The organism is Pseudomonas sp. RV120224-01b, assembly GCF_003208145.1.
Classification (GTDB): Bacteria; Pseudomonadota; Gammaproteobacteria; order Pseudomonadales; family Pseudomonadaceae; genus Aquipseudomonas; species Aquipseudomonas monteilii.
The window spans coordinates 287,911-345,581 of record NZ_QKMQ01000003.1 but is presented as its reverse complement, the minus strand read 5'-3'; the positions used below and the strand labels follow the sequence as shown (position 1 = coordinate 345,581).

At 63.7% G+C, this 57,671-nt stretch carries 49 protein-coding genes (2 of these 49 only partly in view); 31 read left to right on the top strand and 18 right to left on the bottom strand.

What is annotated here, in order from left to right:
• The 6 genes from cysG to N436_RS07550 all read right to left on the bottom strand — a co-directional run.
• Positions 1 to 905, bottom strand: the 5' portion of a protein-coding gene (gene cysG, locus N436_RS07575; RefSeq protein WP_110740717.1) for a siroheme synthase CysG. It extends 487 nt beyond the left edge of the window; the window shows 905 of its 1,392 coding nt (coding positions 1–905); its start codon is at positions 903 to 905; its stop codon lies beyond the left edge, outside the window.
• Complete coding sequence (gene serS, locus N436_RS07570; protein WP_105946619.1) at positions 906 to 2,186, bottom strand: serine--tRNA ligase; 1,281 nt, start codon at positions 2,184 to 2,186, stop codon at positions 906 to 908.
• Between the two features lie 30 nt (positions 2,187 to 2,216).
• Positions 2,217 to 2,591 (bottom strand): fluoride efflux transporter CrcB, encoded by a 375-nt coding sequence (gene crcB / locus N436_RS07565; RefSeq protein WP_016711494.1) that lies wholly within the window; start codon positions 2,589 to 2,591, stop codon positions 2,217 to 2,219.
• Positions 2,588 to 3,913, bottom strand: coding sequence for a replication-associated recombination protein A (locus N436_RS07560; RefSeq protein WP_025753662.1), 1,326 nt, complete (start codon positions 3,911 to 3,913; stop codon positions 2,588 to 2,590). Before N436_RS07560 ends, crcB begins: the two co-directional genes overlap by 4 nt.
• Positions 3,914 to 3,925: 12 nt before the next feature.
• Positions 3,926 to 4,549 carry an outer membrane lipoprotein chaperone LolA gene (lolA, locus tag N436_RS07555; RefSeq protein ID WP_019096729.1) on the bottom strand — a complete coding sequence of 208 codons (624 nt, stop codon included), beginning with the start codon at positions 4,547 to 4,549 and terminating at the stop codon, positions 3,926 to 3,928.
• Between the two features lie 62 nt (positions 4,550 to 4,611).
• A complete protein-coding gene (locus tag N436_RS07550; protein ID WP_371920895.1) occupies positions 4,612 to 7,176 on the bottom strand; it encodes a DNA translocase FtsK in 2,565 nt (854 codons plus the stop codon).
• 297 nt (positions 7,177 to 7,473) lie between these two features.
• On the opposite strand from N436_RS07550, the gene aat reads away from it, so the two are divergent.
• The 3 genes from aat to infA all read left to right on the top strand — a co-directional run bounded on the left by aat (position 7,474) and on the right by infA (position 9,238).
• Entirely contained in the window at positions 7,474 to 8,154 is a 681-nt protein-coding gene (aat, locus tag N436_RS07545; RefSeq protein ID WP_110740716.1) for a leucyl/phenylalanyl-tRNA--protein transferase, read from the top strand.
• Positions 8,155 to 8,210: 56 nt separating this feature from the next.
• Positions 8,211 to 8,918, top strand: a complete 708-nt coding sequence (locus tag N436_RS07540; RefSeq protein ID WP_016711499.1) for an arginyltransferase — start codon at positions 8,211 to 8,213, stop codon at positions 8,916 to 8,918.
• A gap of 101 nt (positions 8,919 to 9,019) precedes the next feature.
• The gene (gene infA / locus N436_RS07535; protein WP_002553999.1) at positions 9,020 to 9,238 is read left to right on the top strand and encodes a translation initiation factor IF-1; all 219 of its coding nucleotides are present in this window, start codon (positions 9,020 to 9,022) and stop codon (positions 9,236 to 9,238) included.
• A 165-nt stretch (positions 9,239 to 9,403) separates the two neighbouring features.
• Here infA and clpA read toward each other — a convergent pair whose 3' ends face one another.
• Entirely contained in the window at positions 9,404 to 11,674 is a 2,271-nt protein-coding gene (gene clpA / locus N436_RS07530; protein WP_110740715.1) for an ATP-dependent Clp protease ATP-binding subunit ClpA, read from the bottom strand.
• Positions 11,675 to 11,704: 30 nt separating this feature from the next.
• Positions 11,705 to 12,067: an ATP-dependent Clp protease adapter ClpS gene (gene clpS, locus N436_RS07525; protein WP_013973290.1), complete on the bottom strand. Its 363-nt coding sequence runs from the start codon at positions 12,065 to 12,067 to the stop codon at positions 11,705 to 11,707.
• A gap of 230 nt (positions 12,068 to 12,297) precedes the next feature.
• On the opposite strand from clpS, the gene cspD reads away from it, so the two are divergent.
• Complete coding sequence (cspD, locus tag N436_RS07520; RefSeq protein ID WP_105946616.1) at positions 12,298 to 12,558, top strand: cold shock domain-containing protein CspD; 261 nt, start codon at positions 12,298 to 12,300, stop codon at positions 12,556 to 12,558.
• 69 nt (positions 12,559 to 12,627) lie between these two features.
• Here cspD and icd read toward each other — a convergent pair whose 3' ends face one another.
• Entirely contained in the window at positions 12,628 to 13,884 is a 1,257-nt protein-coding gene (icd, locus tag N436_RS07515) for an NADP-dependent isocitrate dehydrogenase (protein WP_105946615.1), read from the bottom strand.
• A 414-nt stretch (positions 13,885 to 14,298) separates the two neighbouring features.
• On the opposite strand from icd, the gene N436_RS07510 reads away from it, so the two are divergent.
• The 11 genes from N436_RS07510 to N436_RS07445 all read left to right on the top strand — a co-directional run bounded on the left by N436_RS07510 (position 14,299) and on the right by N436_RS07445 (position 27,723).
• Entirely contained in the window at positions 14,299 to 16,524 is a 2,226-nt protein-coding gene (locus N436_RS07510; RefSeq protein ID WP_110740714.1) for an NADP-dependent isocitrate dehydrogenase, read from the top strand.
• Between the two features lie 202 nt (positions 16,525 to 16,726).
• Positions 16,727 to 17,167, top strand: a complete 441-nt coding sequence (locus N436_RS07505) for an NUDIX hydrolase (protein ID WP_110740713.1) — start codon at positions 16,727 to 16,729, stop codon at positions 17,165 to 17,167.
• Between the two features lie 59 nt (positions 17,168 to 17,226).
• Positions 17,227 to 18,351, top strand: a complete 1,125-nt coding sequence (gene mnmA / locus N436_RS07500; protein WP_060497757.1) for a tRNA 2-thiouridine(34) synthase MnmA — start codon at positions 17,227 to 17,229, stop codon at positions 18,349 to 18,351.
• Positions 18,348 to 18,974: a high frequency lysogenization protein HflD gene (gene hflD / locus N436_RS07495; RefSeq protein ID WP_016711506.1), complete on the top strand. Its 627-nt coding sequence runs from the start codon at positions 18,348 to 18,350 to the stop codon at positions 18,972 to 18,974. Before mnmA ends, hflD begins: the two co-directional genes overlap by 4 nt.
• 103 nt (positions 18,975 to 19,077) lie before the next feature.
• Positions 19,078 to 20,448 carry an adenylosuccinate lyase gene (purB, locus tag N436_RS07490; protein ID WP_033693092.1) on the top strand — a complete coding sequence of 457 codons (1,371 nt, stop codon included), beginning with the start codon at positions 19,078 to 19,080 and terminating at the stop codon, positions 20,446 to 20,448.
• A gap of 81 nt (positions 20,449 to 20,529) precedes the next feature.
• Positions 20,530 to 21,696, top strand: coding sequence for a cupin domain-containing protein (locus N436_RS07485; protein WP_105946611.1), 1,167 nt, complete (start codon positions 20,530 to 20,532; stop codon positions 21,694 to 21,696).
• The gene (locus tag N436_RS07480; RefSeq protein WP_105946610.1) at positions 21,689 to 22,117 is read left to right on the top strand and encodes a GNAT family N-acetyltransferase; all 429 of its coding nucleotides are present in this window, start codon (positions 21,689 to 21,691) and stop codon (positions 22,115 to 22,117) included. The genes N436_RS07485 and N436_RS07480 overlap by 8 nt, the downstream gene beginning before the upstream one ends.
• 229 nt (positions 22,118 to 22,346) lie before the next feature.
• Positions 22,347 to 24,305: a DNA topoisomerase III gene (locus N436_RS07470; protein ID WP_110740787.1), complete on the top strand. Its 1,959-nt coding sequence runs from the start codon at positions 22,347 to 22,349 to the stop codon at positions 24,303 to 24,305.
• Between the two features lie 235 nt (positions 24,306 to 24,540).
• Positions 24,541 to 25,830 carry an FAD-binding oxidoreductase gene (locus N436_RS07460; protein WP_110740711.1) on the top strand — a complete coding sequence of 430 codons (1,290 nt, stop codon included), beginning with the start codon at positions 24,541 to 24,543 and terminating at the stop codon, positions 25,828 to 25,830.
• A gap of 80 nt (positions 25,831 to 25,910) precedes the next feature.
• Positions 25,911 to 26,741 carry an alpha/beta fold hydrolase gene (locus N436_RS07455; protein WP_110740710.1) on the top strand — a complete coding sequence of 277 codons (831 nt, stop codon included), beginning with the start codon at positions 25,911 to 25,913 and terminating at the stop codon, positions 26,739 to 26,741.
• Between the two features lie 202 nt (positions 26,742 to 26,943).
• A complete protein-coding gene (locus tag N436_RS07445; RefSeq protein ID WP_060497763.1) occupies positions 26,944 to 27,723 on the top strand; it encodes a TSUP family transporter in 780 nt (259 codons plus the stop codon).
• Here N436_RS07445 and nudC read toward each other — a convergent pair.
• Both nudC and N436_RS07435 read right to left on the bottom strand, forming a co-directional pair.
• Positions 27,691 to 28,521: an NAD(+) diphosphatase gene (gene nudC, locus N436_RS07440; RefSeq protein WP_105946606.1), complete on the bottom strand. Its 831-nt coding sequence runs from the start codon at positions 28,519 to 28,521 to the stop codon at positions 27,691 to 27,693. The genes N436_RS07445 and nudC overlap by 33 nt on opposite strands.
• Before the next feature lie 36 nt (positions 28,522 to 28,557).
• Positions 28,558 to 29,370 (bottom strand): crotonase/enoyl-CoA hydratase family protein, encoded by an 813-nt coding sequence (locus N436_RS07435; protein WP_110740709.1) that lies wholly within the window; start codon positions 29,368 to 29,370, stop codon positions 28,558 to 28,560.
• Between the two features lie 150 nt (positions 29,371 to 29,520).
• Between N436_RS07435 and nhaB the strand changes: the two genes are divergently transcribed.
• From nhaB to N436_RS07405, 6 genes are all read left to right on the top strand, one after another.
• Positions 29,521 to 31,023: a sodium/proton antiporter NhaB gene (gene nhaB, locus N436_RS07430; RefSeq protein WP_110740708.1), complete on the top strand. Its 1,503-nt coding sequence runs from the start codon at positions 29,521 to 29,523 to the stop codon at positions 31,021 to 31,023.
• Positions 31,024 to 31,147: 124 nt separating this feature from the next.
• Positions 31,148 to 31,765: a dihydrofolate reductase family protein gene (locus tag N436_RS07425; RefSeq protein WP_110740707.1), complete on the top strand. Its 618-nt coding sequence runs from the start codon at positions 31,148 to 31,150 to the stop codon at positions 31,763 to 31,765.
• 78 nt (positions 31,766 to 31,843) lie between these two features.
• A complete protein-coding gene (locus tag N436_RS07420; RefSeq protein ID WP_110740706.1) occupies positions 31,844 to 32,389 on the top strand; it encodes a lipocalin family protein in 546 nt (181 codons plus the stop codon).
• Between the two features lie 85 nt (positions 32,390 to 32,474).
• Positions 32,475 to 32,921 (top strand): NUDIX hydrolase, encoded by a 447-nt coding sequence (locus N436_RS07415; protein WP_177410874.1) that lies wholly within the window; start codon positions 32,475 to 32,477, stop codon positions 32,919 to 32,921.
• 16 nt (positions 32,922 to 32,937) lie between these two features.
• The gene (locus tag N436_RS07410; protein WP_110740704.1) at positions 32,938 to 33,897 is read left to right on the top strand and encodes a ribonuclease Z; all 960 of its coding nucleotides are present in this window, start codon (positions 32,938 to 32,940) and stop codon (positions 33,895 to 33,897) included.
• Between the two features lie 35 nt (positions 33,898 to 33,932).
• A complete protein-coding gene (locus tag N436_RS07405) occupies positions 33,933 to 34,460 on the top strand; it encodes an AAA family ATPase (protein WP_110740703.1) in 528 nt (175 codons plus the stop codon).
• A 10-nt stretch (positions 34,461 to 34,470) separates the two neighbouring features.
• Here N436_RS07405 and N436_RS07400 read toward each other — a convergent pair whose 3' ends face one another.
• Together N436_RS07400 and N436_RS07395 are read right to left on the bottom strand one after the other, a co-directional pair.
• Positions 34,471 to 35,754 carry a Zn-dependent hydrolase gene (locus N436_RS07400; RefSeq protein WP_110740702.1) on the bottom strand — a complete coding sequence of 428 codons (1,284 nt, stop codon included), beginning with the start codon at positions 35,752 to 35,754 and terminating at the stop codon, positions 34,471 to 34,473.
• A 51-nt stretch (positions 35,755 to 35,805) separates the two neighbouring features.
• Positions 35,806 to 37,296: an NCS1 family nucleobase:cation symporter-1 gene (locus tag N436_RS07395; RefSeq protein ID WP_105946597.1), complete on the bottom strand. Its 1,491-nt coding sequence runs from the start codon at positions 37,294 to 37,296 to the stop codon at positions 35,806 to 35,808.
• Between the two features lie 344 nt (positions 37,297 to 37,640).
• Between N436_RS07395 and hydA the strand changes: the two genes are divergently transcribed.
• The 3 genes from hydA to preA all read left to right on the top strand — a co-directional run bounded on the left by hydA (position 37,641) and on the right by preA (position 41,938).
• Positions 37,641 to 39,080, top strand: coding sequence for a dihydropyrimidinase (gene hydA / locus N436_RS07390; protein ID WP_025753444.1), 1,440 nt, complete (start codon positions 37,641 to 37,643; stop codon positions 39,078 to 39,080).
• A 215-nt stretch (positions 39,081 to 39,295) separates the two neighbouring features.
• Entirely contained in the window at positions 39,296 to 40,663 is a 1,368-nt protein-coding gene (locus tag N436_RS07385) for an NAD(P)-dependent oxidoreductase (protein ID WP_105946595.1), read from the top strand.
• Positions 40,664 to 41,938, top strand: a complete 1,275-nt coding sequence (gene preA / locus N436_RS07380; protein WP_105946594.1) for an NAD-dependent dihydropyrimidine dehydrogenase subunit PreA — start codon at positions 40,664 to 40,666, stop codon at positions 41,936 to 41,938. It abuts the gene before it with no gap.
• 36 nt (positions 41,939 to 41,974) lie between these two features.
• On the opposite strand, the gene N436_RS07375 is transcribed toward preA, so the two are convergent.
• From N436_RS07375 to gnd, 5 genes are all read right to left on the bottom strand, one after another.
• Complete coding sequence (locus N436_RS07375; protein WP_105946789.1) at positions 41,975 to 42,595, bottom strand: TetR/AcrR family transcriptional regulator; 621 nt, start codon at positions 42,593 to 42,595, stop codon at positions 41,975 to 41,977.
• Complete coding sequence (locus tag N436_RS07370; protein WP_105946593.1) at positions 42,595 to 42,951, bottom strand: VOC family protein; 357 nt, start codon at positions 42,949 to 42,951, stop codon at positions 42,595 to 42,597. The genes N436_RS07375 and N436_RS07370 overlap by 1 nt, the downstream gene beginning before the upstream one ends.
• An 80-nt stretch (positions 42,952 to 43,031) precedes the next feature.
• On the bottom strand, positions 43,032 to 44,828 hold the full coding sequence (locus tag N436_RS07365) for a glycoside hydrolase family 15 protein (protein WP_110740701.1): 1,797 nt from the start codon (positions 44,826 to 44,828) through the stop codon (positions 43,032 to 43,034).
• Positions 44,829 to 44,910: 82 nt separating this feature from the next.
• On the bottom strand, positions 44,911 to 46,407 hold the full coding sequence (gene zwf, locus N436_RS07360) for a glucose-6-phosphate dehydrogenase (protein WP_110740700.1): 1,497 nt from the start codon (positions 46,405 to 46,407) through the stop codon (positions 44,911 to 44,913).
• The gene (gnd, locus tag N436_RS07355) at positions 46,404 to 47,567 is read right to left on the bottom strand and encodes a phosphogluconate dehydrogenase (NAD(+)-dependent, decarboxylating) (RefSeq protein ID WP_256589889.1); all 1,164 of its coding nucleotides are present in this window, start codon (positions 47,565 to 47,567) and stop codon (positions 46,404 to 46,406) included. Before gnd ends, zwf begins: the two co-directional genes overlap by 4 nt.
• A gap of 24 nt (positions 47,568 to 47,591) precedes the next feature.
• Here gnd and N436_RS28540 point away from each other — a divergent pair, with 24 nt between their 5' ends.
• From N436_RS28540 to glgX, 7 genes are all read left to right on the top strand, one after another.
• Positions 47,592 to 47,759 (top strand): DUF6026 family protein, encoded by a 168-nt coding sequence (locus N436_RS28540; protein WP_013973320.1) that lies wholly within the window; start codon positions 47,592 to 47,594, stop codon positions 47,757 to 47,759.
• Between the two features lie 641 nt (positions 47,760 to 48,400).
• Complete coding sequence (gene glgA, locus N436_RS07350; protein WP_105946590.1) at positions 48,401 to 49,960, top strand: glycogen synthase GlgA; 1,560 nt, start codon at positions 48,401 to 48,403, stop codon at positions 49,958 to 49,960.
• A gap of 14 nt (positions 49,961 to 49,974) precedes the next feature.
• Positions 49,975 to 51,717: a malto-oligosyltrehalose trehalohydrolase gene (gene treZ / locus N436_RS07345; RefSeq protein ID WP_110740699.1), complete on the top strand. Its 1,743-nt coding sequence runs from the start codon at positions 49,975 to 49,977 to the stop codon at positions 51,715 to 51,717.
• On the top strand, positions 51,714 to 53,783 hold the full coding sequence (malQ, locus tag N436_RS07340; RefSeq protein WP_110740698.1) for a 4-alpha-glucanotransferase: 2,070 nt from the start codon (positions 51,714 to 51,716) through the stop codon (positions 53,781 to 53,783). The genes treZ and malQ overlap by 4 nt, the downstream gene beginning before the upstream one ends.
• Complete coding sequence (locus tag N436_RS07335) at positions 53,780 to 56,554, top strand: malto-oligosyltrehalose synthase (RefSeq protein WP_110740697.1); 2,775 nt, start codon at positions 53,780 to 53,782, stop codon at positions 56,552 to 56,554. Before malQ ends, N436_RS07335 begins: the two co-directional genes overlap by 4 nt.
• A 14-nt stretch (positions 56,555 to 56,568) precedes the next feature.
• The gene (locus tag N436_RS07330) at positions 56,569 to 56,853 is read left to right on the top strand and encodes a DUF2934 domain-containing protein (protein ID WP_110740696.1); all 285 of its coding nucleotides are present in this window, start codon (positions 56,569 to 56,571) and stop codon (positions 56,851 to 56,853) included.
• A 153-nt stretch (positions 56,854 to 57,006) separates the two neighbouring features.
• Positions 57,007 to 57,671, top strand: partial view of a glycogen debranching protein GlgX gene (glgX, locus tag N436_RS07325; protein ID WP_105946585.1) — the 5' portion only. The gene runs 1,489 nt beyond the window's last position; 665 of the gene's 2,154 nt are visible here — the first part of the coding sequence; its start codon is at positions 57,007 to 57,009; its stop codon lies beyond the right edge, outside the window.

Below are 57,671 nucleotides of genomic sequence, written 5' to 3'. Positions count from 1 at the left end.
CCACCTTTAAGTCGCAGCACACGCTTGCCCTGCTGGGCCAAATCGACCAGCAGCCGGTTGATCTGGTCCTGCGGCACAGCATGGTCGGCGCGGCGCTTGCCCACGTAGATACGCTCGGCATCACGCCGGCACATCTCGATGATCGCAGGAGCCACCAGGCGGTCGTACAGCACCACGTCGGCCTGCTGCATCAGGCGCAAGGCACGGAAGGTGAGCAAGTCCGGATCACCCGGGCCCGCACCTACCAGGTAAACCTCGCCCCCCTGCTGCACCGGCGCGCCGTCTACCATCGCCTGCAACAGGCGTTCGGCTTCGGCGCCCTGCCCGGCCAGCTGGCGCTCGGCAATCGGCCCCTGGAACACGGTTTCCCAGAAGCCGCGGCGCTGGTTGACGTCCGGGTACAAGGATTTCACCTTGTGCCGAAAGCGCGCTGCCAGCCCGGCCAGCTCACCATAGGCCGACGGAATCCAGGCCTCCAGCTTGGCGCGAATCAACCGCGCCAGTACCGGGGCGTCACCGCCACTGGACACCGCAATCACCAGGGGTGAACGGTCGACAATCGCCGGGAAGATCACCGTGCACAGGGCCGGTGCGTCAACCACATTGACTGGCAGGCTAAGGGCCTGCGCATCCGCCGACACCTGGGCGTTCAGCCCAGGGTCGTCGGTTGCTGCGATCACCAGCCGGCAACCGACCAGGTCAGCGGCCTGATAGCCACGCACCAGCACCTCACCGCCACCTTCCCGGGCCAACGCAGCCAACTGGCCGTCGACATCCGGCGCCACCACGCGCAGCACGCCACCGGCATCCGCCAGCAGGCGCGCCTTGCGCAAGGCGATCTCACCGCCGCCGACGACCAGCACGCGGCCGCCCTGCAGCTTGTGGAACAGCGGCAGGTAATCCATTTAGCGGATGACCTCGACGCCGCCCATGTAAGGCTTCAGCACGTCCGGCACCCGGATCGAACCATCGGCCTGCTGGTAGTTTTCCAGCACGGCAACCAGGGTACGGCCGACGGCCAGGCCGGAGCCGTTGAGGGTGTGCACCAACTCTGGCTTGCCGGTTTCCGGGTTGCGCCAGCGGGCCTGCATGCGGCGCGCCTGGAAGTCGCCGCAGTTGGAGCACGAGCTGATTTCGCGGTACTTGTCCTGGCTCGGTACCCACACTTCCAGGTCGTAGGTTTTGACGGCGCCAAAGCCCATGTCGCCCGTGCACAGGGCCAGTACGCGATAAGGCAGTTCCAGCAGTTGCAGTACACGTTCGGCGTTGGCGGTCAGGCCTTCCAGGGCTTCCATCGACTTGGCCGGTTCTACCACCTGCACCATCTCGACCTTGTCGAACTGGTGCTGGCGGATCATGCCGCGGGTGTCACGGCCGGAAGCACCGGCTTCACTGCGGAAGCACGGGGTGTGGGCAACCAGTTTCAGCGGCAACTGCTTGGCGTCGAGGATCTCACCGGCCACCAGGTTAGTCAGCGACACTTCGGCGGTCGGGATCAGATAGAAGTCCGCCTCACCTTCGCGGGTGATCTTGAACAGGTCTTCCTCGAACTTCGGCAGCTGGCCGGTGCCTTGAAGGGCCGGGGCCTGCACCAGGTACGGGGTGTAGTGCTCCTCGTAGCCGTGCTCGCCGGTGTGCAGGTTGATCATGAATTGCGCCAGGGCGCGGTGCAGGCGGGCGATCGGGCCACGCAGCACGGCAAAACGGGCGCCAGACAGCTTGGCAGCGGCTTCGAAGTCCAGGCCACCGCTGACTTCGCCCAGGGCGACGTGGTCCTTGATTTCGAAGTCGAAGGCCTTCGGCGTGCCCCAACGGCGCACTTCGACGTTGTCGTCTTCGCTGACACCGACCGGTACGCTGGCGTCCGGCAGGTTGGGGATGGTCAGCAGGATACCGTCCAGTTCAGCCTGGATGGCGTCCAGTTCGGTCTTGCCAGCAGCCAGCTCATTGGCCATGCGCTCGACGTCGGCCATCAATGGCGCGATGTCTTCGCCCTTGGCCTTGGCCTGGCCGATGGATTTGGAACGGGCGTTGCGCTCGGCTTGCAGCTGCTCGGTGCGGGTCTGCACTGCCTTGCGGCGCTCTTCCAGTGATTCGATGCGCGCGACATCCAGGCTGAAGCCACGGGAGGCCAGGCGATCTGCCACTTCCTGAAGTTGGCCGCGTAACAGTTTGGAATCGAGCATATCGTTCTCTCGTTATAAGTAGGTGTTGGTTCAGAATCGGGTCAGGGACAGGCCGGCCCAGGTCGCGAGCAGCCCGCCCACCACGCTGATACTGGTATAGCCCAAGGCAAGGGGCACCTGCCCGCTTTCCATCAGGCGCACGGTATCGAGCGAGAAGGAGGAAAAGGTTGTCAGGCCACCGAGGAAACCGACAATCAGGCCGGCGCGCAGCTCGACCGGCGCCAGCGGCTTGTGCAGGAACAGGCCATAGAGCAGGCCGATCAGCAGGCAGCCAACCAGGTTGACCGCCAGCGTACCGGCATAGAAGTGCCGTGGCCAGTGGGCCGCTACCCAGTTGGCGGTAGCAAAGCGCAACAAGGTGCCGGCGATACCGCCCGCGCTGACCGCGGCGATGAGTGCAATCACGGTTTTCTCCGTTGACGGGGGCTGTTGCGGTCGAGCTCGGCCAGGTGGCGTAGCTTCTCGCCAATCTTCAGTTCCAGGCCACGGGGCACTGGCTGGTAGTACTGGCGAGGCTCCAGTTCATCGGGGAAGTAGTCTTCACCGGCGGCATAAGCGTCGGGTTCATCATGGGCATAGCGGTACTCGTCGCCGTAGCCCAGTTGTTTCATCAGTTTGGTCGGGGCGTTGCGCAAGTGCAGTGGCACCTCCAGCGAGCCATGTTCGGCCGCTTCGCGCAGGGCAGTCTTGAAGCCCATGTACACCGCATTGCTCTTCGGCGCGCAGGCCAGGTAGGTGATGGCCTGGGCCACTGCCAGCTCGCCTTCGGGGCTGCCCAGGCGTTCCTGCACGTCCCACGCCGCCAGGCACAGGCTGAGCGCTCGCGGGTCGGCGTTGCCGATATCCTCGCTGGCCATGCGCACCACGCGGCGGGCGATGTACAGCGGGTCGCAACCGCCGTCGAGCATGCGCGCAAACCAGTACAGGGCACCATCGGGGTTGGAACCGCGCACCGACTTGTGCAGCGCGGAGATCTGGTCGTAGAACGCCTCACCACCCTTGTCGAAACGACGGCGGCTATCACCAAGCAGGCTTTGCAGCATCTCGACGTCGATTTCGCTGCCGTCTTCGGCCAGGTCCGAGGCGTTCTCAAGGAAGTTGAGCATGCGCCGGCCATCGCCATCGGCGGCAGCCATCAGCATCTTGAAGGCGTCGTCGCCCACCCGCAGGTTGCGCTTGCCCAGGCCGCGCTCTTCGGTCAGCGCGCGGTTGACCAGTTTGCGCAGTGCCGCCTCGTCCAGGCTTTTGAGCACGTACACCCGCGCCCGCGAAAGCAACGCGTTGTTCAGCTCGAAGGACGGGTTTTCAGTGGTGGCGCCGATGAACAGCAGCGTGCCGTCTTCCACGTAGGGCAAAAAGGCATCCTGCTGCGACTTGTTGAAGCGGTGCACTTCGTCGACGAACAGGATGGTACGGCGGCCATACTGGCCGGCCTGCTGCTTGGCCACTTCAACGGCCTGGCGGATTTCTTTCACCCCGGCCAGTACCGCCGACACGGTTTCGAAATGCGCGTCACAAAACTGCGCCAGCAGCCGCGCAAGGGTGGTCTTGCCCACCCCCGGCGGCCCCCAGAAGATCATCGAGTGCAGCGCACCCTGCTCCAGCGCCTCGCGCAGCGGCTTACCCCGCGCCAGCAGGTGCTCCTGGCCGACGTACTCGTCCAGGTTGGACGGGCGCAGGCGAGCGGCCAGGGGCTGGGCAACGGGTTCGCTTCGAAACAGGTCCATGGTGAGCCTTGGTTACTCCTTGATCACGTCCGCGCCTTTGGGGATGTCGAACTTGAACTGGCTGTCCGGCACCGCCTGGTTGGCCTTGACGCCATTGAACAGGATGTTGGTGCGCTGGCCGACACTGTCGATCAGCTGCATGTCATTGATCAGGCCTTTGCGGAACGACACGCGCAGCGAGTCGAACAGGGTGTCCTTGGTCTTCGGCTTGAGGGTGAAGTCCATTACCTCGCCCTGCTCCTTGGAAGCAATGTCGAAACTCTGGCTGATCTTCGACACATCACCGGACAGCAGCAGCGCAGGGGTCTGGTTCAGTCGCACATCGAGCTTCTTGATGGTGGCCTGTTCCAGGTCCGGGTCCCACAGGGTGACGTTCTTGCCGTCCGAAACCACCACCTGCTCCTGCGGTGCATCAGTGTGCCAGTAGAACAGGCCCGGGCGCTTGACCGCCATCTTGCCCGAGGTTTCCTGCAGGCTGGTGCCATCGGCGCCCAGGGTCAGCTGGGAGAAGTTGGCCTCGATGGTCTGCGACTTTTCCAGCAGCTGGGTCAGGCGTTGTACGTCTTGCTCACCGGCATAAGCAGTAACCGAGCCCAGGGTCAGGGCAGAAACCAACAGCATGCGAATCGCGCGCATGGGAATCCTCATTGAGCATTGAAAAGGCCGGGCGCCACCGTTGGCGCCCGGCAAGGTGTTCTTCAGTCGCGCGGGCCGCCCGGGGCAATCACTTCCCGCGAGCCGTTGCTGTTCATGGGGGTGACCACGCCGGCCATTTCCATGGCTTCGATCATGCGGGCGGCGCGGTTGTAACCGATCTTCAGCTTGCGCTGCACAGCCGAAATGGACGCGCGGCGGCTTTCCAGCACGAACTGCACGGCCTCATCATACAGGGCGTCGCTCTCCGAATCTTCACCATCACCGCCACCACCGCCGCCGCCGTCGAAGCCACTGCCGGCTTCTTCCACACCGTTGAGGATGTCGTCGTTGTAATCCGGCGCGCCGCGCAGCTTCCACGCTTCGACCGTACGGTGCACTTCGTCGTCGGAAACAAACGCACCGTGCACGCGAATCGGCAGGCTGGTGCCCGGCGGCATGTACAGCATGTCGCCGTGGCCCAGCAACTGCTCGGCACCACCCTGGTCGATGATGGTGCGCGAGTCGATCTTGCTCGACACCTGGAACGCCATGCGGGTCGGGATGTTGGCCTTGATCAGGCCGGTAATCACGTCCACCGACGGGCGCTGGGTGGCAAGAATCAGGTGGATACCGGCCGCCCGCGCCTTCTGGGCGATACGGGCGATCAGCTCTTCAACCTTCTTGCCGACGATCATCATCATGTCGGCAAACTCGTCCACCACCACCACGATGGTCGGCAGGGTCTTCAGCGCAGGCGGTTCATCGTCCATACTCTCGCGACGGTACAGCGGGTCGTGGATGATTTCGCCGGCTTCCTGAGCATCCTTGATCTTGCGGTTGAAGCCGGCCAGGTTACGCACGCCCATGGCCGCCATCAGCTTGTAGCGCCGCTCCATCTCGGCCACGCTCCAGCGCAGGGCGTTGGCGGCGTCCTTCATGTCGGTGACCACCGGGCACAGCAAGTGCGGGATGCCTTCGTAGATCGACAGTTCGAGCATTTTCGGGTCGATCATGATCAGCCGCGCGTCTTCCGGGCTGGACTTGAACAAAATCGACAGGATCATCGCGTTCACACCCACCGACTTACCGGAGCCGGTAGTACCGGCCACCAGCAGGTGGGGCATCTTGGCCAGGTCGGTAATCACCGGCTTACCGCCGATGTCATGGCCCAGGGCCAGCGTGACCGGGGACTTCTGTTCGTCGTACTGCGGCGTGGCCAGCACCTCGGAGAAGCGCACCATCTGCCGGTTTTCGTTGGGGATCTCGATACCCACGGTGGTCTTGCCGGGGATCACCTCGACCACACGCACGCTGGTCACGGCCAGCGAGCGCGCCAGGTCCTTGGCCAGGTTGGCGATGCGACTGACCTTCACGCCAGCGGCCGGCTGAATTTCGTAACGGGTAATCACCGGCCCGGGGTGGATCGAGTCCACCGACACTTCTACACCGAATTCCTTGAGTTTGATTTCCAGCAGTTGGCCGACACCGGCCAGGGACTCTGGCGAATACTCGATCTTCTTCTGCTCGGCAGGGTCGAGGATGGAAATCGACGGCAAGGTGCCTTCCACCGCGCTGTCGATGAACAGCGGTGCCTGCTTTTCCTTCATCACCCGCTTGCTCGGCTCCGGAGCCTTGGCGGCGGCGGGTGGCACGATCGTCGGGGCGGCGTGCTGCTCGCGAGGGACCACGGTTTCACGCGGCACTACGGGCTCACGGGTGGCCTCACGTGGTGGCACGACAGGCTCACGGCCAAGCGTCGGCTCACGGGGCTCAACGACCGGGGCCGGCGCTTCTTCACGCTTGAAAATACGCTCACGCAACGCCGGCTTGGCCGGTTCACGCTTCTCGGCGGCCATCGGCGCGGCCTTGACCACCGGCTCATCCTCGCGCAGTTGCGCCTCCAGGCGCTTGCGCTCGTTGCGGGCTTCCCACCAACGGTTGGCGGCGCCCTGCACCAGTTCGAAGAGGTCGAGGGTGATCTTGCCGGTCAGGTCCATCACCTTGAACCACGACAAGTCGGTGAACACCGTCAGGCCGAACAGGAACAGGGCAATGAACATCAGCGTGCTGCCCTGCACGTTCAGCAGGTTGCGCGCCAGATCACCAAGGCTTTCGCCCAATGCGCCACCTGCAGAGAACGGCAAGCTCGCCGGCGGATGGAAGTGGATATGCGCCAGCGCCGCCCCGGACAACACCAGGAACACCAGGCCGATCAACCGCCAGGAGAACAGCCAGCCGCTCCAGTCCCACGGCTGGTGGCGTTCGCGGAAGATCTGCCAGGTCTTCACCGCCAGCAGCAGCGGGAAGATATAGGCGAAGTAACCCAGCACCATGAACAGGATATCGGCGAAGTAGGCGCCGGCACGCCCGGCGGCATTCTGCACCTGGTCGACGGTGGCGGTGTGGCTGAAGCCCGGGTCCGAAGTGTCGTAGGTCAGCAGGGCCATCCACAGGTACAGGCACAGGGCGCCGACAGCGATCAACGCACCTTCCTTGAGGCGATAATGCAGCTGCTGCCGCCACAGGGGCACGGGCAAGGGAGCTGGGGTTGCGGTGGATTTCTTCAAAACGCGTCTATTCCTGCGCGTGCTGCGCGTCCAATAGTGATCGGCCGGCGGTGCGGCCAATGAACCACTACTTTTAACATTACTGCCCGACAGCCGCCATGGCGGCACGCCGTATGGGGGTTTGGCCGGGGGCGACTTTCATATACCTGCAATTTGAGCATGCATTTTCTTTTGTGACAAAGGCTTATGCTGTGTTTTTGCACAGGTGTGACAGCAAATGTAGCGGATGGTGCCTGCGGTTTCATGAATGTGTAGGAAATTGCCTGAATTCGCCCCCCGCAAAGCAGCCACAACCATTGACCCTGCCATGCGCGCAAGCCATGCTGCCCTCTCCCCTCCCCCACCGCACGATAGACCATGCTCACCTGGCTGACCCGCGACTCGCTGACCTTCCCGCCCCTGGAAAAGGCCCTGCACGACCCCAACGGCCTGCTGGCCGCCGGCGGCGACCTTACCCCCGAGCGCCTGGTCCAGGCCTATCGTCACGGTTGCTTCCCGTGGTACCAGGATGGCCAGCCGATCCTGTGGTGGTCACCGGACCCGCGCACGGTGCTGCTGCCCGACCAGCTGCACGTGTCGCGCTCGCTGGCCAAGCTGATGCGCCAAGGCCGCTACCAGGCCAGCTTCGACACCGACTTCCCGGCCGTGATCGCCGCCTGCGCCGCGCCACGCGACTACGCCGACGGCACCTGGATCACCGACACCATGCGCAACGCCTACTGCGAACTGCACCGACGCGGCATTGCCCACTCGGTGGAAGTGCGCCAGGACGGCGAACTGGTCGGCGGCCTGTACGGCCTGGCCATGGGCCAGTTGTTCTTCGGTGAATCGATGTTCAGCCGCGCCGACAACGCCTCCAAGGTCGGCTTCGTGACCTTGGTCAACCACCTGCGTCAGGCCGGGTTCGTGCTGATCGACTGCCAGATGCCCACCAACCACCTGCACAGCCTGGGCGCCCACGCCATCAGCCGCGCCGAATTCGCTGGCTACCTGGCACGCCACCTCGACCAGCCCAACAGCGCCACGTGGGTTGCCTAGGCGAGTTCCCGTAGCTGGCTTACACTTAAAACAAAGTCTCACCGAGGGGGTTGATCATGACAGAGTTGGCGCGGTTGAAGTTTTATGCCACTCAGCCCCACTCCTGCAGCTACCTGCCCGAGGAGCAGGCCACCACGCTGTTCCTCGACCCCAGCCAGCCGATGGACGTGAACGTGTACGCCGACCTGTCGGAAATGGGCTTCCGCCGCAGTGGCGACCATCTGTACCGCCCGCACTGCCAGAACTGCAACGCCTGCGTGCCGGCACGCATCCCGGCGGCGCGCTTTATCCCCAACCGCCAGCAACGGCGCATCCTCAAGCGCAATGCCGACCTGACCGTGACGGCGGCGCGCCCAACCTTCAAGGAAGAGTATTTCGAGCTGTACCGGCGCTATATCGAAACACGCCACGCCGACGGTGACATGTACCCGCCCAGCCGCGACCAGTTTTCCACCTTTCTGGTGCGCGACCTGCCGTTCTGCTGGTTTTACGAGTTCCGCCTGGAAGGCCGCTTGATGGCAGTGGCCGTGTGCGACCTGCTGCCCAACGGCCTGTCGGCGGTGTACACCTTCTACGAACCGGACGAAGAGCGACGCAGCCTGGGCCGCTTTGCCATCCTGTGGCAAATCACCGAAGCCCTGCGCCAGGACCTGGAGGCGGTATACCTGGGTTACTGGATCAAGAACTGCAAGAAAATGAACTACAAGACGCAGTATCGGCCCATCGAATTGCTGATAAACCAGCGCTGGGTCACCCTCAACTGAAAGCATTGGCTTGACACACAGTTTTCGGGCATAATCCACGCCACTTTTTTGCCCGGTGCGGATATGCGTCGGGCCAACACTGGATCCGAGGGCTCTACTGCATGTCGAAAGAAGACAGCTTCGAAATGGAAGGTACTGTCGTCGACACCCTGCCCAACACCATGTTCCGCGTGGAGTTGGAAAACGGGCACGTCGTAACCGCGCACATCTCCGGAAAGATGCGCAAGAACTACATCCGTATTCTCACTGGCGACAAGGTCCGCGTCGAACTGACGCCATACGACCTGAGCAAGGGCCGCATCACCTACCGTGCGCGCTAAGCTCAAGCCATGAAAAAGCCCGGCCATGTGCCGGGCTTTTTTGTGTCTGCCATATTGTAGGGGCTGCTTTGCAGCCCTTCGCGGGCACGCCCGCTCCCACAGGTTATAGCTATCCTCCTGTGGGAGCGGGCGTGCCCGCGAAGGGCCGCAAAGCGGCCCCCTATATCAGGCAACCTCAGCCGTGGTCTCGAAGTCGAACACCAGTTCGCCATCGCGCAGGTCGACGTGCACCACGCCACCATGCTCGGCCAGTTCGCCAAACAGGATCTCCTCGGCCAGCGGCCGCTTGATCTTGTCCTGGATCAGCCGCGCCATCGGCCGCGCACCCATCTGCACGTCGTAGCCCGACACCGCCAGCCAGCCGCGCGCCGCATCACTGACTTCCAGCAGCACACGCTTGTCTTCCAGCTGCGCCTGCAGTTCGATAAGGAACTTGTCGACGATGCTCTTGATCGTCTCGGTGCTCAGGCGACCAAACTGGATAATGGTATCCAGACGGTTGCGGAACTCTGGCGTGAAGCTCTTGCGGATCACTTCCATGGCATCGGACGCGTGGTCCTGATGGGTGAAGCCGATCGAGGCCCGCGCTGCCGTTTCTGCACCCGCGTTGGTGGTCATGATCAGGATCACGTTACGGAAGTCGGCCTTGCGCCCGTTGTTGTCGGTCAGCGTACCGTGGTCCATCACCTGCAGCAGCAGGTTGAAGACTTCCGGGTGGGCCTTCTCGATTTCGTCGAGCAGCAATACGCAGTGTGGTTGCTTGGTAATCGCCTCGGTCAGCAAGCCACCCTGGTCGAACCCTACGTAACCAGGAGGCGCACCGATCAGGCGCGACACGGTGTGACGCTCCATGTACTCGGACATGTCGAACCGCACCAGCTCCACGCCCAGCGCCTTGGCCAGCTGCCGCGCCGCTTCGGTCTTGCCGACGCCGGTAGGGCCGGCGAACAGGAACGAACCGACAGGCTTGTCTGGCGACTTCAGGCCAGCACGGGACAGCTTGATGGCCGTAGACAGCGAGTCGATGGCCTGGTCCTGGCCGAACACGGTCAGCTTCAGGTCACGTTCAAGGTTACGCAGCAGCTCCTTGTCGGAGCTGGTGACGTGCTTTGGCGGAATCCGCGCGATCTTGGCGACGATGTCCTCGACTTGAGGCACATCGATGCGTTTGACGCGCATGGCTTCCGGCTGCAGGCGCTGGTAGGCACCGGCTTCGTCGATCACATCGATGGCCTTGTCCGGCATGTGCCGGTCATTGATGTAGCGCGAGGCCAGTTCGGCGGCGGCGCGCAGGGCTTCGTCGCTGTACTCGATGTTGTGGTGGCTCTCGAAGCGCCCTTTCAGGCCGCGCAGGATGCCCACGGTGTCTTCGACCGACGGCTCGCTGACATCCACCTTCTGGAAGCGACGCGCCAGGGCACGGTCCTTCTCGAAGATGCCGCGGAATTCCTGGAACGTGGTCGAGCCGATGCAACGGATCTCACCCGACGACAGCAGTGGCTTGAGCAGGTTGGAGGCATCCATCACCCCACCCGATGCCGCACCGGCACCGATGATGGTGTGAATTTCGTCGATGAACAGGATCGCCTGTGGGCGCTTGCGCAGCTCGCCGAGCAGCGCCTTGAAGCGCTTCTCGAAGTCGCCGCGGTATTTGGTACCGGCCAACAGCGCGCCCAGGTCAAGGGAATACACCACGCTTTGGGCCAGCAGGTCGGGCACCTGGCCATCGACAATGCGCTTGGCCAGGCCTTCGGCGATAGCCGTCTTGCCGACGCCCGCCTCACCCACCAGCAACGGGTTGTTCTTGCGCCGGCGCGCCAGGATTTGCGCCACGCGCTCCACTTCCTGCTCGCGGCCCACCAGCGGGTCGATACGGCCGGCACGGGCCAGCTCGTTCAGGTTGCTGGCATAGGCGTCCAGCGGGTTGCTCGAAGAGGAGGTTTCGCCACCCTCTTCGTCCTGCATGTCCTGGTCGCTTTCAGATTGCGAACCATGCCCCGGCACCTTGGAGATGCCATGGGCGATATAGTTGACCACGTCGATGCGCGCCACGCTCTGCTGTTTCAGCAGGAACACAGCCTGGCTTTCCTGTTCGCTGAAGATCGCCACCAGCACGTTGGCGCCGGTCACTTCGCGCTTGCTGGAGCTTTGCACGTGGAACACGGCACGCTGCAGCACCCGCTGGAAGCCCAGGGTCGGCTGGGTTTCACGGTCTTCGTCGTTGACAGGAATCAGCGGCGTAGTGGAATCGATGAACTCTTGCAGGTCGTGCTTGAGCTTGTCGAGATTGGCGCCACAGGCGCGCAGAACGGTCGCGGCAGCCTCATTGTCAAGGAGTGCCAGCAGCAGATGTTCGACGGTCATGAACTCATGACGCTTCGAACGGGCCTCCTTGAAGGCAAGATTGAGGGTGACTTCGAGCTCGCGGTTTAACATAGCTTCACCTCATACCCAAGTGGTCGGCGATTAACCGTCCTTCTCGATTTCACAGAGTAGCGGATGCTGGCTTTCCCTGGCGTATTGGTTGACCTGCATAGCCTTTGTTTCGGCGATGTCACGGGTAAACAATCCGCACACTGCCCGCCCTTCGGTATGGACGGTCAGCATGATCTTGGTCGCCAGCTCGCGGTTCAGATTAAAGAACGTCTCGAGCACTTCGACGACGAAATCCATCGGCGTGTAGTCATCGTTGAACAAAACCACCTTGTACATCGGTGGCGCCTGCAGGATCGGCTTGGCTTCCTGAACTGCAAGACCTGAGCCGTCGTCCTCATTCGATTGCGGGCGATCCTGATTGAATGTTAGTCGAATCTCACTAGGTGCATGCATGGAAAGAATTTCATCATGAGCGTCAGGTTAAGGTTGTGGGTTGACCGCACAGGCCACGAACGGCGCAGGCGCCGGGCGACCTTGACTATCGGCAAAACGGTGTTACAACCAATAAGAACCCACCGTGGTCGATAAAGATCCGCGCAGTCAACCAGATTTTTCGCATGGTTCGTATGCGGATGAAGTGGATGATACTCCAGTGATGGAGTCCTTTGCAGAGGGACATAGGGATGGCAAGCGGTAAAGTCAAGTGGTTCAACAATGCCAAGGGCTACGGATTCATCAACGAGGAAGGTAAATCCGATGACCTTTTCGCTCATTACTCGGCCATCCAGATGGACGGATACAAGACACTGAAGGCGGGCCAGGCCGTGGAATTCGAAATCATCCAGGGCCCCAAAGGCCTGCACGCGGTCAAGATAATGGACGCCGCTGCCGCTGCGGCTGCCAAGGCCCAAGGCCAGACCGCGAGCGAAACCGTGCGCGCCTGATCGCCGCCCCGTGTCGTAATACGAAAAAACCGGTCGCCCCTTTACCCAGGCGACCGGTTTTCTCTTGCCTTACATATGCTTGATCATTGCATCACCAAAACCTGAACTGCCGACCAGCGTGGCGCCGTCCATCAGCCGCTCGAAGTCGTAGGTCACGGTCTTGGCCGCAATCGCGCCATTGGTGCCCTTGATGATCAGGTCGGCCGCCTCGGTCCAACCCATGTGCCGCAGCATCATCTCCGCCGAGAGAATGACCGACCCCGGGTTGACCTTGTCTTGCCCCGCATACTTGGGCGCGGTGCCATGGGTGGCCTCGAACATGGCCACGGTGTCGGACAGGTTGGCGCCCGGTGCGATGCCGATACCGCCCACCTCCGCCGCCAGGGCGTCGGACAGGTAGTCACCGTTGAGGTTGAGGGTGGCGATCACGTCGTACTCGGCCGGGCGCAGCAGAATTTGCTGCAACATGGCGTCGGCGATGGCGTCTTTGACAATCACCTCGCGGCCGGTCTTGGGGTTCTTGAACTTCATCCACGGGCCGCCATCGAGCAGTTCGGCACCAAACTCATCCCGGGCCACTTCGTACCCCCAGTCTTTGAAGGCACCTTCGGTGAACTTCATGATGTTGCCTTTGTGTACCAGGGTCAGCGACTCGCGGTCATTGTCCACCACGTATTGCAGCGCCTTGCGCACCAGGCGCTTGGTGCCTTCTTTCGAGACCGGCTTCACGCCAATGCCGCAGTCCTGGTCGAAGCGGATCTTGGTGACGCCCATTTCCTCCTTGAGGAACTTGATCACCTTGTTGGCCTCGGGCGAGCCGGCCTTCCACTCGATGCCGGCATAGATGTCCTCGGAGTTCTCACGGAAGATCACCATGTCGACGTCGCCAGGCTTTTTCACCGGGCTCGGTACACCCTGGAACCACAGCACCGGCCGCAGGCACACATACAGGTCCAGTTGCTGGCGCAGGGCCACGTTGAGCGAGCGGATGCCGCCACCCACCGGGGTGGTCAACGGGCCCTTGATCGACACCACGTAATCACGCACGGCGTCGAGGGTTTCCTGAGGCAGCCAGGTGTCCTGGTCGTACACCTGGGTGGCCTTCTCGCCGGCGTACACCTCCATCCAGGCAATCTTGCGCTTGCCGCCGTAGGCCTTCTGCACGGCGGCATCGACCACCTTGATCATCACAGGCGAAACATCGACGCCGATCCCGTCACCCTCAATGTAAGGAATGATCGGGTGGTCAGGCACGTTAAGCGAATGGTCTGCATTGACGGTGATCTTGGTGCCGTCGGTCGGAACCTTGATTTTCTGGTATCCCATGCTTGCACTACTCCGCTGTCGGGTGTGGTTTGGACATCATGCGATGCAATGAGCCTAAACCACATCTGCCGACCTGCAAGGCATGCGACAACCCGCCACATTGCCGCTTAGTCTTTGGTCTTATAAATGGGCCGATATCACTTGGCCTTGCTGATTAGCCCGAATGGTTTGGTATACTCCGCCGCGACCGAAGGGTCATCGGGGCGAATCCCAGGAAAATGCGGACCGCCCTAGGCCATGAATGGCCGTAAAGCCTGGGCTGTTACCGCAGTTCAGCACTTGACGCTCGACTGATGCATCCACCATCACCGCTCGCAGCCTCTCGACTTTCCGCTCATGGCGTTGCCAGGGCGATGCGCCTACCCTGCGCACCACGAGACTCGAGCACGCTCAGCACACAGAGAGTTAACCCGCATGCCCACCCGTTCCAAGATCATCTATACCTTCACCGACGAAGCCCCCGCCCTCGCCACTTACTCGCTGCTGCCGATCATCGAAGCCTTCACCGCTTCGGCTGACATCGCCGTCGAAACCCGCGACATCTCCCTGGCCGGCCGTATCCTTGCCGCCTTCCCGGAGCAACTGGGCGCAGAGAAGCAAGTAGGCGATCACCTGGCGGAACTGGGCCAGCTGGCTACCACCCCTGAAGCCAACATCATCAAGCTGCCGAACATCAGCGCCTCGGTACCGCAGCTCAAAGCCGCGATCAAGGAACTGCAAGGTAAGGGCTTCAACATCCCTGACTACGCCGACGAGCCGGCCACCGCGGAAGAAAAAGAGTCCCGCGCCCGCTACGACCGCATCAAGGGTTCCGCCGTGAACCCGGTACTGCGCGAAGGCAACTCCGACCGCCGCGCGCCGCTGTCGGTGAAGAACTACGCTCGCAAGCACCCGCACAAAATGGGCGCCTGGGCCGCCGACTCCCAGTCGCACGTTGCCCACATGACCCAGGGCGACTTCTACGGCAGCGAAAAAGCTGCCCTGATCGAAGCTGACGACAGCCTGCGCATCGAGCTGGTTGCCAAAGACGGCAGCACCACCGTGCTGAAAGAAAAGACCGCCGTCAAAGCTGCTGAAGTGATCGACTGCGCCACCATGAGCCGCAAGGCCCTGAAAGCCTTCATCGCCGAGCAGATCGCCGATGCCAAGGCCTCCGGCGTGCTGCTGTCGGTGCACCTGAAAGCCACCATGATGAAGGTTTCCGACCCGATCATGTTCGGCGTCATCGTCGAAGAGTTCTACAACGACGTGCTGGCCAAGCACGCCGCCGCACTGGCTGAAGTAGGCTTCAACGCCAACAACGGCATCGGCGACCTGTACGCCCGCATCAAGGACCTGCCAGCCGACAAGCAGGCCGAAATCGAAGCCGACATCCAGGCCCTGTACGCCGAGCGCCCAGCCCTGGCCATGGTCAACTCCGACAAAGGCATCACCAACTTGCACGTACCGAGCGACGTCATTGTCGACGCCTCGATGCCGGCCATGATCCGTGACTCGGGCAAGATGTGGAACACCGCTGGCGAACTGCAAGACGCCAAGGCCGTGATCCCGGACCGTTGCTACGCTGGCATCTACCAGGCCACCATCGAAGACTGCAAGAAAAACGGCGCCTTCGACCCAACCACCATGGGCAGCGTGCCGAACGTTGGCCTGATGGCACAAAAGGCCGAAGAGTACGGTTCCCACGACAAGACCTTCCAGATCAAGGCCGACGGCGTGGTCCGTGTGGTCGATGGCAAGGGCAACGTCGTGCTGGAGCAGAACGTCGAAGCCGGTGACATCTTCCGCATGTGCCAGACCAAAGACGCGCCGATCCAGGACTGGGTCAAGCTGGCCGTCAACCGTGCCCGCCTGAGCAACACCCCTGCGGTGTTCTGGCTGGACCCGGCCCGCGCCCACGACGGCGTGATGATCGAGAAGGTACAAAAGTACCTGAAGGATCACGACACCACCGGCCTGGACATCCGCGTTCTGGCCCCGGTCGACGCCATCAAGTTCTCCCTGGCCCGCATCCGCGAAGGCAAGGACACCATCTCGGTGACCGGCAACGTGCTGCGCGACTACCTGACCGACCTGTTCCCGATCATGGAGCTGGGCACCAGCGCCAAGATGCTGTCGATCGTGCCGCTGATGAACGGCGGTGGCCTGTTCGAAACCGGCGCCGGCGGTTCGGCTCCGAAGCACGTGCAGCAGCTGGTTGAAGAGAACTTCCTGCGTTGGGACTCGCTGGGTGAATTCCTGGCCCTGGCCGCTTCCCTGGAGCACCTGGGCAACACCTACGACAACCCGCGTGCCAAGGTTCTGGCCAACACCCTGGACCAGGCTACCGGCAAGTTCCTCGACACCAACAAGTCGCCTTCGCGCAAAGTCGGTGGTATCGACAACCGCGGCAGCCACTTCTACCTGACCCTGTACTGGGCCCAGGCCCTGGCTGCCCAGGCTGACGACGCTGCCCTGCAGGCCCGCTTCGCCCCGCTGGCAAAAACCCTGACCGAGAACGAGGAGACTATCGTCGCCGAGCTCAACGCCGTTCAGGGCAAGCCAGCCGACATCGGTGGCTACTACGCCCCGGATGCCGAGCTGACCGCCAAGGTGATGCGCCCAAGCCAGACCCTGAACAGCGCCATTGCCGCACTGTAAGGTTCGCTTGAAGTAACAGCCCAAACCCCGGCCACGCACCGGGGTTTGTGCTTTCTGGGATTGGGGCTGCTGTGCAGCCCATCGCCGGCAAGCCAGCTCCCACAGGTATTGTGAATGCCTTAGGCCTTGCACCGTACCTGTGGGAGCTGGCTTGCCGGCGATGGACCGCACAGCGGTCCCGGCAATCTACAAGGACTTACCAATGACCTGGCAACCCCACATCACCGTCGCCACCATCGTCGAGCACGAAGGCAAGTTCCTCTTCGTCGAAGAGTTCAAAGCCAACCAGCACGTCTTCAACCAACCCGCCGGCCACCTCGAACCCAACGAGACCCTGCCCCAGGCCGCCCTGCGCGAAACCCTGGAAGAAACCGCCTGGGAAGTGGAGCTCACCGGCGTGGTCGGCATCTACCTCTACACCGCCCCCAGCAACGGCGTGACCTACCAGCGCATCTGCTTCGCCGCCCGCCCCGTACGCCACCACGCCGACCTGGCCCTGGACAGCGACATCGTCCGCGCCGTGTGGCTGACCCGCGACGAGCTGCTGGCCGACCCCACCCGCTGGCGCAGCGAGCTGGTGCCGCGCTGCCTCGACGACTACCTCAAAGGCCCCTTGCACAGCCTCGAACTGCTACGCGACTGACGCAACGTCGCGGGTTTGATAGAATCGGCGTTTTTCCCCTCTGATACACACCGGTACCCATGACCAGCCCAGCACTCAAAGACCCCGCCAAGACCCGCGTCATCGTCGGCATGTCCGGCGGCGTGGACTCTTCCGTCTCCGCCCTTCTGCTCATGGAGCAGGGCTACCAGGTGGAAGGGCTGTTCATGAAGAACTGGGAAGAAGACGACGGCACCGAATACTGCACCGCCCGCGAAGACCTGGCCGACGCCCAGGCCGTGTGCGACCGCATCGGCATCAAGCTGCACACCGCCAACTTCGCCGCCGAATACTGGGACAACGTGTTCGAACACTTCCTTGAAGAATACAAGGCTGGCCGCACGCCCAACCCGGACATCCTCTGCAACCGCGAAATCAAGTTCAAGGCGTTTCTCGACTACGCCCTGTCGCTGGGTGCCGACCTGATCGCAACCGGCCACTACGTACGCCGCCGCGACACCGGTGAGCTCACCGAACTGCTCAAGGGCCTGGACCCGAACAAGGACCAGAGCTACTTCCTGCACGCCGTCGGCGGCAAGGAAATCGCCCGCACCCTGTTCCCGGTCGGCGAGCTGGAAAAGCCCGAGGTGCGCGCCATCGCCGAAAAGCACGGCCTGGCCACCGCCAAGAAAAAGGACTCCACCGGCATCTGCTTCATTGGCGAGCGCCGTTTCAGCGACTTCCTCAAGCAGTACCTGCCAGCCCAGCCAGGCGACATCGAAACCACCGAAGGTGAAGTGATCGGCCGCCACCATGGCCTGATGTACCACACCATCGGCCAGCGCCAGGGCCTGGGGATTGGTGGCCTGAAAGATGCCGGTGACGAGCCGTGGTACGTGCTGCACAAGGACCTGACCCGCAACGTGCTGGTGGTCGGCCAGGGCAACGAACACCCATGGCTGTTCTCCCGCGCCCTGCTCGCATCGGAAATCTTCTGGGTCAACCCGATCGACCTCAGCCGCCCACGCCAGCTGACTGCCAAGGTGCGTTACCGCCAGAGCGACCAGCAATGTACCCTTGAGCTGACCGAAACCGGCTACCGCGCCGTGTTCGACGAGCCGCAGCGCGCCGTCACCCCGGGCCAGTCGGTGGTGTTCTACGACGGCGAAGTGTGCCTGGGCGGCGGCGTGATCGAAGCCGCCGAGCCGTGGAGCCCGCGCGCATGAGCAACCTGCAGGAGCAATTGATTGCCCTGGGCGGTGTATTCCAGGCCGCCGTGCTGGTTGACCGTATCGCCCGCACCGGCCAGGCCAGTGAGGCCAACATTGGCTGCATGCTCGGCAGCCTGCTGGTCCGCGACCCCAAGGACACCCTGGAGGTGTTCGGTGGCGACGACCTGAACCTGCGCGACGGCTACCGTGCACTGGCAGGCGCCCTGGAGCGCGACCCCAGCAGCCTGCAGCGCGAGCCGCTGCGCTATGCCCTGTCGATGCTGGGCCTGGAGCGCCAGCTGAACAAGCGTGGCGACCTGCTCGACACCATCGGCAACCGCTTGCCGCAAATCCAGTCCCAGGCCGAGCATTTCGGCCTGGTTCATGAAAACGTCATCGCTTCCAGCGGAGCCTTGTATCAGGACACGCTCAGCACCTTGCGCCAGCGCATCCAGGTGCATGGCGACATGCGTTTCCTGCAGCAGGCCAGCAACGCTTCCAAGATCCGTGCCCTGCTGCTGGCCGGTATCCGCGCCGCGCGCCTGTGGCGCCAGCTGGGCGGGCACCGCTGGCAGCTGGTGTTCAGCCGGCGCAAGCTGCTGAACGAACTGTACGACATGATGCGTTCGCCTTCCTGAAGACGCTTTTATAGGCCCGACCTTTGGTCAGCCACCCGACTCGGGCGCAATTTTCATGTATGATATGCGCCCTTCCAAAAGCCTGACTGTCCGAGAACACCCCATGCAGCTTTCTTCGCTCACTGCGGTTTCCCCTGTAGACGGCCGTTATGCCGGCAAAACCCAGGCCTTGCGCCCCATTTTCAGCGAATTCGGCCTGATCCGTTTCCGCGCCCTGGTCGAAGTGCGCTGGCTGCAGCGCCTGGCCGCCCACCCGCAGATCGGCGAAGTACCGGCGTTCTCCGCCGAAGCCAACGCCCTGCTGGACAGCCTGGCCACCGATTTCAAGCTTGAGCACGCCGAGCGCGTCAAGGAAATCGAGCGCACCACCAACCACGACGTCAAGGCGATCGAATACCTCCTCAAGGAGCAGGCCGCCAAGCTGCCTGAGCTGGCCAAGGTCAGCGAATTCATCCACTTCGCCTGCACCAGCGAGGACATCAACAACCTGTCCCACGCCCTGATGCTGCGCGCCGGCCGTGACGACGTGCTGCTGCCGCTGATGCGCCAGATCGCCGACGCCATCCGTGCCCTGGCCCACGCCCACGCCGACGTGCCGATGCTGTCGCGCACCCACGGCCAGCCAGCCTCGCCGACTACCCTGGGCAAAGAACTGGCCAACGTCGTGTACCGCCTGGAGCGCCAGATCGCCCAGGTTGCCGCCGTGCCGCTGCTGGGCAAGATCAACGGCGCCGTGGGCAACTACAACGCCCACCTGTCGGCCTACTCGCAGATCGACTGGGAGCAGAACGCCCGCGCCTTCATCGAAGACGAGCTGGGCCTGCAGTTCAACCCGTACACCACCCAGATCGAGCCGCACGACTACATCGCCGAGCTGTTCGACGCCATTGCCCGCTTCAACACCATCCTGATCGACTTCGACCGCGATGTGTGGGGCTACATCTCGCTGGGCTACTTCAAGCAGAAGACTGTCGCTGGCGAAATCGGCTCGTCGACCATGCCGCACAAGGTCAACCCGATCGACTTCGAAAACTCCGAAGGCAACCTGGGTATCGCCAACGCGCTGTTCCAGCACCTGGCCAGCAAGCTGCCGATCTCGCGCTGGCAGCGTGACCTGACCGACTCCACCGTGCTGCGTAACCTGGGCGTGGGCTTTGCCCACAGCGTCATCGCCTACGAAGCCAGCCTGAAAGGCATCGGCAAGCTGGAAGTGAACGAAGCCCGCATCGCCGCCGACCTGGACGCCTGCTGGGAAGTGCTGGCCGAGCCGATCCAGACCGTGATGCGCCGCTTCAACATCGAGAACCCCTACGAGAAGCTCAAAGAGCTGACCCGTGGCAAGGGCATCACCCCGGACGCGCTGCTGACCTTCATCGACGGCCTGGACATGCCAGCCGACGCCAAGGCCGAGCTCAAGCTGCTGACCCCCGCTACCTACATCGGTAACGCGGCAGCGCAGGCCAAACGCATCTAAGCTGACCGTCGCGTACAACGCCCGGCCTGGCCGGGCGTTTTTATTCCCGTACGAAAATTACGTTTTTTCAATAGGTTGAACATGAATCCTGATACTCCACTGCAGCTGCTCGGCGGCATCTCGGCCCGCGAATTCATGCGCGACTACTGGCAGAAGAAGCCGCTGCTGGTGCGCCAGGCCTTCCCGGACTTCATCAGCCCCATCGACCCCGACGAACTGGCCGGCCTGGCCCTGGAAGACGAAGTCGAGTCGCGTATCGTGCTGGAGCACGGCGCCCACCCGTGGGAGCTGCGCCGCGGCCCGTTCAACGAAGACACCTTCGCCGAGCTGCCAGAAAAAGACTGGACCCTGCTGGTACAAGCCGTGGACCAGTTTGTCCCGGAAGTGGCCGAACTGCTGGAAAACTTCCGCTTCCTGCCCAGCTGGCGTATCGATGACGTGATGATCAGCTTCGCCGCCCCGGGTGGCAGCGTTGGCCCGCACTTCGACAACTACGACGTGTTCCTGCTGCAAGGCGACGGCAAGCGCAACTGGAAAGTCGGCCAGATGTGCAACAGCGACAGCCCGCTGATCGACCACGCCGACCTGCGCATCCTCGCTGACTTCGAACAGAGCGACGAGTGGACCCTGGAGCCGGGCGACATGCTCTACCTGCCTCCGCGCCTTGCCCACTACGGCGTGGCCGTGGACGACTGCCTGACCTACTCGGTCGGCTTCCGCGCCCCAAGCGCCGCCGAAGTGCTGACCCACTTCACCGACTTCCTGGGCCAGTTCCTGCCTGACGAAGAGCGCTACAGCGATGCCGACGCCCAGCCGGCCAGCGACCCGCACCAGATCCAGCACGACGCCCTCGACCGCCTCAAGGCGCTGCTCGACAAGCACATGAACGACAAGGACCTGCTGCTGACCTGGTTCGGTCAGTTCATGACCGAGCCGCGTTACCCCGAGCAGATCGTTGGCGAAGAGCTGAGCGAAGAAGAGCTGATCGATGCCCTGGAACAAGGCGCCATCCTGATCCGCAACCCAAGCGCACGCCTGGCCTGGTCCGAATTCGAAGACGACCTGCTGCTGTTCGCCAGCGGCCGCAGCTGCCCGCTGCCGGGCAAACTGCGCGAGCTGCTGAAGCTGGTGTGCGCGGCCGATGCCCTGCATATCGACAACCTGGCAGACTGGCTGCAAGACGAAGATGGCCTTATGCTGGTACAGCAGCTGGTCAAACAAGGAAGCCTGGGATTCGCCAATGAATAAGATCAGCGTTCGCCTCGCCGACTGGCACAAAGACAACGCCGACATTCGCCGTATCCGTGAGGCGGTGTTCATTGCCGAACAGCATGTACCGCCGGAGCTGGAGTGGGACTCGGATGACCCGACCGCGGCACACTTCCTGGCCCTGGAAGGCGACTACCCGATCGGCACTGCCCGCCTGCTGCCAGACGGGACTATCGGCCGGGTATCGGTGCTGAAGGACTGGCGCGGCTTGAAAGTGGGTGACGCGCTGATGAACGCAGTCATCGTCGAAGCGCAGAACCGCGACCTGAAGCAGCAGATGCTCAGCGCTCAGGTGCATGCCACGCCGTTCTACGAGCGCCTGGGCTTTCGCGTAGTCAGCGAGGAATTCCTCGAAGCCGGTATCCCGCACGTGGACATGGTGCGCGACTCGCGCGTCTGATCCATAACCTGCACCGGCCCTTTCGCGGGCGAGCCCGCTCCCACAGGAGCTGCACAGATTTCAAATGCTGTGCGATCCCTGTGGGAGCGGGCTTGCCCGCGAAGAGGCCGGCACAGGTCAATGACACGCTCATTGACAAAAACCTGTACATCCATCCAGATAAAACTTGCCTCCGCGCCCCCGCTTGCGCATCCTAGTGCCCATCATCCCCGATGAAGCGTTCCCGGCCATGCGCCTGTTCCTCTGCGAAAAACCCTCCCAGGCAAAAGACATCGCCAAAGTGCTCGGCGCCAACCGCAAGGGCGACGGCTGCTGGCAAGGCACCGACGTCTGCGTCACCTGGTGCATCGGCCACCTGCTGGAAACCGCCCCGCCCGACAGCTACGACGAACGCTACAAGCGCTGGAACCTGGCCGACCTGCCGATCATCCCGGACAAGTGGAAGATGCTGGTCAAGCCCAAGACCGCCAGCCAGTTCAAGGCGGTCAAACGCCTGCTTGGCGAAGCGCGGGAACTGGTGATCGCCACCGACGCCGACCGCGAAGGCGAAATGATCGCCCGCGAACTGGTCGAACATTGCCGCTATCGCGGCCCGGTGCAACGCCTGTGGCTGTCGGCACTGGACGACGCGTCCATCCGCAAGGCCTTGGCCCGCCTGCTGCCCGGCCACGAAACCTTCAACCTGTACCACTCGGCACTGGGCCGCTCGCGCGCCGACTGGCTGATCGGCATGAACATGAGCCGGCTGTTCACCCTGCTGGGCCGCCAATCCGGCTACCAGGGCGTGTTGCCGGTGGGCCGGGTGCAAACGCCCACCTTGCGCCTGGTGGTCGACCGCGACCGCAGCATCGCCGACTTCGTGCCCGTGCCGTTCTGGGCCATCGATGTGCAACTGGAACACGCCGGCCAACACTTCAATGCCCAATGGCGCGCCCCCGAGGACGCCTGCGACGACCAAGGCCGCTGCCTGAAGCAAGCCTTGGCACAACAAGCGGCCACCGACATCGGCAATGCCGGCACGGCCCGCGCCGTCAAGGTTGCCACCGAGCGCGTGCGTGAAGCCGCACCACTCCCCTTCGACCTCGGCACCCTGCAGGAGCTGTGCTCGAAAAAGTTCGGCCTCGGCGCCCAGGAAACCCTCGACATCGCCCAGGCCCTGTACGAAACCCACAAGCTGATCACCTACCCGCGCAGCGACTGCGGCTACCTGCCGCAAAGCCAGCACGCCGAAGCGCCGGCCATCCTCGCTGCCTTGCAACGGGCCGATGCCAGCCTGGCGCCTCTACAGCCCTACCTGGAGCCGCAACGCCGCTCGCGGGCATGGAACGATGCCAAGGTCAGCGCCCACCACGGCATCATCCCCACCGCCGCCGCCAGTGACCCGTCGCGCCTGCCGGCCAAGCACAAGGCGGTGTATACCCTGATCCGCGCCCGCTACCTGGCGCAGTTCCTGCCCAACCATGAGTACGACCGCACCCAGGCCGACTTCGACTGTGCCGGCCATGCCCTGCGTGCGGTGGGCAAGCAGATTGTCGAGCCGGGCTGGCGCCGCGCCCTGCCTGAGGCTTTGACCCCGGCCAAGGGCCGCGAGGCGCCACCCGCCCAGGTGCTGCCAGCGCTGCGCGAAGGCCAGGACTGCAACGTACAAGGTCTGCAACTGAAAGACCTGTGGACTCAACCCCCCAAGCCGTTCACCGAAGGCGACCTGATCAAGGCCATGAAAAACGTGGCCAAGCTGGTGGACGACCCACGGTTGAAACAGAAGCTGAAGGAAACCACCGGCATCGGCACCGAAGCCACCCGCGCCAGCATCATCCAGGGCCTGCTCGACCGCGGCTACCTGGTGAAGAACGGCAAGGCGCTGTCGGCCACACCGGCGGCGTTCAGCCTGATCGATGCGGTGCCGAAAGCCATTGCCGACCCTGGCACAACGGCAATCTGGGAGCAGGCGCTGGACATGGTGCAAAGTGGCGAAATGAGCCTGGAAGAGTTCGTTTCGCGGCAGTCGGCGTGGATGGGCAAGCTGGTCGAGCGCTGCAGCGGCATGCGCATGACCATCACCGGGCCGGCTGCCGGGGCGGCACCGCCTTGGAAGAAGAAGCGGCGCAGTGGCGGGAAAAGCAAAACGGCTGGCAGCAAGTCGGCCGCCAGCAAGCCGCGTCAGCCTCGGAGAAAGGCTTCAACCTGAAGCTTATGCACTGTCATTACTGGCCCTATCGCCGGCAAGCCAGCTCCCACAAGTCGTGCACAGGCTCTGAAACCAGCGGGGTACTTGTGGGAGCTGGCTTGCCGGCGATAGGGCCAGCTCAAGCAGCACATTAATAACAGGAAAACCCTAAAACCCGCCCGACACATTGGCACCGTGAATTTTACCTGCTAAGTTTTCATGAAAATAATCACAATAATTTTCACGAGGTCTTTGCATGTTCAAACAGTCCGCCCAGCACGTCGCCAGCTACTACGCCCAGACCTACCCCGCCAACATCCCCCTACGCCCAACGCTACAAGGCAGCCACGACACCGATGTGCTGATCATCGGCGCCGGTTTCAGCGGCCTGCACACCGCCCTGCGCCTTACCCAGGCGGGCAAGCGCGTGACGCTGCTGGAAGCAAGCCGCGTGGCCTGGGCCGCCTCCGGGCGCAACGGCGGCCAGGCGCTACTGGGCTGGTCGTGCGATATGCCGCCGCTGGAAAAGGCCTTGGGCATCGAACGCACCCAACGGCTGTGGGCCAGCATGTGCTGGGCCGCTGACGAAATGCGCGACCTCCCCCAGCGCCACGGCTTCGATGTCGATTACCGGCTGGGCAGCCTATGGACCGCCGTGCTACCGCGCCGGGTGAAACTGCTTGAAGAAGCCCTGCACGAGGCTGAACACAAATGGGGCTACGACGCCCTGCGCCTGATCGGCCGTGAAGAGCTGCCGCAATGGATCGACAGCCCGCGCTATCAGGCCGCGCTGTATGACGCCAAAGGCGCCCACCTCAACCCGCTGAAGCTGGCACAAGGCCTGGCCAGCACCATCGAAGCCGCTGGCGGCCATATCTACGAACAAAGCCAGGTACTCGGCTACCAGCAGGCAGGCGATGGCTACGTTGCCCGAACCGACAAGGGCGAAGTGCGCTGCAATGTGTTGGTGCTGGCCTGCAACGCCTACATCGACCGCCTCGACCGCAGCCTGTCTCGCCGCCTGTTACCCGTCGGCTCCTACCAGGTGGCCACCGCACCACTGGACGCCGACTTCGCCCGTTCGCTGCTACCGCGCAACAGCTGCGTGATCGACAACCAGTTCGTACCCGACTACTTCCGCCTTACGCCGGACCACCGCCTGCTGTTCGGTGGCGGCTGTACCTACCTGGGCGGCATCCCCAAGGACGTTGCCAGCGCCACCCGGCCCTACCTGGAGCGCGTCTTCCCGCAACTGGCCGGGGTGGCCATCGACTATGCCTGGGGCGGCCATATCGACTGCAGTATCCAGCGCACCCCGGACGTCGGCCGCGAGGGCCAACGCTACTGGCTGCAAGGTTTCTCCGGCCATGGCGTGCTGCCAACCCTGGCAGCGGCACGGGCAGTCAGTGATGCAATTCTCGGTGACGACGACCTGCTGGCACTGTACCAAGGCATCGACAATGGCCGCTTCCCCGGCGGCGACCTGCTGGCAGCACCGCTGGAAGCGGCCGCCAAGGCCTGGTACAGAATGCGCGACCGCGCCTGAAGACGGCCGGTACTTGCTGCCCGGAAATCTCTCCTATTCTCAAAAGCTCCCTTCGGTTCCTGCACACAGGAGACACGACCATGAGCTATGTAACCACGAAGGACGGGGTGCAGATTTTCTACAAGGATTGGGGCCCACGCGACGCACCGGTCATCCACTTCCACCACGGCTGGCCGCTCAGCGCCGACGACTGGGACGCGCAGATGCTGTTCTTCCTGGCCCAGGGTTTCCGCGTGGTCGCCCACGACCGCCGTGGCCATGGGCGTTCCAGCCAGGTGTGGGACGGCCACGACATGGACCACTATGCCGACGACGTGGCAGCCGTGGTCACCCACCTGGGCACTCAGGGCGCCGTGCATGTCGGCCACTCGACCGGGGGTGGCGAGGTGGTGCGTTACATGGCGCGACACCCTGAAGACAAGGTAGCGAAGGCCGTGCTTATCGCTGCCGTACCGCCACTGATGGTGCAAACAGCCGCCAACCCCGGCGGCCTGCCCAAGTCGGTGTTTGACGGGTTTCAGGCCCAGGTGGCCAGTAACCGGGCGCAGTTCTACCGGGATGTGCCGGCCGGGCCGTTCTATGGCTACAACCGCCCCGGTGTCGAAGCCAGCGAAGGCATCATCGGCAACTGGTGGCGCCAAGGCATGATCGGCAGTGCCAAGGCCCATTACGATGGCATCGTGGCGTTTTCCCAGACGGACTTCACCGAGGATTTGAAGGGCATCCAGCAGCCGGTGCTGGTGATGCATGGGGACGATGACCAGATCGTGCCGTATGAGAATTCCGGGCTGTTGTCGGCGAAGCTGCTGCCCAATGGCACACTGAAGACTTACAAGGGCTACCCGCATGGCATGCCGACTACCCATGCCGATGTGATCAATGCGGATTTGCTGGCGTTTATCCGTAGTTGATGTGATCACCTGTACCGGCCCTTTCGCGGGCATGCCCGCTCCCACAGGTACTGCACAGGTATTGAAATGTGCATTAGACCTGTGGGAGCGGGCGCGCCCGCGAAGAGGCCGGCACTGGCAACACACCCACCTCAGGATTACCATGTCACCCTTCTAACGCGACCCTTTGTCGCGCCCTTGCCTCCCTGCCTGCCAAAACCCCATGCCCTTCGAACTCACCGTAGAACCCCTCACCCTACTGATCCTGGCCCTGGTCGCCTTCGTCGCCGGTTTCATCGATGCCATCGCCGGTGGCGGCGGCCTGCTCACCACCCCTGCCCTGCTCACCGCCGGCATGCCGCCGCACCTGGTACTGGGCACCAACAAGCTCAGCTCCACCTTCGGCTCGGCCACTGCCGGCTTCACCTACTACAAACGCAAGCTGTTCCACCCGGCACAATGGCGCCCGGCGCTGTTTGCAACCCTGGTCGGGGCATCGATTGGCGCAGTGGTTGCCCACTACATGCCCGCCGAATGGCTCAACAAGATGCTGCCGGTCATCGTCTTCGCCTGTGGCATTTACCTGCTGTTCGGTGGCACGCCCAAGGCGCCGCTGGATGCCGATGCACCGATCAAGAAGAAATGGCAGATGCCACAAGGCTTCACCTTGGGCTTCTACGATGGTGTGGCCGGGCCGGGTACCGGGGCCTTCTGGACCGTCAGTACCCTGCTGCTCTACCCCATCGACCTGGTCCGCGCCAGCGGCGTGGCGCGCAGCATGAACTTCGTCAGCAACATCGCGGCGCTGACGGTGTTCATCATTTCCGGGCAGGTGGACTACATCGTCGGCCTGTGCATGGGCCTGTCGGTAATGGTGGGTGCCTTCTTCGGCGCACGCACGGCAATCAGCGGCGGCAGCAAGTTCATCCGCCCGGTGTTCATCACCGTGGTGCTGGCGTTGACCGTGCGCCTAGCGTGGCAGCACTGGTTCGGCCAATCCTAAGCGACGCGCAACGTACAAATCGATCAGATACCGGGCAATGGAGCGCCCGGCCGGCAGCGGCGGCAGGTCGTGGACGCTGAACCACTTGGCATCCTCGATCTCGTCCGGCTGCATCACAATCTCGCCCCCGGCATATTTGGCATGGAAGCCGAGCATCATAGAATGCGGGAACGGCCAGCACTGGCTGCCGACGTACTGAATGTTCTGTACCTCCACCGCCACTTCTTCACGCACTTCGCGTACCAGGCAGTCTTCGGCCGACTCACCCGGCTCTGCAAAACCGGCCAAGGTGCTGTACACCCCGGTGACGAAGCGTGGCGAGCGCGCCAGCAGGATTTCATCGCCACGGGTTACCAGCACGATCATGCTGGGTGAAATACGCGGGTAGCTGCGCAGGTCGCACGGCTGGCAATACATTGCGCGCTCCCAGCGAATTTGCGTCATGGCCTGGCCGCAGCTGCCGCAGAAACGGTGCTCTCTGGCCCAGGTACCAATCTGCGCGGCATAACCCAGCACCTTGTAGGTGTCGAAGTCACCTTCGAGCATGAACGCGCGCAGGCCGCGCCAGTTGCAACCTGGCACGTCCGTCGCGCTACGCAGCTCCAGCAGGAACACGGGCTGGCCGTCGAACTGACCGATGCCGTGCTCGCACAGCACGTCGAGGTCCTGGCGCTTGAGCCAGTCTCGGGGGAACAGCGCGCCGTTGTCGTCCACCAAAAACCCTTCCGGGCTGCGGGCCACGGCCAGCCCCCCGGTGATCTGCGGGTCGAGTACTGCGGTAGTCCAGCGTGCTGACATGTCGGGGGTTCCTTTACTGCGCGTCCCCCGGCCCGATCAGTCGGCGAACGTCGGTTTCTGTTTGCTCATGTGCGCCGCCACAGCCACGCGCAAGTCTTCGGACTGCAGCATCGCGGCGTTCCAGGTGGCGATGTAGTCCAGGCCATCGTCGATGCGATGGTCGCGCATGTAGCTGAGCATTTCCTTGGTGCCGGCCACGGCGATCGGCGATTTTGCGGCAATCTCGCGGGCGATGGCAAAGACACCGTCGAGTAGCGCAGCCTGATCATCATAGACCCGGTTGACCAAGCCGATGCGCAGGGCTTCGTCCACCGCAACGTTGCGCCCGGTGTAGGCCAGCTCACGCATCATGCCGTCACCGATGATACGTGGCAAACGTTGCAGTGTGCCGACATCGGCGGCCATGCCCATGTCGATTTCCTTGATCGAGAACTGGGCATCGTTGCTGCAGTAGCGCATGTCGCAGGCCGAGATGAGGTCGATGGCACCACCGATGCAGTAGCCTTGCACGGCAGCCAGCACCGGCTTGCGGCAATTGTCCACGGCAGTGAACGAAGCCTGCAGGCGCTGGATGGTCTTGCGCAGGAAGCGCGCATTGCGGCCCACATCCTTGCCCATCTGCCCGGCCAGCGACGCCAGCATCATCAGGTCGATACCGGCGGAGAAATGCTTGCCGGCGCCGCTGATCACCACCGCGCGCACCGCATCGGTGTCGTCGATCCACTGGAAGATGTCGATGATCTCCTCCCAGAAGGCGGCGTTCATCGCGTTGACCTTTTCCGGGCGGTTGATCTGAACGTGGGCGATGTTGTCGGTCAGTTCGACCTTGAATGCGCTGTACTCGGTCACGGGCGGCACTCCTGCGGGTGAAGGGTTCATGGCTCGGATGGTAACCCAGCCCGATGACCGCACTTGTGCCAAAAACGGGACTGCACGCCTTGCCTAAGACGCGCCGATCCGGCACCGTGCGCCATCGCCGAATTATAAGGATACAAATACATGTCACGCTCCCCGACCGGCGCCCTCGCCCACAGTTTTCTGGGCCAGTCGCCGCTTTGGTACAAGGCGGTCATCTGCCTGTTCCTGGTGCTCAACCCACTGCTGCTGGTAACCATAGGCCCGGTTGCCGCAGGCTGGGCGCTGGTGCTTGAGTTCATCTTTACCCTGGGCATGGCGCTGAAGTGCTACCCGCTGATGCCGGGCGGCCTGCTGCTGATCGAAGCCCTGCTGTTGCAGATGACCACGCCACAGGCGCTGTACGAGGAACTGCAGCACAACTTCCCGGTGATTCTGCTGCTGATGTTCATGGTCGCCGGTATCCACTTCATGAAGGAGCTGCTGCTGTTCCTGTTCTCACGCATCCTGCTGGGCGTTCGCTCGAAGGCGGTCCTGTCGTTGCTGTTCTGCGTGCTGTCGGCATTCCTCTCGGCGTTTCTCGATGCGCTGACCGTAACGGCGGTGATCATCAGCGCTGCGGTGGGTTTTTACGCCGTTTACCACCGTGTCGCCTCCGGGGCCAACCCGCGTGAAGACAGCGCGCTCGATAGCGATCAGCAAGTGGCACAATTGCACCGCGAAGACCTCGACCAGTTCCGCGCCTTCCTGCGCAGCCTGCTGATGCACGGCGCGGTGGGTACTGCCCTGGGCGGTGTTTGCACGCTGGTGGGCGAGCCGCAAAACCTGCTGATCGGCCATGAAATGGGCTGGCACTTCGCCGACTTCTTCTTCAAGGTGGCGCCCGTGTCGCTGCCGGTGCTGGGTGCCGGCCTGCTCACTTGCGTGCTGCTGGAGAAGCTTCGCCTGTTCGGCTACGGCACGCTGATGCCCGAACCCGTGCGTCAGGTGCTGGCCACCTATGCGGCCGAAGACGACGCGGCCCGCACCCAGGCCCAGCGCCTGGCGCTGTGGGTGCAAGGTTTGGCTGCGCTGATCCTGATCGTATGCCTGGGGCTGCACGTGGCCGAGGTTGGTCTGATCGGCCTGATGGTGATTGTGCTGATCACGGCCTTTACCGGCATCACCGATGAGCACCGCCTGGGCCGTGCCTTCCAGGACGCCATGCCGTTCACGTCCTTGTTGGTGGTGTTCTTCGCCGTGGTGGCAGTGATTCACCAGCAGCAACTGTTCAGCCCCTTGATCAGCTGGGTACTGACGCTGCCTGCCGAGCAACAGCCGGGCATGCTGTACCTGGCCAACGGCCTGCTGTCGGCAATCAGCGACAACGTGTTCGTTGCCACCATCTACATCACCGAAGTGAAGCAGGCGTTTCTCAATGGCGGCATGAGCCGTGAGCATTTCGAGACGCTGGCGGTGGCGATCAATACCGGTACCAACCTGCCCAGCGTGGCGACACCGAATGGCCAGGCGGCGTTCCTGTTCCTGCTGACCTCGGCGATTGCGCCGTTGATCCGGCTGTCGTATGGGCGGATGGTGTGGATGGCCTTGCCCTATACCGTGGTGATGGGTGGGCTGGGGTGGTGGGCGGTGACCTACTGGTTGTGATGTGAGCCTGTGCCGGCCCTTTCGCGGGCAGCCCGCGAAAGGGCCGGCACAGGCTGTCGATTTTGTCTTTTGCCATTCGACTACCCATGAAAGCAGCCACCCGGCTGCCAACCGGAGAGTCTCCATGCGCAAACTCATCGTAGCCGCCTTCATCAGCCTCGACGGCGTCATGCAAGCCCCCGGCGGCCCGCAAGAAGACACCAGCGGTGGCTTCACCTACGGCGGCTGGATCGTCCCCTACGCCGAGGAAGTCTTCGGCCAAGCCATGCAGGCGCTGTTCAGCCAGCCCTTCGAGCTGCTGCTGGGCCGGCGTACCTATGACATCTTCGCGGGCTACTGGCCAAAGATAAAAGACGACTCGGAAGATTTCTCCATCGCCAACCTGTTCAACCGTGTGCCCAAGCGAGTGGCCACCCATAACCCAGGCACCCTCGGCTGGCACAACAGCCACGCCCTGGGCGCGGACATCGCTGCGGCGGTACACACTCTCAAACAGCAAGACGGTGCCGACCTGCTGACCCAGGGCAGCGCCGAACTGGTGCAGCAACTGCTGGCGGCAGATCTGGTCGATGAACTGCAACTGCTGATCCACCCGCTGCTGCTGGGCCACGGAAAACGCCTGTTCGGCGATGACGCGGCCGCAGCAGCCTTCACCTTGCAGCACTCGCAGGTGTCGCCCAAGGGCGTGGTCATCGCCCGCTACGTGCGCGCAGGCCAGGTGCAGACCGGCTCGTTCGAATAAGGCAAATCCCGTACAACTTTTCCCCCGCGCCCGCATCGAAACACAGGTAAGCCCCCATCCGTTCCAAGGAGGTTCGCCATGGCACTACGCACCCCGTTGCTGCTGTCCTGCATCACCCTGGCCCTGCTCGGTTGCGCCGGCAACGATCACCCGGCGCCGCCGCGTACCCAGCAGGTCGACCTGCAACGCTATCAAGGCACCTGGTACGAACTGGCGCGGTTGCCGATGTTCTTCCAGCGCAACTGCGTGCAGTCCGAGGCGCACTACGGCCTGCGCCCCGACGGTCGCATCGACGTGACCAACCGATGCAAGGAGAAAGACGGCCAGTGGAATGAAGCCAAAGGTGTCGCCGAAGCCCAGCAACCGGGCAGCACCGACAAGCTGTGGGTACGCTTCGACAACTGGTTCAGCCGGCTGGCCCCCGGCCTGACCAAGGGCGAATACTGGGTGCTGTACCACGACAAGGACTACCGCGTGGCGATGGTCGGCCACCCCAACCGTGAGTACCTGTGGCTGCTGTCGCGCACGCCGGCGGTCCCCGACCAGCAACGCGAGCAACTGCTGAGCATCGCGCGGGAGCAAGGCTATGACACCAGCAAGCTTATCTGGCGGCAGGCAGACTAGCTCACCATCGACGGCATGCGGTAATCCGGCTAAGGTGTGCGCCCTTTATCGACTCGAAGGAACGAGCCCGTTGAGCACTAAACCGCTGCAAGTACCCCGTATCCGTTTTCTGGCCCTGTGCGTGTTCCATCACCAGGGCAAGATCCTGGTCAACGTGTTTGACGACCCGGCCACCGGCCAGACGCTGTGCCGCCCCTTGGGAGGTGGCGTCGAGTTCGGTGAATTGGCCCAGGATGCCATTACCCGGGAAATCCATGAAGAACTGGGCCAGCCGATCAGCGATGCAAGACTGCTCGGCACTCTCGAAAGCCTGTTCACCTATGCCGGCAAGCCGGGGCATGAGATTGTGCAGGTGTACGATGCGCGCTTCGATGACGCCAGCCTGTACGAGCAAGACTGGCTGGACGGCCACGAGTCCGACAACAGCCCGTTCCGCGCCCGCTGGTGCAACAGCGCCGACTTCGCTCGCATCGGCCCACTGGTGCCACAGGGGCTGCAGGTGATGCTGCGCAACCTGTCGCTGCTGGACTGAATCAGGAGCCCTGAGCATGGACCTGCTGTTCCTGGGCACCTCTGCCGGGGTGCCGACCAAGGCGCGCAACGTCAGCGCCACTGCCGTGATCGAAGCCAGTGGCAGCCACTGGTACCTGGTCGACTGTGGCGAAGGTACCCAGCATCAGTTGCTGCACACACCGCTGTCGATCCGTGACTTGCGTGCCATTTTCATCACCCATGTGCACGGCGACCATTGCTTTGGCCTGCCAGGCCTGCTGGCCAGTGCCGGGATGAGCGGGCGCACCCGGCCGCTGGAGCTGATTTTGCCCGCCGCACTGCATGACTGGGTACGTCAGGGCCTGTTGGCCAGCGACACCTTCCTGCCCTTCGAACTGCGCCTGCTGGCCGTGGAGGACGTGGCCGAATGGCGCAGCGAGACCCTGCAAGTGACCACCGTGCAGTTGTCACACCGGGTACCGAGCGTCGCTTTCGTATTCACCGAACTCAACCCCGAGCCGCGCCTGGACATCCAGCGCCTGGAAGCCGAAGGCATTCCACGCGGCCCACTGTGGGGCGAGCTGGCCAAAGGCCTGAAGACGCAGCATAGCGGGCAGTGGCTGGACGGTAACGACTACTTGCGCCCTTCGCGCCCGCCGCGCCGGGTGATCGTGTGCGGGGACAACGACAACCCCGAATTGCTGGCCGATGCCGCCAAAGGCGCTGATGTGCTGGTGCACGAAGCCACGTTCACCCAGGCAGTGGTCGAGCGCACCGGGGTCACCTTCGGCCACAGCACCGCAGCAGCGGTAGCGCGCTTTGCCGAAGCGGCAGGCGTGCGCAACCTGGTGCTGACGCATTTCAGCGCCCGCTACCAGAGCGATCCCAGACGCAGCCCGAATATCGATAACGTGCGTGACGAAGCCCTTGCCCACTACAACGGGCAACTGACCCTGGCGCAGGACCTGCAGCGTTATCACATTGGTCGCGATGGCTGTCTTGAGCGGGCCGAATGAATTAGCATTGCCGGTTTTTCCAAAAGGACTTGGCCATGCAACGCATCGTGATTCTGGGCAACGCCGGCAGTGGTAAGTCGACCCTCGCCCGGCAGATAGGCGCCCGTTTGGGCGTGCCGGTGGTACACCTCGACACCTTGTTCTGGGAGGCGGATTGGGTAGAACCGGATGCCGAGACTTTCCGCAACCGGGTACGCGATGCGGTTGCCGGGGATGCGTGGGTGTGCGAGGGCAACTATAGCCGCCGCACGTTCGACCTGCGCTTGCCACGGGCCGACCTGGTCATCTGGCTGGATACGCCACGGCTGACGTGCCTGAAGCGGGTGATCCTGCGCAGTGTGCTGAACAAGCCACGGCCAGACTTGCCGGCAGGGTGTACCGAGCGGCTGGATCGGGCGTTTCTGGGTTTCCTGAAGTTTGTGTGGACGTTCGACCGGGGTTATCGGCCAGGGATCGAGGCGAACCGCCAAGCCATCGGGCCGCAGGTACCGGTGGTGCATTTGCGTGGTGGGCAGCAGATAGCGGCGTTTTTGTCTGGCCTTGCGCAGCCGCTACCCGCCTGACGTCACGGTACTACGCAGCCAAGCGCCCGCTGGCAATGGCCTCGGATGCCGCCAGCATCGCCCGCAGCAACACCGCACACCCTGCCGCCAGGTCATCCGGCGTGGCGTTCTCGATCTCGTTGTGGCTGATGCCGTTCTCGCATGGCACGAAAATCATCCCCGCCGGCCCCAGTTCGGCCAGGAAGATCGCGTCATGCCCGGCACCGCTGACGATGTCCATGTGCGGCAGGCCAAATGCCTTGGCCGACTCGCGTACCGCATCGACACAGCCCTTGTCGAAGTACAGCGCCGGGAAGTCCGCCGTGGGTACCAGTTCATGGCTCAGGCCATGCTTGGCACAGGTGGCCTCGATCACCCCGCGCACCTCGGCAATCATCGCATTCAGCTGCTCGCCCTCCAGGTGGCGGAAGTCCAGGGTCATGCGCACTTCACCCGGGATCACGTTACGCGACCCGGGGTACGCCTGCAGGCATCCCACGGTGCCGCAGGCGTGGGGCTGATGGCCGAGGGCGGTGCGGTTGACCGCTTCCACTACCGCAGCGGCACCGACCAATGCATCCTTGCGCAGGTGCATGGGCGTCGGGCCGGCATAGGCCTCGACACCACGCAGTGTCAGGTCGAACCACTTCTGGCCCAGGGCACCCAGCACCACGCCGATGGTCTTGGCCTGATCTTCGAGGATGGGCCCCTGCTCGATATGCGCTTCGAAATACGCCCCCACCGGGTGGCCCAGCACTGCACGAGGGCCCGCATAACCGATGGCATTCAAGGCCTCCCCAACGCTCACGCCTTGGGCATCGCGCTTGGCCAGGGTTTCTTCCAGTGTGAACTTGCCGGCAAACACCCCCGAGCCCATCATGCACGGCGCAAAACGTGAGCCTTCTTCGTTGGTCCACACCACGACTTCCAGCGGTGCTTCGGTTTCCACACACAGGTCGTTGAGGGTGCGGATCACCTCCAGCCCGGCCATCACCCCGAAGCAGCCATCGAACTTGCCGCCCGTAGGCTGGGTGTCGATGTGGCTGCCGGTCATCACCGGAGGCAGCTTGGGGTTACGCCCGGGGCGGCGGGCAAAGATGTTGCCGACGGCGTCGATGCTGACCGTGCAACCGGCGGCCTCGCACCACTGCACGAACAGGTCGCGGGCCTGGCGGTCGAGGTCGGTCAGCGCCAGGCGGCAAACGCCCCCTTTCACGGTGGCACCGAGGCGGGCCAGGTCCATCAGCGATTGCCACAGACGGTTGCTGTCGACATGGTGAGCGGTGGTCTTCAGGATGTCTTGAACTGGATTCACAGGTTTCTCCTTCAGGCTTTATTGTTTTCTGCTCTGGCCTCTTCGCGGTCCTTACGGCAGGGGCTTGGCCACCCGCGCCGGGCTGCGAGCGACCACGCCGGCGAAGAGGTAATACAACGCCCCACCCAGCAGTGAGCCGGTGAACCAGCCGTAGTCGTAAAACCAGCTGAAACTGCTGTTGCCAATGGCCATCACGGTCAGCGCCACCGGCAAGGCAAAGGCGGCAAACCCGGCCCAGTTCCACGCCGGGTACACGTCATCCCGGTACAGCCCGGCCAGGTCCAACTGCTGCCGACGGATCAGGAAGTAATCCACCACCATGATCCCGGCAATCGGCCCGAGCAGGCTGGAATAGCCAAGCAACCAGTTGGAATACACGCTCTCCAGGCTCAGGTCGGACACGATCCAGCCCAGCTTTTTCAGCAGCTCATGCCCCATCAACGCCAAACCGATGAAGCCGGTCAGCCATACCGCACGGCTGCGCCCGATCAGGCGGGGGGCAATGTTCTGGAAGTCGTTGGTCGGTGACACGATGTTGGCGGCGGTGTTGGTCGACAGCGTGGCGATCACGATCAGCGCCATGGCCAGGGCCACCCAGAACGGGCTGTGGATCTTGCCGATCAGGCTGACCGGGTCTGACACCGTTTCGCCCACCAGCGACGCCGAGGCAGCGGTCAGCACCACACCCAGCGAAGCGAACAGGAACATGGTCAGCGGCAGGCCGAAGATCTGCCCCAGAATCTGGTCTTTCTGGCTGCGGGCGTAACGGCTGAAGTCGGGAATGTTCAGCGACAACGTGGCCCAGAAACCGACCATGGCGGTAAGCCCGGCGCAAAAGTAACTGACCACGCTCGCCCCTTCCGGACGCTTGGGTGGCTGGGCCAGCAGTTCGGTCATCGACATGTGCGGCAACGCCCAGAACAGCAGCCCAACGCCCACCGCCACCAGCAGCGGTGCCGACAGTGTTTCCAGCCACTTGATCGATTCGGCGCCGCGCAGCACCACCCACAGGTTCAGGCACCAGAAGATCATGAAGCCGATCACCTCGCCGGTGCCGCCCAGTGCTTTCCAGTCATCGAACACCGACCCGAGGAACAGGTGAATGGCCAGCCCGCCAAACATCGTCTGGATACCAAACCAGCCGCACGCGACCACCGCACGGATCAGGCACGGCACATTGGAGCCGAGAATACCGAACGACGAACGCAGCAACACCGGAAACGGGATGCCGTATTTGGTGCCGGGAAACGCGTTGAGGGTAAGCGGAATCAGCACGATCACGTTGGCCAGCAGGATAGCCAGCAACGCCTCGCCCACGCTGAGGCCGAAGTAAGCGGTGAGCACGCCGCCCAAGGTGTAGGTGGGTACGCAGATGGACATGCCTACCCAGAGGGCAGTGATGTGCCATTTGTTCCAGGTGCGCTGGTGCACTTTGGTGGGCGCGATGTCGTGGTTGTAGCGCGGGCTGTCGAGGACATCACTGCCCTCGGACAGCTCGAACAGGCCATCTTGCTCGACCACTTCCGATCTGCTCTGTTGCATGGGCCCTTCTCCAGATTTTCTTTTAATTGTTTGCTCATCGGGCTAATTCGATGGCCGGAGTACGCACGCGTAATCGTGCTTAAAAATCTTGACCAGAATTTCATCTTGTCAAGTAAGTCAAAAACCTTCGAAACCCCCACAACCAGCGCTAACTGAATTATTAATCGTTAAATATCAGCTAGTTAAAAACCACAAAAATAATAGGAAAATTTTCTTGATGAATCACCAATCAGCATCTAGCCTCGAATCTTGTCAGGCCTGACAGGATTAACCGCCCTGCCCGCCCTGCACCCGTGACAATTCCAAGAACCGGCCCAGACCGGTCAGCCTGCGAGGAAAACGGCATGTCCCTGTTGATCCGTGGCGCCACCGTGGTTACCCACGAAGAGAGTTACCCCGCCGATGTCCTGTGTGCCGATGGCCTGATCCGCGCCATCGGGCAAAACCTCGAACCCCCGACCGACTGCGAGATCCTTGACGGCAGTGGCCAGTACCTGATGCCCGGTGGCATCGACCCGCATACCCACATGCAGTTGCCGTTCATGGGCACCGTGGCCAGCGAGGACTTCTTCAGCGGCACCGCTGCGGGCCTGGCCGGCGGCACCACCTCGATCATCGACTTCGTCATCCCCAACCCGCAGCAATCGTTGCTGGAGGCCTTCCACACCTGGCGCGGGTGGGCACAGAAAAGCGCCAGCGACTATGGCTTCCACGTCGCCATCACCTGGTGGAGCGAGCAGGTGGCCGAAGAGATGGGCGAGCTGGTGGCCAAGCACGGGGTAAACAGTTTCAAGCACTTCATGGCCTACAAGAACGCCATCATGGCCGCCGACGACACCCTGGTGGCCAGCTTCGAGCGCTGCCTGCAACTGGGTGCAGTGCCTACCGTGCATGCCGAAAACGGCGAACTGGTGTACCACCTGCAGAAAAAACTGCTGGCCCAAGGCCTGACCGGGCCGGAAGCCCACCCGCTGTCGCGCCCGTCCCAAGTCGAGGGCGAGGCGGCCAGCCGCGCCATCCGCATTGCCGAAACCCTCGGCACGCCGCTGTACCTGGTGCACGTGTCCAGCCGCGAGGCACTGGATGAAATTGCCTACGCCCGGGGCAAGGGGCAGCCGGTGTATGGCGAGGTGCTGCCCGGCCACCTGCTGCTGGACGACAGCGTCTACCGTGACCCGGACTGGGCCACTGCAGCCGGCTACGTGATGAGCCCGCCGTTCCGCCCGCGTGAACACCAGGAAGCCCTGTGGCGCGGCTTGCAGTCGGGCAACCTGCACACCACCGCCACCGACCACTGCTGCTTCTGCGCCGAGCAGAAAGCCATGGGCCGCGACGACTTCAGCCGTATTCCTAACGGCACCGCCGGCATCGAGGACCGCATGGCAGTGCTGTGGGATGCCGGGGTGAACAGCGGGCGCCTGTCGATGCATGAGTTCGTTGCGCTCACCTCCACCAACACGGCGAAGATCTTCAACCTGTTCCCGCGCAAGGGTGCCATCCGTGTTGGCGCCGATGCCGACCTGGTGCTGTGGGACCCGCAGGGCACCCGCACCATCTCCGCCCAGACCCACCACCAGCGGGTGGACTTCAACATCTTCGAAGGCCGCACCGTGCGTGGCATCCCCAGCCACACCATCAGCCAGGGCAAGGTGCTGTGGGCCGATGGCGACCTGCGTGCCGAAGCGGGCGCGGGGCGGTATGTGGAACGGCCGGCTTATCCGTCGGTGTATGAGGTGCTGGAGCGCAGGGCCGAGCATCAGCGCCCGACTCCGGTACAGCGCTGAGGCTATTGGGGCTGCTATGCAGCCCATCGCCGGCAAGCCAGCTCCCACAGGAATAGTGCTGCTCTCACAGGCATGACTTTCCTGAAAAACCAGCTCTCACAGGGATAGCACCAGCCTCAAGGACATCACTGTACCTGTGGGAGCTGGCTTGCCGGCGATTGGGGCGCACCGCGCCCCCATTCCAAGCCACTTATAAAAATAGAGAGGCTACAACCGTGATCGACGCCCTGAACCACTTGCCGCGCCCCCGGGCCGGCGCCGACCAGTTGGCCGAGCGCTTCGGCGACCTGGCCCCACCCCTCACCGCTCGCCAGGCCGCCGTCGAAAGCGCGCGCTGCCTGTACTGCTACGACGCGCCCTGCGTCAACGCGTGCCCCAGTGACATCGACATCCCCTCGTTCATCCACCGCATCAGTGACGAAAACCTGCAAGGCGCCGCCGAGCGCATCCTCTCCGCCAACATCCTCGGCGGCAGCTGCGCCCGTGTATGCCCCACCGAAATCCTCTGCCAGCAAGCCTGCGTGCGCAACAACGCGCAGGAGTGTGCGCCGGTACTGATCGGCCAGCTTCAGCGCTACGCCCTGGACAACGCCCACTTCACCGAACACCCGTTCAAGCGTTCCCCGGCTACCGGCAAGCGCATCGCCGTGGTCGGTGCCGGGCCTGCCGGGCTGTCCTGTGCCCATCGCCTGGCCATGCACGGGCATGACGTGGTGGTGTTCGAGGCCTGTGACAAGGCTGGCGGCCTCAACGAGTACGGCATCGCCCGCTACAAACTGGTCGACGACTATGCGCAACGTGAAGTGGAATTCCTGCTGGGCATCGGTGGTATCGAAATTCGCCATGGCCAGCGCCTGGGCGGCAACCTCAGCCTGGGCGAACTGCGCGACCAGTACGACGCGGTATTCCTTGGCCTCGGCCTGAATGCCGTGCGCCAGTTGGGCCTGCCGGATGAAGAAGCCCCCGGCCTGCTCGCCGCCACCGCATACATCCGCGAACTGCGCCAGGCCGATGACCTGAGCCAACTGCCCTTGGCCGACCGCTGCCTGGTGATCGGTGCCGGCAACACCGCCATAGACATGGCCGTGCAGATGAGCCGCCTGGGCGCCCGCGATGTCAACCTGGTGTACCGCCGTGGCCACACCGACATGGGCGCCACCGGCCACGAGCAAGACATTGCCAAGGCCAACCAGGTGCGCCTGCACACCTGGGCCCGCCCCGATGCCGTACTGCTGGATGAGGCTGGCAAGGTGCGCGGCATGCGCTTCACCCGCACCGAGCTGGCCGACGGCCGCCTGCGCGACACCGGCGAAACCTTTGAGCTGGCCGCCGATGCCATCTTCAAGGCCATCGGCCAACGCTTCGACGATGCCAGCCTCGGCGACCCGGTGGCTGCACAACTGGCCCGCGAGGGTGAGCGCATCCGTGTCGACGAAACCCTGCAAACCAGCCTGCCGGGCGTGTATGCCGGCGGTGACTGTACCGCCCTGGGCCAGGACCTTACCGTCCAGGCCGTACAGCACGGCAAGCTGGCCGCCGAAGCCATCCATGCCCGACTCATGCTCAACGTGGAGGCAGCGTAAATGGCCGACTTGTCTATTGTGTTTGCCGGCATCAAGGCACCGAACCCGTTCTGGCTGGCTTCCGCGCCGCCCACCGACAAAGCCTACAACGTGGTCCGCGCCTTCGAGGCCGGCTGGGGCGGCGTGGTATGGAAAACCCTGGGCGAGGACCCGGCGGCGGTCAACGTGTCGTCGCGTTACTCAGCACACTACGGCGCCAACCGCCAGGTGCAGGGCATCAACAACATCGAGTTGATCACCGACCGTTCGCTGGACATCAACCTGCGCGAAATCACCCAGGTGAAGAAGGACTGGCCCGATCGCGCATTGATCGTGTCACTGATGGTGCCGTGCGTGGAAGAATCGTGGAAGTTCATCCTGCCACTGGTGGAAGCCACCGGGGCCGACGGCATCGAGCTTAACTTCGGCTGCCCGCACGGCATGCCTGAACGGGGTATGGGCGCGGCGGTCGGCCAGGTGCCGGAGTACGTGGAAATGGTCACCCGCTGGTGCAAGACGCACTGCTCGCTGCCGGTGATCGTGAAGCTTACGCCGAACATCACCGACATACGCCAATCGGCCCGTGCCGCGCACCGGGGCGGGGCCGATGCGGTGTCGTTGATCAACACCATCAACTCCATCACCAGTGTCGACCTCGACCGCATGGTCGCCCACCCCATCGTGGGGGACCAGAGCACCCACGGCGGTTACTGCGGCTCGGCGGTCAAGCCGATTGCGCTGAACATGGTGGCGGAAATCGCCCGCGACCCGGAAACACGCGGTTTGCCAATCTGCGGCATTGGCGGCATTGGCAACTGGCGTGATGCAGCGGAGTTCATGGCCCTGGGCAGCGGCGCCGTGCAGGTGTGCACGGCGGCGATGCTGCACGGGTTCCGCATTGTCGAGGACATGAAAGATGGCCTGGCGCGCTGGATGGACCAGCATGGGCATGCCACCATCGAAGCATTTCGCGGACAGGCGGTGGGGCATACCACCGACTGGAAGTACCTGGACATCAACTATAAATCGGTGGCCCATATCGACCAGGAGGCCTGCATTGGTTGTGGGCGCTGCCACATAGCCTGCGAGGACACCTCACACCAGGCCATTGCCAGCACGCTGAAGGCTGACGGCACGCATGCCTACAGCGTGATCGAGGAGGAATGCGTGGGCTGCAACCTGTGCCAGATCACCTGCCCGGTGGAAAGCTGCATCGAGATGGAGGCGCAGGATACCGGCAAGCCGTACCTGAACTGGACGCAGGATCCGCGTAACCCCTATCGCGAAGCCAGCTGAGCAATTGGGGCCGCTATGCGGCCCCTTTTCTCAGGTTCAGGGCTCCAGCCCAATCCCCCGCAAGATCACGCTGGTCACCGTCTGCACCGCGCTCTCGAACGCCATGTCCGAGAGCATCTCCCCGCCATTGAGCAGTTCAACCTGGTAGCCAAAGTCAGCATAGTGCTGGGTCGAAGCCCAGATCATGTACAGCAACGCCGACGGCTCCACCGGCAGAATGCGCCCCTCCTCTACCCAACGGCGGATCTTGGTCTCTTTCAACTTGGCCCAGGGCACCAGGCTTTCATCCAGGTTCACCCCCAGCACCGGCGCCCCGTGCAGCATTTCTTCGGCCCAGATCTTCGAACCCAGCGGCCGCGAACGCGAATGGCCCATCTTGGCGCGGATGTAACTGGTCAACACCACGCGTGGGTCGTCGAAGTTCTCGAAGCACAGCGCGTCCTGCTTCCACACGTCCAGCAAGTCTTGCAGTACCGCGCGGAACAGGTCGTCCTTGGTGCTGAAGTAATAGTGCAGGTTGGAGCGCGGCAACTCGGCCTGTTCGGCAATGTCGCCCATGGAGGTGGCGCCATAGCCTTTTTCAGCGAACACCTTTTCCGCCGCCTGCAGAATCTTCTCGATATTGCGCCGGCGGATTTCGATCTTGTGGTTGGCCATCAGCCCTGGGCCGTCCACACCGCCAGTTCATAACCGTCCGGGTCGATGAAGTGGAAGCGTCGCCCGCCGGGGAAGGCAAAAGTTGCCCGGCTGATTTTCGCCCCCGCCGCCTCGACCCGCTGCTGCGTGGCCTCCAGGTCGTCGGCATACAGAATGATCAGCGGCCCACCCGGAGTCACCGGCTCGCCTGTGGTAAAACCGCCAGTCAACCGGCCATCGCTGAACTCGGTGTAGGTAGGCCCGTAGTCGGTGAACGCCCAGCCGAACACGCTGCCATAGAAGGCCTTGCTCCGTGCGATGTCGCTGACATTGAACTCGATGTTGTCGATCTGCCGATCAGTACCGCGAATGCCCATGGGTGCTCCGTGCCTAAGGGGTTTGGCCTAGTCTACTCCGCTTGCTCCAACGTGGTGCAATCCCTTGGTGCACGTCGCACCTATCTGCAACTCGCCCGATCACGCACCGGGCACTGTGCCCGGTGCAGGTTGAGTGCAGTGTTGATGATGCCGATATGGCTAAACGCCTGAGGGTAGTTGCCGAGCATGCGCTGGCCGACCGGGTCATATTGCTCGGCCAGCAGGCCAAGGTCGTTGCACAGGCCGGTCAGGCGTTCATACAGCGCCTGCGCCTCTGCCTGGCGCCCGAGTAATACATACACGTCAGCCAGCCAGAACGAGCACACCAGGAAAGTACCCTCCCCGGGCGTCAGGCCATCGCTGCAGCTGTCGCTGTCGTAGCGCATCAGCAGGCCGTTCTTCAGCAGGCGCTGTTCGATCTGTTCAAGCGTGCGCAAAAAGCGTGTGTCATCTGCTGGCAGAAATCCGGTCAGGGCGACCTGCAACAGGCTGGCGTCCATTTCTGTAGAACCGTAGGCCTGGACGAAGTAACGACCGCTGGCATCAAGGCCGCGCTCGCAGACTTCACGGTGAATCTCATCGGCAACCTGTCGGTAATGCCGCCCACGCTCACGGCCTTCCTCCGTGGTGTCAGCCAGCCCCGCAGCGCGGTCGAAGGTCACCCAGGCCATCACTTTGGAGTGCACGAACTGCTGCCGGCCGCCACGCACTTCCCAGATGCCTTCGTCCGGTTCGCGCCAGATGCCCTCGACGTAGGGCAAGATCAAGCGGGAAATAGCAGCGCTGCGCGGGTGGCGCGGCAAACCGCCCTTGATCGCCTGGGTCATGGCATCGGCCAGTTCGCCGTAGATGTCCAGCTGCATCTGCTGCGAGGCGGCGTTGCCCACCCGCACGGGTTGCGAATGCTCGTAACCGGCCAGCCACGGCAAGGTGTATTCCTGCAAATCCCGTTCACCAGCCAGGCCGTACATGATCTGCATCTGTTCGGGGTTGCCGGCCACCGAACGCAGCAGCCATTCACGCCAGGCCTGGGCTTCGTCGAAATAGCCGAGGTTCATGAACGCCAGCAGGGTCATGGTGGCGTCGCGCAGCCAGCAGAAGCGGTAGTCCCAGTTACGTTCCCCACCCACGCGCTCCGGCAGCGAGGTGGTGACGGCGGCGACGATGCCACCCGTGGGGGCGTAGGTCATCGCCTTGAGGGTGAGCAACGAGCGGCGCACCAAAGCCGTGTAGGGACCTACGTGCGGGCAGCGGGCGGCAAAGGCCTGCCATTGGTCGATGGTGTGGGCCAGGGCCAGGTCACTGTCGCAGTCGGGTTGCACGGGCAGGTGCGAGGGCTGATGGCGCAGGCTGAAGATGTGCCGCTCACCTGTGCCAACGCGAAAACGGGCGACGGTATGGTGGTCGCGGGCATGGGGCGGCACGGTGCTGCACAGGATCAGTCGGTCAGGGCCAGCGACGGCGCTGAGGGTGAGTGGGTCGAGCCGTTCCACCCAGGGCACGCTGCGCCCGTAGTCGAAGCGCATGACCAAGTCCATTTCGAAGTTGGTTTCACCAGAGATGCCCTCGACGATTCGCACCACCGAATTGACTTCGCCCAGTGGCATGAAGTCGAGCACACGGGTACGGCCAGTGGCGGTAACCCAGGTGGTTTCCAGCACCAGGGAGTCGTCCAAGTATTGGCGACTGCTGTGCTCGACCGGGTCGCAGGGGGCCAGCCGCCAGCGGCCGTTTTCTTCGTTGCCCAGCAGTGCGGCGAATACGGCTGGGGCGTCAAAACGGGGCAGGCATAGCCAATCGAGTGAGCCATCGCGGCTGACCAGGGCGGCGCTGCGGCAGTTGCCCAGCAGCGCGTAGTCTTCGATGTGGGTGGGCATTCAACCTCCTTGATGTGGTTGCCTGTGCCGGCCCTTTCGCGGGCGAGCCTGCGAAAGGGCCGGCACAGGCATAACAAGAACCTCACCCCAACCGGTGCCACTCGCGCTTGTCCCGCGCCAGCAGTTCGTTGCCTGCCTCAGGCCCATCGTCACCCGCCGGGTACTCATGCACTTCGCCATCCTGCGCCCAGGCATCGAGAAACGGCTGCACTGCGCGCCAACCGTTCTCGATGTTGTCGGCGCGCTGAAACAGGGTCTGATCACCGGTCAGGCAGTCGTAGATCAAGGTCTCGTAGCCGGTCGCCGGGGTCATCTTGAAGAAGTCTTTGTAGGCAAAGCCCAGCTCGACATTCTCCATCACCAGCTCCGGCCCAGGCCGCTTGGCCTGCAGGTCGAACCACATGCCTTCGTTGGGCTGAATCTGGATTTTCAGGTAGTTGGGCTTGGGCCGCTCCAGCTCCGACTCACGGAACTGCGCATAGGGCGCGGGCTTGAAGCAGATGGCGATTTCGGTATCGCGCACGCTCATGCGCTTGCCGGTACGCAGGTAGAACGGCACGCCGGCCCAGCGCCAGTTGTCGATCATGACCTTCAGTGCCACGAAGGTTTCGGTCTGGCTGTCGGCAGCGACATTGGCCTCCTGGCGGTAGCCGGGCAACGGCTTGCGCCCCTGCTTGCCGGCGACGTACTGGCCGCGCACGGAGTTTTTCAGGGCCATTTTCGCCGACCACGGGCGGATGGCGCCGACCACCTTGGCCTTTTCACTGCGCACGGCGTCAGCGCCGAACGCTGCGGGGGGCTCCATCGCCACCATCGCCAGCAACTGGAACAGGTGGTTGGGCACCATGTCGCGCAGGGCGCCGGTGCTGTCGTAGAACGCGCCACGGGTTTCGACGCCAACCGTTTCCGCAGCGGTGATCTGCACATGGTCGATGTAGTGGTTGTTCCAGAACGATTCGAACAAGCCGTTGGAAAAACGACTGACCAGAATGTTCTGCACCGTTTCTTTGCCCAGGTAATGGTCGATACGGTAGATCTGCCGCTCGCCCATCACCTTCAGCAGGCAGGCGTTGAGCGCCTCGGCGCTGGCCAGGTCGGTGCCGAACGGCTTCTCGACCACCACCCGGCGAAAGCCCCCGGCGGACTCGTCGAGCAAGCCGGCCTGCCCCAGGCGCTGGGCCACTTCGGGGAAGAACCGCGGCGAGGTTGCCAGGTAGAAGATCGCATTGCCATGGCTGGTCTTTTCGATGCGCTTGGCGATAGCCTGATAGGTCGCCGGATCGAGGAAATCGCCGGTCTGGTAATCCAGGCGTTTGGCCAGGCGTGCCCACAGCTTTTCGTCCAGGCATTTGGCCGTGCCCTTGTCCCGTTCGACCATGAACGCATGCAGGCGCCCGGCAAAATCCTCGGCGCTGGCCGGGTTGTGGTCGACGCCGACAATGCGCAGGTTGCGGTCCAGCAAACCGTCGCGGCTAAGGTTATATAGCGCCGGCATCAGCAGGCGCTTGACCAGGTCACCATTGGCGCCGAACAGGAACAGGGTGCAAGGCGGTGCAGCAGGAATGGTCTGTTTGGTCATTCGGCTTTCTTCTCGACATGGCCACCAAAGCCCAGGCGCATGGCCGAGAGGATCTTGTCACCGTAAGTGCCCTGCTGCTGACGCGAGCGGAAACGGGCGAACAGCGCACTAGACAACACCGGCACCGGCACCGCCTGTTCCACGGCGGCGTCGATGGTCCAGCGGCCCTCGCCACTGTCGGACACCGAACCGCTGAACTGCGAAAGCTGCGGGTCGGCCACCAAGGCATCGGCGGTGAGGTCGAGCAACCACGAAGTGACCACACTGCCGCGCCGCCACACTTCGGCGATCTCGGCCACGTTCAGGTCGAAGCGCTGGTCTTCGGGCAGCTCGTTGCCGCCCTTGCTGCGCAGCAGGTCGAAGCCTTCGGCATAGGCCTGCATCAGGCCGTATTCGATGCCGTTGTGCACCATCTTCACGTAGTGCCCGGCACCGGGTGGGCCGGCGTGAATGTAGCCATGTTCGGCACGCTGGTGCTCGCCGCTACGGCCATGAGTACGCGGGATGTCGCCCACGCCCGGCGCCAGCGCCTTGAACAGCGGCTCCAGGCGCTCGAACACGTCCTTTTCGCCACCGATCATCATGCAGTAGCCACGGTCCAGGCCCCACACACCGCCGGAGGTGCCCACGTCCAGGTAATGCAGGCCGCGCTTGGCCAGTTCAGCGGCGCGGCGCATGTCGTCCTTGTAGAAGGTGTTGCCGCCGTCGATGATCGCATCGCCCGGCTCCAGCAGTTCGGCCAGCTGGGCGATGGTCTGCTCGGTCGGCTCACCGGCCGGCAGCATGACCCACACTGCGCGCGGCGCTTTCAGTTTTTGTACCAGCGCACCGAGGTCGTGTGCGCCTTGAGCACCCTCGCCCTCCAGCCCGGTGATGGCCTCACGGTTGCGGTCGTGTACCACGGTGCGGTGGCCGGCGCGCATCAGGCGCCTTGCGATATTGCCGCCCATGCGGCCCAGCCCGATGATTCCCAGTTGCATGAGCCGATGCTCCCCTTTCGAAATGGTTGACGACACAGTCCAGCTTTTCAGATTAGTCCAGCGTACCGCATGAGGGTTCAGCGACGAACGGCGAGACCACGATAAACAAAAAAGTTCCCAAGCCCTGCGAAAGAATTCAGAATGCGCCCCGCGTGAAGCGTCTACGCTTTGACTTGTCACCAGCCAAAACCGCGAGGTGTGCTCATGGGTACCTTGATGCCTGCAACCCCAACCCAGACCCTCTATGTCTCCGTGCGCCGTGATGAGCTGCGTAAACTGAAAGACGAACGTGACCAGCTGCGCCAGCAGGTCGCCCAGCTGAACCTGCTGCTGGCGCAAGCGCGTACCGACGGCAAGGCCGTCAGCCTCTGATCTTTCCTTCCTCTCAGTGGGGGCTGTAGGGCTCCCACCTGCTGACTCTACTTTTCCAGGTCAGTCCCCTTCGCGGGTAAATCGGATCGCCGCACCGCCGCTCCCACAGGATTCATGTTGCCTCTGATATCCCACATAACCTGTGGGAGCGGGTTCACCCGCGAAGAAGCAAACGCCCATCCAATGCCCCACTATGGTGCAACCGCCCACTCCAGCCACAATTTGGCGCACCCGCAAAACGCCTTCGGCAAACCTTTTCACATCTGGTCACATACGCCAACGTTTGCGTCTATTTCGCACCTGACAATAGTGACCAGTGGGTCACCTTTTTATCGCTTTCTCTCCTACACTCGGTTTTCGGCCCGCCATTTGCTCAAGGGAAGAGTGACGTAAAAAAGTCGAACTTTAAGGAAAGCCGGCGGGTCAGGAATTAAGTAGGCCACACGCATGGGGCATTCCCATCCACGGCCCACCCATCCCAACCAGTCCAATCGCCTGCGGCCGGAATGCCGACAGTGCTGTGCCTGCGCGCACGACTCAGGGGCATGGAACGCACTACGCAGATTCGAATTAGAGAGAACCAACACGATATATCGCCACGGGTGCCAGCACCCGGCCAAAGCATAGGGACGGAGAGAAGTATGATCAGTGCCGCTGTCGAGCCTCACGTAGATTCATTCAACCCGGACAACCGCGAGCCGCTCACCCCGGACTTCGCCAAGACAGGCACGGCACCCGGCGCCCAGCGCCAGCACAACCCCAACAAGCGCAAGATCCTGTTCGTGACGTCGGAAATCGCCGACCTGGTGAAAACCGGTGGCCTGGGCGACGTATCTGCCGCCCTGCCCCGCGCCTTGGCGCACCTGCACGATGTGCGGGTGCTGATCCCCGGCTACCGCCAGGTGATGGAAAGCGACAACCCCATCCACATCGTCGGTGAACTGGGCGGCCACGCGGCACTGCCGCCGTGCAAGATCGGGCGCATGGACATGGCCGATGGCCTGGTGATCTATGTGCTGATCTGCCCCGAACTGTACCAGCGCGACGGCACGCCCTATGGTGCCAACAATGGCCGCGACTGGCCCGACAACCACATCCGCTTCGCCCGCCTGGGCCTGGCCGCCGCCGAAATTGCTGCTGGCGAAGGCAAGATCCACTGGACACCCGAAGTGGTGCACGCCCATGACTGGCCCGCCGGCCTGGCCCCGGCCTACATGCACTGGCGCGGGCTAAGCACGCCTACCCTGTTCACCATTCACAACCTGGCCTACCAAGGTGTGTACAGCCGGGGTTGCAGCCCGGAGTTGGCGATTCCCGACCACGCCATGCAGCAGGAAGGCATGGAGTTCTACGGCAAGCTGTCGTTCCTCAAGGCGGGCCTGGCCTACTCCAGCCACATCACCACGGTCAGCGCCACTTATGCCCGGGAAATCACCACCCCGGAATTTGGCTGCGGCCTGGATGGCTTCCTGGCCAGCAAGGCCCAGCAAGGCCTGCTCGGTGGTATCCCCAACGGCATCGACGAAAGCTGGGATTCGGCCACCGACAAGCACCTGCAACACAACTTCAGCATCAATGACTGGGAAGGCAAGGCCCGCAACACCCAGGAAGTGCGTGATCTGTTCGGCCTGGAAGCCTCGGAAGGCCCGCTGTTCGCCGTCGTTTCGCGGCTGGTCTATCAGAAGGGGCTGGACCTGACCCTGGGCGTGGCCGACTACATCGTCGAGCAAGGCGGGCAGATTGCGATCATCGGCCGTGGCGAGCCGGAAGAAGAACAGGCCATGCGTGAACTGGCGCTGCGCCACCCGGGCCGCATCGGCGTGCGCATCGGCTTCAACGAAACCGACGCACGGCGCATGTTCGCCGGCAGCGACTTCTTGCTGATGCCGTCGCGCTATGAGCCGTGCGGCCTCAGCCAGATGTACGCACAGCGCTTCGGCTCGCTGCCGGTGGCGCGCAATACTGGCGGCCTGGCCGACACCATCGAGTGCGGTGTTACCGGCTTCCTGTTCAACGAGTCCACCGTCGAGAGCTACCGCCAGGCACTCAGCCGCGCCTTCTATGTGTACGGCAAGAAGGACCTGCTGAACGCCATGCGCTGCCTGTCGATGACTCAGCCGTTCAACTGGTGCCAAGCGGTGGAACCCTATGCCCGTCTCTATGAGGACCTGGTCAAGCAGGCACAGCTGAGCCATTACTGAGCGAGGGCCAGAAGATGCACAGGCATGGCGCACACTTGCTGGACGCCACGTCGGCGCGCTTCGCCCTCTGGGCACCCGATGCGCGCAGCGTGAGCGTGGAACTGGAGCAGCAGCCGGCCATCGCGCTGCTGCCGGATAAAGATGGCTGGTACACCGGCGTGGCCCCGTGCCAGGCCGGTGACCGTTACCACTACCGCATCGACGGCGAACTGCGGGTTGCCGACCCGGCCTCGCGCTACCAGCCTGAAGGGGTACAGGGGCCGAGCCAAGTGGTGGATGTGGCCGGTTACCCTTGGCAACACACGTGGCAAGGTCGGCGCTGGCACGAAGCGGTGATCCAGGAGCTGCATGTCGGCTTGCTCGATGGCTACGACGGCGTCGCACGGCAGTTGCCACGCCTGGCCGAACTGGGCATCAGTGCCGTCGAACTGATGCCACTTGGGCAGTTCCCCGGTGAACGCAATTGGGGTTATGACGGCGTGCTGCCGTACGCACCACAAAACACCTACGGCAGCCCCGAACAGTTATGCGCCTTGGTCGATCAAGCCCACGGCCACGGGCTGATGGTGCTGGTGGACGTGGTGTACAACCACTTCGGCCCCGACGGCAATTACCTGCACCAGTACGCCAGCCCATTCTTCCGCGAAGACCGGCAGACGCCTTGGGGCGCCGCCATCGACTTCCGCCGCCCGCAGGTGCGCGAGTACTTCATCCAGAACGCCCTGATGTGGCTGTGCGACTACCGCTGCGACGGCCTGCGCCTGGATGCCGTGCATGCCATCGACCAGCCCGACTTCCTGATCGAGCTGGCGCAACGCGTGCGCGCCGCCGTGGAACCCGGCCGCCAGGTGTGGCTGGTGCTGGAAAACGAGCACAACCAGGCCGGCCTGCTGGAGCAAGGCTTCGACGCCCAGTGGAACGACGACGGCCACAATGCCCTGCATGTGCTGCTGACCGGCGAAACCGAAGGCTACTACGCCGATTACCAGCAACGCCCCATCGAGCAACTGGCGCGCTGCCTGGCCGAAGGCTTCGTGTTCCAGGGCCAGGCCAACCGCCATGGCACGCCCCGCGGCGAACCCAGCGGGCACCTGGCGCCCAGCGCCTTTGTGTTGTTCCTGCAGAACCACGACCAGGTCGGCAACCGCGCCCTGGGCGAACGCCTGACCCGCCTGTGCCCGCCGCCGGCCTTGCGGGCGGCCACTGGCCTGCTGCTGTTGGCACCGATGATCCCGCTGCTGTTCATGGGTGATGACGATGGCAGCTGCCGGCCGTTCCTGTTTTTCACCGACTTTCATGACCAACTGGCCGACGCCGTGCGCGAAGGCCGGCGCGGCGAATTCGCCCACTTCAACGCGTTCGCCGACCCCGAGCAACGCGCGCGTATTCCCGACCCCAACGCCGAACAGACCTTCGAAGCGTCACGCCCGCAAAACAACGAAGTGATCGCCGGCTGGCACGGCCTGTACCAGCAACTGCTCGACCTGCGCCGCCGTCATGTCATCCCGCACCTGCCCGGTAGCCGTTCACTGGGCACCGAGGTGCACGGCGAAAAGGCGCTGACCGCACGCTGGCGCCTGGGCGATGGCAACACCCTGCGTATCGACCTGAACCTGGGCGACACACCGCAGTCCATCGAATTACCCGCAGCGTCCACTCGGCTGTTCGACAGCAGCCACACCCGACACCCCGATAGCCAACTGGCTGCCTACAGCTGCGTGGTCAGCCTGCTTCCCCCTGATCTGGAGCGTCCATGAGCGAAACCGCCCTGCACCGCCTGGCAAACCGCGTCGGGCTGAGCCGCGACTGGATCGACGCCAACGCCCGGCCCCAGCGCGTCAGTGATGAGGTGCTGCGCAGTATCCTGGAAGGCCTGGGCCACCCCGCCGCCGATGACACCGCCATTGCAGCCAGCCTGCGCGCTGTGGAGGCAGCGGAAGACAGCGAGCACCTGCCACCCCTGCTGACCGCCGACCTTGGCCAGCCACTGGCGCTCGCACGCTACTTCAGTGCTGCCAGCGTCGCGCACTGCACCCTGGAAGACCACACCTCGCGCACCCTCAGCCTCGACGATCAGGCGCGCCTGCCCGGCGAGCTACCCATCGGCTACCACCACGTGGAAATCGACAGCCGCCGCTTCACCGTGGCCGTGGCACCGCCGCGCTGTCACAGCCTGGAAGACAAGGTGCCGCAACCCCCGCCACGCTGCTGGGGCCTGGCCGTGCAGCTGTACAGCCTGCGCCGCCCCGGCGACGGCGGCTACGGCGATTGCCTGGCCCTGGAGCAACTGGCCCGTTCCGCTGCCGAGCGCGGCGCCGATGCCTTGGCCATCAGCCCGATCCACGCCCTGTCGGCCATCGACCAGGAACACTACAGCCCCTACTCGCCCTCCAGCCGCCTGCTGCTCAACACCCTGTACGCCAGCCCCGCTGCGCTGCTGGGTGAACGGGAGGTGCGCATGGCCATCGAAGCCTGCGGCCTGGAGCAGCAACTGGAAGACCTGGAACAACGCTCACTGGTCGATTGGCCACGCGCCGCCAGCGCCCGACTGCGCCTGCTCGAAGCGCTGTACCAGGGCTTTAGTCAGGGCAACCATCCACTGCGCGCGGATTTCGACAGCTTCCGCGAAGCCGGCGGCCAGGCGCTTGAGCACCACTGCCGCTTCGAGGTACTGCAAGCACAGGCGGTAGAGCATGGCCTGGGCGCCGACTGGCGCAACTGGCCCAAGGCCTGGCACGACCCGTACCACCCTGAAGTTGAAGCTTTTGCCAACGCCTACCCGGCCAAGGTCGAGTTCCATGCCTTTTGCCAATGGCTGACCGAACGGGGCCTGCAGCGTGCGCAGGACGCCGCACGCAGCAACGGCATGAGCGTTGGCCTGATCGCCGACCTGGCCGTGGGTGCCGACGGTGCCGGCAGCCAGGCCTGGAGCCGCCAGGACGAACTGCTGGCGGGCCTCAAGGTGGGTGCGCCGCCCGACATCCTCAACCGCGCCGGGCAGGACTGGGGCATCTGCGCGTTCTCGCCCGAAGGCCTCAAGCGCAATGGCTACCGCGCCTTCATCGAAATGCTGCGGGCCAACCTCGCCCACGCGGGCGGGCTGCGCATCGACCATGTGATGGGCCTGCGCCGGCTGTGGCTGATCCCACAGGGCGCCAAGCCCAGTGAAGGTGCCTACCTCAATTACCCACTGGACGACCTGCTGCGCCTGCTGGCGCTGGAGTCGGTGCGCCACCAGGCGATCATCCTCGGCGAAGACCTGGGCACCGTGCCCGATGGCCTGCGCGAAACCCTGGCAGAGAAAGCCGTGCTGGGCATGCGCGTGCTGCCCTTCGAGCAAACCCAGCCCGGCCAGTTCAAGCCGATTCTCGACTGGCCGGACAACGCCCTGGCCACCACCGGCACCCACGACCTGGCGCCCCTGGCCGGCTGGCTGGAAAACCGCGACATCGACTGGAGCCACCGCTTGCAGCTGATCGATGCCGCCACCGAATTGCACTGGCGCCACGACCGCCAGAAAGAGCACGAAGGCCTGCGCCGCACCCTGGAAGCCAACTACGGTGCGTTGAAAGACAACGACGCGCTGATCGATGCCGCCATCCGCTACGTCGGCCATACCCGCGCACCGCTGGTGCTGGTGCCTTTGGAAGACCTCCTCGGTTGTGACGAGCAACCCAACCTGCCGGGCACCACCGCCGGGCACCCCAACTGGCGCCGGCGCTTCGCCTTGCCAGTCCGCGATCTGCTCGATGACGAAGATGCCGCACGGCGCCTGGAACTGCTGGCCCAGGCCCGCGAACAGGCCTGGGAGCGTGACCGATGAAGCCGCTGACCGCGACCCTGCGCCTGCAATTTCACAGCGACTTCACCCTTGACCATGCCGTGCCGCTGGTGCCGTATTTCGCCCAGCTGGGCATCAGCCACCTGTATGCATCGCCCATCCTCAAAGCCCGTGCTGGCTCGCGCCATGGCTACGACGTGGTCGACCCAACCTGCGTCAACCCCGAGCTGGGCGGCGAGGCCGCGCTGGAGCGGCTGGTCGCTGCCCTGCGCCAGCACGGCATGGGGCTGATCCTCGACACGGTGTCCAACCACATGGCCGTGGGCGGCACCGACAACCCTTGGTGGCAGAGCGTGCTGGCCTGGGGCCGGCGCAGCCCGTATGCAGAATTCTTCGACATCCAGTGGCATTCCAGCGACCCGCTGCTGGCCGGGCAACTGCTGCTGCCGTTCCTGGGCAGCGACTATGGCGTGGCATTGAAGCATGGCGAGATACCGCTGGAATTCGACAAGCATCACGGCTTGCTGCAAGTGGCGCATTACGAGCACCGCTTCCCGATCTGCCCGGTCGACTATGGCTGGATCCTGGCGCTCAGCCCGGAGCCGGCCCTGACAGCCTTGGCCGAGCACTTCACCGCCTTGAACGACTCGGCCACACCGCTTGCCGATGCCCTCCCGCTGCAAGCCGAGCTGGCCCGCCTGGCCCGCGAGGGCGCCGACCTCGACTCGGCCCTGCTGGCGTTCGACAGCCGCAGCGAGGCCGGCTTCAAACGCCTGCACCTGCTGCTGGAGCGCCAGACCTACCGCCTGGCCAGCTGGCGCACCGCCGCCGACGACATCAACTGGCGGCGCTTTTTCGACATCAACGAACTCGGCGGGCTGCGGGTGGAGCGCACGGCGGTGTTCGAGGCCACCCACGCCAAGCTGTTCGAACTGATCGAACGCGGCCTGGTGGACGGCCTGCGCATCGACCATATCGACGGCCTTGCCGACCCGCGCGGTTACTGCCGCAAGCTGCGCCGGCGCGTCGATGGCCTGTTGGCACGCCGGCCTTTGCAGGCTGCCCTGGAGCACTTCCCGATCTACGTGGAGAAGATCCTCGGCGCCAACGAGCACCTGCACCGAGACTGGCTCACCGACGGCACCACCGGCTACGAGTTCATGAACCAAATCTCGCTGTTGCAGCACGACCCGGCTGGCGAAGCGCCGCTGACGGAGCTGTGGGCCAACGTCACCGAGCGCCCGGACTTCCCAGAAGAAATGCGTCAGGCGCGCCACCTGGTGCTCAACGCCAGCCTGGCCGGAGACTGCGAATCGGTAGCCCAGGCCTTGTTGCAGGTCGCACGCAACGACCTGATGACCCGCGACCTGACCCTGGGCGCCATTCGCCGGGCCTTGCAGGCACTGGTGGCGCATTACCCGGTGTACCGCACCTACTTCAATGCCTGCGGGCGGCCGGCTGAAGACGAAGGGTTTTTCCAGCAAGCGTTGGCCAACGCCCGGCAAGACCTCGGCGAAGCCGACTGGCCGCTGCTGGAGCACCTTGAGCAATGGCTGGGCGGGCAAGGCTGGCGGCACCTGCCACCGGGCCGCGCCCGCAAGCAGTTGCGCCATGCCTGCGTGCGCTTCCAGCAGCTGACCGCGCCCAGTGCCGCCAAGGCCGTGGAAGACACCGCCTTCTACCGCAGTGCCCGGCTGCTGTCGCGCAACGACGTAGGCTTCGAGGCCGAACGTTTCAGCGCCCCGCCCATGCACTTCCACAACGAAGCCCAGCGGCGTCTGCGCGACTTCCCCGACAACCTGCTGGCCACCGCCACGCACGACCACAAGCGCGGCGAAGACACCCGCGCACGCCTGGCCGTGCTGAGCGAGCGCGGCCCGTGGCTGGCCAGCCGGGTGGAGCATTGGCGCGAACTGGCCGAGCCCCTGCGTACGCAGCTGGACGATGGCCTGGCACCCAGCCCCGGCGACGAGCTGATGCTGTTGCAAACCCTGCTGGGCAGTTGGCCGCTGGCCCTCGACCTGCACGACGGCAACGCCCTGCGCCAGTACGCCGAACGCATCCGCCAGTGGCAGCAGAAGGCCCTGCGCGAAGCCAAGTTGCGCAGCAGCTGGAGCGCTCCGAACGACGCCTACGAAAACGCCTGTGCCCGTTACATCGACAGCCTGCTGCTGGACAACGAGAACCAGCAGCTGCGCAAATCCGTGGCCGACGCCGCGCAGCTGCTGGCCTGCCCCGGCGCCCTCAATGGCCTGGTGCAGGCGTTGCTGCGCATGACCACGCCGGGCGTGCCCGACCTGTACCAGGGCAACGAGTATTGGGACTTCAGCCTGGTCGACCCGGACAACCGCCGTGCGGTGGACTACACTTGCAGGCGTGCCACCATGGACGATGCCACGCCCGCCACCGAGCTGCTGGCCCACTGGCGCGACGGCCGCATCAAGCAGGCCTTGATCGCCCGGCTGCTGGACTGCCGCCAGGCCCACGCCGACCTGTTCCGCCGCGGCGCCTACCTGCCGCTGACGGTGCAAGGCCGGCATGCAGACCATGTGATCGCCTTTGCCCGCCTGGGTGAAGGCGAACGCGCCATCGTCGTCGCCCCGCGCCTGGCCAGTGGCCTGCTGGGCGGCGCTGCAACCCCGTTGATCCCGGCACAGAACTGGGACGACACCCGGCTGGTACTGCCGTTTGCCTTGTCGCCTGCCAACTCGACGGGACTTTTCCCCTGTGCGGCGGTCAGCCCTTCAAGGGAGCTGATGTTGAGCGCCGTGCTGGCGGAGTTTCCGGTCAACCTGTTGATACAACAATCTTGAGCATCAGGAGCGTCATGATGAGTGTCGATGAAAAACGTATTCGCGAATTTGCCTACCAGATCTGGGAGTCCGAAGGTAAGCCCGCCGGCCAGGAAGACCGCCACTGGGACATGGGCCGCAAGCTGGCCGAGGCTGAGGCACTAGCGCCCAAGGCGGCGCCGCGCAAAAAGGCGCCGGCCAAGGCCAAGGTAGCGGCTGAGCCCAAAGCACCCGCAGAACCCAAGGTTGCTGCACTGCCGGGTGTCAAACCTGCTGCGGCGAAAAAGCCCCGGGCAGTGAAAAAGCCTACTGCCGGTTAAGCCTGTACCGGCCCTATCGCCGGCAAGCCAGCTCCCACAAGTGCACCGCAGATTTCAAACCTTGTGGAGATCCTGTGGGAGCTGGCTTGCCGGCGATAGGGCCAGTGCAGGACTGCACAACTCCCCTTCCACCAAGGCCACCTGAGGATTGCCATGAGCCCCCGCACCCCAAAGAAAACCCGCTCAGTTGCCCCATCGCGCATCCGCGAAGGCCTGCCCTTCCCCCTTGGCGCCACCTGGGATGGCCTTGGGGTCAACTTCGCCCTGTTCTCGGCCAACGCCACCAAGGTCGAACTGTGCCTGTTCGACTCCAGCGGCGAACAGGAAATCGAGCGCATCGAACTGCCCGAGTACACCGATGAGATCTATCACGGCTACTTGCCCGACGCTCACCCCGGGCTTGTGTATGGCTACCGGGTATACGGCCCCTACGAGCCAGAGAACGGGCACCGCTTCAACCCCAACAAACTGCTGATCGACCCCTACGCCAAGCAGCTGGTCGGCAGCCTGAAATGGTCCGAGGCGCTGTTCGGCTACACCATCGGCCACCCCGACGGCGACCTGTCGTTCGACGAACGCGACAGCGCGCCCTTCGTGCCCAAATGCAAGGTGATCGACCCCGCGTTCACCTGGGGCCGCGACCAGCGCGTGCTCATCCCCTGGGAACGCACCATCATCTACGAAGCGCACACCCGCGGCATCAGCATGCGCCACCCGGCCGTACCAGAAGCGCTGCGCGGCACCTTCGCCGGCCTGGCCAATGACGAACTGCTCAAGCACATCAAGGAGCTGGGCGTTTCCAGCATCGAGCTGCTGCC

Excerpts from the sequence above, each read along its gene's own strand:
- N436_RS07395 (WP_105946597.1), bottom strand. The coding sequence starts at position 37,296 with ATGCAACAGAGCAGATCGGAAGTGGTCGAGCAAGATGGCCTGTTCGAG.
- purB (WP_033693092.1), top strand. The coding sequence starts at position 19,078 with ATGCAGCTTTCTTCGCTCACTGCGGTTTCCCCTGTAGACGGCCGTTAT.
- hydA (WP_025753444.1), top strand. The coding sequence starts at position 37,641 with ATGTCCCTGTTGATCCGTGGCGCCACCGTGGTTACCCACGAAGAGAGT.
- zwf (WP_110740700.1), bottom strand. The coding sequence starts at position 46,407 with ATGACCAAACAGACCATTCCTGCTGCACCGCCTTGCACCCTGTTCCTG.
- clpS (WP_013973290.1), bottom strand. The coding sequence starts at position 12,067 with ATGCATGCACCTAGTGAGATTCGACTAACATTCAATCAGGATCGCCCG.
- N436_RS07470 (WP_110740787.1), top strand. The coding sequence starts at position 22,347 with ATGCGCCTGTTCCTCTGCGAAAAACCCTCCCAGGCAAAAGACATCGCC.
- N436_RS07560 (WP_025753662.1), bottom strand. The coding sequence starts at position 3,913 with ATGGACCTGTTTCGAAGCGAACCCGTTGCCCAGCCCCTGGCCGCTCGC.
- N436_RS07365 (WP_110740701.1), bottom strand. The coding sequence starts at position 44,828 with ATGCCCACCCACATCGAAGACTACGCGCTGCTGGGCAACTGCCGCAGC.
- N436_RS07460 (WP_110740711.1), top strand. The coding sequence starts at position 24,541 with ATGTTCAAACAGTCCGCCCAGCACGTCGCCAGCTACTACGCCCAGACC.
- serS (WP_105946619.1), bottom strand. The coding sequence starts at position 2,186 with ATGCTCGATTCCAAACTGTTACGCGGCCAACTTCAGGAAGTGGCAGAT.
- N436_RS28540 (WP_013973320.1), top strand. The coding sequence starts at position 47,592 with ATGGGTACCTTGATGCCTGCAACCCCAACCCAGACCCTCTATGTCTCC.
- treZ (WP_110740699.1), top strand. The coding sequence starts at position 49,975 with ATGCACAGGCATGGCGCACACTTGCTGGACGCCACGTCGGCGCGCTTC.
- N436_RS07370 (WP_105946593.1), bottom strand. The coding sequence starts at position 42,951 with ATGGGCATTCGCGGTACTGATCGGCAGATCGACAACATCGAGTTCAAT.
- N436_RS07410 (WP_110740704.1), top strand. The coding sequence starts at position 32,938 with ATGGACCTGCTGTTCCTGGGCACCTCTGCCGGGGTGCCGACCAAGGCG.
- N436_RS07480 (WP_105946610.1), top strand. The coding sequence starts at position 21,689 with ATGAATAAGATCAGCGTTCGCCTCGCCGACTGGCACAAAGACAACGCC.
- N436_RS07510 (WP_110740714.1), top strand. The coding sequence starts at position 14,299 with ATGCCCACCCGTTCCAAGATCATCTATACCTTCACCGACGAAGCCCCC.
- N436_RS07505 (WP_110740713.1), top strand. The coding sequence starts at position 16,727 with ATGACCTGGCAACCCCACATCACCGTCGCCACCATCGTCGAGCACGAA.
- N436_RS07485 (WP_105946611.1), top strand. The coding sequence starts at position 20,530 with ATGAATCCTGATACTCCACTGCAGCTGCTCGGCGGCATCTCGGCCCGC.
- icd (WP_105946615.1), bottom strand. The coding sequence starts at position 13,884 with ATGGGATACCAGAAAATCAAGGTTCCGACCGACGGCACCAAGATCACC.
- mnmA (WP_060497757.1), top strand. The coding sequence starts at position 17,227 with ATGACCAGCCCAGCACTCAAAGACCCCGCCAAGACCCGCGTCATCGTC.
- cspD (WP_105946616.1), top strand. The coding sequence starts at position 12,298 with ATGGCAAGCGGTAAAGTCAAGTGGTTCAACAATGCCAAGGGCTACGGA.
- N436_RS07405 (WP_110740703.1), top strand. The coding sequence starts at position 33,933 with ATGCAACGCATCGTGATTCTGGGCAACGCCGGCAGTGGTAAGTCGACC.
- N436_RS07375 (WP_105946789.1), bottom strand. The coding sequence starts at position 42,595 with ATGGCCAACCACAAGATCGAAATCCGCCGGCGCAATATCGAGAAGATT.
- N436_RS07455 (WP_110740710.1), top strand. The coding sequence starts at position 25,911 with ATGAGCTATGTAACCACGAAGGACGGGGTGCAGATTTTCTACAAGGAT.
- malQ (WP_110740698.1), top strand. The coding sequence starts at position 51,714 with ATGAGCGAAACCGCCCTGCACCGCCTGGCAAACCGCGTCGGGCTGAGC.
- nhaB (WP_110740708.1), top strand. The coding sequence starts at position 29,521 with ATGTCACGCTCCCCGACCGGCGCCCTCGCCCACAGTTTTCTGGGCCAG.
- preA (WP_105946594.1), top strand. The coding sequence starts at position 40,664 with ATGGCCGACTTGTCTATTGTGTTTGCCGGCATCAAGGCACCGAACCCG.
- infA (WP_002553999.1), top strand. The coding sequence starts at position 9,020 with ATGTCGAAAGAAGACAGCTTCGAAATGGAAGGTACTGTCGTCGACACC.
- aat (WP_110740716.1), top strand. The coding sequence starts at position 7,474 with ATGCTCACCTGGCTGACCCGCGACTCGCTGACCTTCCCGCCCCTGGAA.
- hflD (WP_016711506.1), top strand. The coding sequence starts at position 18,348 with ATGAGCAACCTGCAGGAGCAATTGATTGCCCTGGGCGGTGTATTCCAG.
- clpA (WP_110740715.1), bottom strand. The coding sequence starts at position 11,674 with ATGTTAAACCGCGAGCTCGAAGTCACCCTCAATCTTGCCTTCAAGGAG.
- N436_RS07540 (WP_016711499.1), top strand. The coding sequence starts at position 8,211 with ATGACAGAGTTGGCGCGGTTGAAGTTTTATGCCACTCAGCCCCACTCC.
- lolA (WP_019096729.1), bottom strand. The coding sequence starts at position 4,549 with ATGCGCGCGATTCGCATGCTGTTGGTTTCTGCCCTGACCCTGGGCTCG.
- N436_RS07335 (WP_110740697.1), top strand. The coding sequence starts at position 53,780 with ATGAAGCCGCTGACCGCGACCCTGCGCCTGCAATTTCACAGCGACTTC.
- glgA (WP_105946590.1), top strand. The coding sequence starts at position 48,401 with ATGATCAGTGCCGCTGTCGAGCCTCACGTAGATTCATTCAACCCGGAC.
- nudC (WP_105946606.1), bottom strand. The coding sequence starts at position 28,521 with ATGTCAGCACGCTGGACTACCGCAGTACTCGACCCGCAGATCACCGGG.
- N436_RS07425 (WP_110740707.1), top strand. The coding sequence starts at position 31,148 with ATGCGCAAACTCATCGTAGCCGCCTTCATCAGCCTCGACGGCGTCATG.
- N436_RS07330 (WP_110740696.1), top strand. The coding sequence starts at position 56,569 with ATGATGAGTGTCGATGAAAAACGTATTCGCGAATTTGCCTACCAGATC.
- N436_RS07420 (WP_110740706.1), top strand. The coding sequence starts at position 31,844 with ATGGCACTACGCACCCCGTTGCTGCTGTCCTGCATCACCCTGGCCCTG.
- N436_RS07445 (WP_060497763.1), top strand. The coding sequence starts at position 26,944 with ATGCCCTTCGAACTCACCGTAGAACCCCTCACCCTACTGATCCTGGCC.